This window comes from Microcystis sp. 49638_E5, from assembly GCF_021300285.1.
Taxonomy (GTDB): Bacteria; Cyanobacteriota; Cyanobacteriia; order Cyanobacteriales; family Microcystaceae; genus Microcystis; species Microcystis aeruginosa_C.
Genome location: NZ_JAJTDH010000012.1, coordinates 1 through 50693, shown reverse-complemented (window position 1 = coordinate 50693; position 50693 = coordinate 1). Strand labels below are relative to the sequence as shown.

The window sequence follows — 50693 nt, the reverse complement described above, 5'->3', positions numbered from 1 at the left end:
CGTGCTTCAAAACCTTGCGTCTTCATCGGCCCGCGTCCTGTAGGGGCGAAGCATTCGGATAAAAAATCTACGGTTTCACCGATAGGTTATTGCCCGAATGCTTCGCCCGTACTTATTCAGCAAACCCTAATTAGGGCTTGCTGAATAAATCTAAAAACCTTGTTAGATTAAGGCTTTTTCAGGGGGAAAATTCACACCCCACACCCCACACCCTGCCCCCACCAACAAACTTTTTCAGCAAACCCTAATTATTACCCTCTATTCTGTGCGATTAAAATAACTGTTTGCATTAGTCCGACGAGAAGACCGAGAATCCCACCGAGATTAACAATTCCCTGTAATTCCTGTTTAACAATGCCTTGAATGGCATTTTCCAGATCGGCCGGGGAAGTGGCATTTACCCGATCGCGGATTACCTGATCGATGTTGAGAATCGGGATAATTTGGGCGACTAATTTCTCTAAATCTTCCTCTAGATAACGCTCTAAAATTAACGCTAACTCTTGACTAATTACCCCTAATGATGTAGTCATTGACACCGAGGATTGCAGACGATTAATAATTAAATTAGCGATTTGATCCCAGTCGATCGTTTGTCCAAAATCTTGCAGAAATTGTTCGCCACTTTCTTGAATATAAATTCGCACCGTATCCCTAGTGGTTTTACGCAATTGTCTGACGGTGGAGATAGGTAAATTTTGTAAAGAGATACTTTGTAACCAGTTTTTCAGACGATTACGCATCTCTAAAGATAGTAATAATTCTTTGATTCTGGTATTAGCTAAATCCTTTTCATCAAGGCAAAAAGTGCGTAAGCGAGCGAGGGCATTGCGTAAACCGAATAAATTGGCTACTACCCAATAGGTTCCACTGGTTTTTTCTCGAAATCCTTCATCGATAACTTGAATATTGCGATCGGTTAAAAAGTCGATCAAAGCTAGACGGATAACATCAGCAGGTAGGACGGTTTCTAATAGCCAATCGGAGAATTGTCGCGCCTGTTGTTCACTGAGAGAAAATTCTAAGACTAGGCGATCAAAAATTTGATTGATCTGTTTTTCTAAAAAGTCCTGCCGTCGGGCTAAAACTTTTAGTAATTTCGCTAAAGATTCCCCGAATAAATCGTGAAGAATCGCCGCCAAAATCTCGGCTGTTTTTGCTTGCCGATCGCCTTTTATTTGTTTTAAAGCTAATTGTAACAGCCAGAGTATCGCCCCCTGTACCCTTTCGGTGTCGAGGAGTCGTTTAGCCAGTTTTTGTAATTCCTCGGGGGTTAACAGGGAACCCATGATCGTATCCGATACCCGGACAGCTAATCGATCTTGATTGCGAGGAATTAACCCCGGAGTGAAGGGAAGAGGACGCTTACCGATATAAATCGCCTTGTAGGGACGAAATAGCATTTTTATGGCTACATCGTTCGTAAAATAGCCAATAATTGCCCCCGCGATCGGCGGTAAGATCCATGTCCAAAGAGTAGGGAGATTCAATTTAGCAGCAAAAAATAAACGGAAATGTGAGTAGGTTATTTCTTCAAGACTAACACTCCCATCAGTCCTGCTAGGAGTGGATAGTGAACAGCGCCGGAAAATCCCGACCGATAGCCTAATTTTACCTGTTCTGGGCCCCGGGGAAAGCGATCGATACTGGGACTAATATAAGCGTACTGGTCAGTTAAGCCGTAGCGCTCGGCGGCGGGAACGACGATATGATCGAGATACCAGTTTTGGAATAGTTTGGCGATGGTTTCGGTGGGTTGATGGAAGTCAAGAATCGCCGCTTTAGCACCCGGTTTGAGGACTCGGTATAATTCCCCCAAACATTGGGCAATATCCACCACATTGCGTAATCCATAGCCGATAGTGGCACAATCAAAGCTAGAATCGGCAAAGGGTAAATTGAGGGCATCCCCCTCCATCCAGTTAATATTAGTGGCGCTAAAACGTTGACGGGCGATTTTTAATTGTTGTGGGGAAAAATCTAGTCCGATCACTTTGCCGGTTTTGCCCACTTGTTTTGATAATAGGTTAGTCAGGTCGCCGCTGCCACAACAGATATCGAGGGCAAAGTCCCCTTTTTCTGGTTGACACCATTTGACTGTCATTAATTTCCAGATATGGTGTAATCCTAAACTTAATTCCTGATTGAGGCGGTCATATTCGGGAGCGATCTGATCAAAAATTGCTTGTATTTCTGTGGAGTTAGGTGAGGATTGATTGGACATTTTTATAATATAGCACCAGAGAAAATCCCAGATGAAGTTATACCATTCTATCCTATCTGCGCCCACGGGGATAAGCTGTTGAGCATCTACAGCAGTTATAGTCATAGTGGGGAACAGTGACTTAGGTTACGCTTCATCTATCCGAGAACCTTCCGGTCGCAGTTCGATCAACAGGCCTTCCCGGGCGAGAATAGTTTGAGGCAGAATCTTTCTTACCTGTTCGCCAATGCGATCGAGAAAATCGTCATTATGGGCGGGATCGTGATGAAATAGAACTAACTGCTTAACTTGGGCTGCCTGGGCGATTTTGACTGCCTGCTGCCAAGTGGAATGGCCCCAACCCACCTTAGAATACTTAGGATCGTTGTATTCCTCATCGGTGTAGGCAGCATCAATAATCATCACATCCGCTTGCCAGGCCAAAGCCAGAACGTTATCATCAAGGCGATCAGGAAAATGTTCGGTATCGGTAATATATGCTGCCGATAAACCCTGCCAATTTACCCGATAACCCACCGCTTCTCCTGGATGATTTAAAGGACGGGTTTCGACGCTGACATCGCCGTAGTGGAGGGTTTCGCCCATTTCTAGATCATAAAATTCTAAATCAGCCCGCATAATCTGCAAAGGCACGGGAAAATTAGGATGTAACATCTGATCGTGTAATGTTTGCTTGATGGTTGCTCCGTTGGGGGAGGGAACCGCGTAGATATTAAAAGTATTGCCCCTGATAAAAGCAGGGGTAAAAAAAGGAAAACCTTGAATATGATCCCAATGGGAGTGGCTGAAAAATAAATGGGCTTTCGCTGGACTTTCTGCCATCAAAGACTGTCCTAGGATGCGTAACCCTGTACCACCGTCAAAAATTAATCTTTCTCTACCGACTTGCATCTCTACACAGGAAGTATTACCACCATAACGAACGGTTTCCGAACCTGGACAGGGAATACTCCCCCGTACTCCCCAAAATTTGATCTGGAAGCAGTTGTAGGGCATATCAGAAGTTGGTCTACTTGTGCTGATGGGCTAATAGATCAGATTAGCACTCTTCCACAATTAAGGCAGTGACTTCATCCCGAAGATAACGATCTATGATTAAGGGGTGAGGATCGTCACTTTTGCAAGAGCTAAGGTATGGATTTACAGAAATTCTTAGAAAAACTGCCCCAACAGTATCAGGATTGGGGATCGGCTTTAATGTCGCCTATTTCCGAGCAATTAACCCTTTTAAGCGAAAAAACCGCCTCCTATCCTGATCGCAATCTCTTTCCCCTGCTCAATCTCGCCGTTGCCTGTCTGCAACCAGAGGAGGTTTACTGTCAAGTGGGTTGTTTTCGTCGCGGTAGTTTAGTCGCCGCTTTCTGGGATAATAGCGATCGCTGCGGTTATGGCGTAGAAGCTTTTTTTAAATACGATCCATCGGGAGAAAAGCTAACTATATTATCTGAGGATTTGGAGGATTTTCAACTATCAGAACAGATATTTTTAAGCGATCAAGAAACGGAAAACTTTTTCGATGATCTGGCAGAATTAAACAGTGAAGAAAAGCTGGGAGTTTATTACTACGACGCCGCCGAAGACTATCGATCGCTCTTCATCTCCCTACTTTTTGCCAAAAAATTCTGGTCCGATTCCGCTTTAATTATCATCAATAAATGTCAGCATCCCGCTCTCCAACAGGCAATAAGAGATTTTACTAAAACCCATCCCCAAGCTCAGATAATTTTAGATGATAAAATCGCTAATCACGGTTTGCTTGGTTTGAAAAATATTTGTTTATTAGCTTGGAATGCTTCCCCAGGGATAACAGCCCTAAAATCCCCGAAAAAACTGGTTTTAAATGTGGGTTGTGGTCCCTATAATCCCGAAGCCTTACCCCAACTATTCCGCGATGGCAATTGGCAAGAAATTCGCCTCGATATCAATACTGCTGTTAACCCAGATATTTTAGGAACTATTACCGATTTAAGTGCCGTTCCCGATAACTGCGTCGATGCGGTTTTTTCTAGTCATAATCTAGAACATATTTATCATTACGAAGTTCCCATCGCCCTAGGGGAATTTAAACGCATTCTTAAACCCGAAGGCTTTTTAATGATCGTAGTTCCCGATATGCAAACCGCCGCCGAATTTGTCGCTAGAGGCGATATGGAAAATGAACCTTTATATATTTCTCCCGGAGGTCCCGTGCGGGCTTTATGGATGTTTTACGGTATGGGAACAGAAGTCCCCGGAATGCCCTATATGGCTCATAAAACTGGTTTTACCTCTCAAAATCTTAACCATAAATTACAAGAGGCAAATTTTGCCAGAGTCGAGGTAATTCGCAGGGAATTTGATTTAGTTGCTTTTGGGTATAAGTGAGGAAAGATTAGCAAAAATTGCCCGCACTTGTGGGGATATTTTTTCCCTTTGATTGATTAAATAAATACTAACGAGGGTTAAAGATACCCCCACCCATTGCAATACACTTAACATCTCACCGAGGAATAAATTCCCGAAAGTGAGGGCAAAAACCGGAGTTAAAAAAGTTAAAGAACTTAAACTGGTTAAATTGCCTTTGGCGGCTAAATAAAAGAATATTCCGTATGCGATCGCACTACCAAAAATAGTGGCATAACTTAAAGCTAACCAACCATTTAAATCTATATTCTGCCATTGATGGGATTCGGTGAAACCTGAAGCTAAAAATAGCGGCAATCCTCCTAAAATCATGTGCCATCCTGTGGCGCTGACGGGATCCGCATGACGACAGACAAACCGGATTAAGACTGTTCCCACCGCCATGGATAGGGAAGCCAAAAGCATGAGCATTTCGCCGCTATTTAGTAATTCCTGCCAGCTAAAGTCAATATTTACCGCTTTTTGTCCAAAAAAGTCATAAAACCATTGATCGGGCAAACCAATTAAACTAATTCCCCCAATGCCTAAACCCAATCCTAACCATCCCCAGACACCGATAACTTCTTTAAATAGCCAACTCGACATTAAAGCCACCGCTAGGGGTTGGGAGTCAATAATTACCGATCCTAACCCCGCCCCGGTACGATTTAATCCCAATGCCAGAAAACCTTGAAAAAGAGTGGCATCCATCAGAGCAAAAAGGGCAATCCATAACCATGCTTGCAGGGTTTTGGGCTGAGGACGACCTAAAAACCAAGCTACTATTAAAACTAACATTCCGGCGGGGACAAGGCGAATTCCCGCCATAAATAAGGGGGTGGTGTGGGGGATAACACCCTTCATCGCTACCATCGCTGTTCCCCAGAGAAAAAACGGTGAGATAAATAAGAGGGGCGAGGATTTCTTTAAATCTAGGTTTTCCATAGGTAGCGATCGAGTGTTGTGGATAACAAATTTCTCTAATTGTATAGTAGAGACTGGGGATCAGCCCTTAATTCTCCTGACTTTCTCCTAACTGATTTTCCTCTAAAGCTGTTATTGGTTTTTCTTCACTCGATCCGATCCAGATCGCAATCATTCCAGCAATAGGAATGGAGAGAAAAACCCCTAATAATCCCGCAACTCTTTCGCCGATAAAGAGGGATAAAAATAAAATTACTGGGTTTAATTCTAGGGCATTGCCCATAACTTTAGGGCGAATAATATTATCTTGAATTTGCACCAAGACAACACAGACAATAAAAGCTTTAACGGCAATTGCTAGTCCCTGGGAGGTAAAAGTCAAGATAGTTACCAACAAAATGCCCAAGGTTGCCCCGATACCCGGGATAGCATCGATAACACCGAGAATGCTCGCTAAAATTAGCCCATATTTGATTCCTAATAGGGAAAAACTTAAGAAACTCGTCACCGATAAAAAGAGCATTAACAACAGTTGCCCGCGAATAAATCCCAGAAAACTTTGTCGAAAAGACTTGGCAAAACGCTCCCGGTATGCTATGGGGAGAAGTTGCAAAAAACTTCGCCAGAGTTTATCACCGTCGATGAGCATATAAACACTGATCACCGCCCCGAAAACGCCAGTAAATACACTGGAAAAAACTCCCTGTACGAGCGATAAACCCGTAGCTAAACCGGTTTGTAAGCTTCCCACCATTTTATTCAAATCTAATCGATCGAGAAAGTCTTGAAAGGGTAAAAAATCTTTTTGACTCAGGGCATCGGTAAGATTGAATAGTAGTCCTCTCCCCTGATTAACCGCTTCCAATCCTATGCCTGTGACTAATCTAAATAGGAGGATAAAAGCTACTAGGGTGGTAATAGCAATGGCTAGTCCTCTCGGTAGATAACGGGATAACCAAACCACGGGATAATTTAATAGAGCGGCCAGGACTGCCGAACCGGTAAAAATAGCGATCATCCCGTAGAAATAGTTAATTAAGATAATTAGACTCCAGCCACAGCCAAATAATAATAGATAGCGTACTAGAATCGAGTTATTCAGAGTTTTCCAAAAGGAGCTAGAAGGGGGCATAAATAAAGCCAGAAATAGGATTTTAGCATTTAGAATTGTTTTAACAAAGCTTCCCGCATGACCGAGACGGGGACGGGTTGACCTAACCAGATTTCTAGTGCGATCGCTCCCTGATTAACTAACATTTCTAACCCATCAATAATTCTTATCCCTCTAGTCTGGGCTAACCGGAGAAATTTCGTCGGCCGGGGATTATAAATTAGATCGTAGGCGATCGCCGATGGGGGTAAAAGGTCTAATAATTCTAACTCAACAGGGGATTGTTCGCCCTGGGGGGACATTCCGATCGGGGTAGAATTAATCAGGAGTTCTGTGGTGGATACCAGCCCCTCTAATTCGTCCCAACTATGCACTTCTAGGAGGTCATAGAGGCTGGTATTCGCCCAACTTTCTTTAAAAGGATCTAATTTCTTTTGATTGCGTCCTACCACATGAATTTCGCCACAGCCCAACTGGGCGCAAGCCACCACCACCGCCCGGGCAGCGCCGCCATTGCCTAAAATAACTGGATTCACCCGACTCCAATCTTTGTCAAGGGATTTCAAGGGTGCGAGAAAGCCATCCACATCGGTATTCGTTCCCTGCCAACCGGTTTCCGTGCGCCAGACGGTATTAACTGCGCCCACTAGCCTGGCTTTCTCGGTAATTTGCGATAATAAGGGAATAATTGCTAATTTATGGGGAATCGTGACGCTAAAACCCTGTAGATCGATGGCGGACAAACCAGCGATCGCAGTTGCTAAATTTTCCGGGGCGATCGGTAGGGGAAGATAGACATAATTTAGCCCCAAGGCATCGATAGCGGCATTGTGCATGAGGGGAGAAAGAGTATGGCCGATGGGATCGCCGATTACGCCTAATAACTTGGTTTTTCCGTTAATAATGGTCATAAAAAAGGTGGGCTTTCCCCACCAAAGTTTAATCTCAAGGGTGGCCAATGCTCACCTTACTATACTAGGGTTTGCTGAAAAAGTTTTTCCTGGGGGCAGGGTGTAGGGTGTGGGGTGTGGGGTGTAGGGTTTTACCGATTTTGAGGGGGTCAATTACCTAATTTTCAGGGAAAAAGTCCAGGGATTTTTCCCCCGATCACTCCCAGATCCATTACTTTTTGATGGCCAAAAGGTCTAAAAGTTTTACCCAACAAGGTTTTTAGATTTATTCAGCAAACCCTATACTATTTCTTGATTTCGCGGGCCATTTTCAGGAAAGGATTGATACTGTCATCGTTAGCGCGACGAACGTTATCATTAGCACCGTTAGCCTTACTATTAGCCTCGGAAGTGGCCGATTTTGCCACAATACCGTTATCGGTGACTTTGCTGACTTCCATAGAAGAAATCTGTTTAATCGATTCGCCACCCTTTTTATTCGAGGCAGTTTTCGGGAAAGTACGTCGGATCGTGATCGGTGTCCGCATAAAGTCGATATCACCGAGAGTTTTAGCGTCATCGGGTTCCAAGTAAAAAGCCTCTTTCGGTTCCGGTGCGCTCATATCCATCGGTTCATCGACGTATTTCGTCTTATTGCCAAACAGGCCAAAGAATCCAGCCATTTTCTCCCTCTCCTAAATAAATATATTTACCATAAATTGCTGCTGATTGTTAAATCATATCAATATTTATGACAAAAAGCTAGGTGGGGCTTGCTGAATAAGTCTGTTGGTGGGGTTAGGAGTCAGTAGCCGGTCGTCAGGAGATTATTTTTATTTGTTCTCCCCACTCCCCAATTCATAATTCATAATTCATAATTCATAATTCCCCCACACCCCTAATTCATAATTCATAATTCCCCCACACCCCAATCAACGCTGTTCTAACCTACGACTGGCTAGGGACATAGAATAACAGAAAATCCAGTAAATAAACGCCAAAAATAGATAAACCTCTGGATAATCGCCGATAAATTTCGGATTAGCTAAAACCGATCCTGCCATACCCAAGAGGTCCACCAGCCCCACGATCGCCAGTAGAGAAGTATCCTTAAATAAACTGATAAATTGACCAACAATAGCGGGAATGACCGCTTTTAAAGCTTGGGGTAGAATGATCAATAATAAAACGAAAATCGGTTTTAAACCCAAGGCTTTGGCCGCTTCAATTTGACCCTTGGGAATCGCTTGTAAACCACCCCGGACATTTTCGGCCAGATAGGCTGCTGCAAAAAGGGTAAATCCTGCGATCGCTCTGATCACCCGTTCCGGTCTCGTCCCGGCGGGTAAAATTAAAGGTAACATCACCTGAGCCATGAATAAAATTCCCAACAAAGGTAAACCGCGCAATAATTCGATATAACCAATAGATAGCCAACGAATTGCCGGTAATTCACTCTGTCTCCCCAGGGCTAATAATACCCCCAAGGGGAAAGATAAAATCATACTGGCGATCGCTACTAATAAAGTTAAGATTAAACCACTGAGATCATCGAGGGGAATGGCCTTTAAAAATAATCCCCCCAATAGTAACCAAGCAATTAAAGGTAAAGTCAATAACCAGAGCAATCCCCACCAGCGTTGGAGAAAAGCGGGGCAATTGGGGAAGCGACCCCGGTTTAATTGCCAAGAAAACAGTGATAAAGCCGCAAGTATCGTTAAAATCAGCCAAATTCGCCATATTGACTGTTCTGGATAACGACCGACCACAAATAAACCGATATTTTCCGTCACTACAGCCCATTTTGCCCGATTTATCGCCCAATCGAGAAAACTTAAACCACCCCAGAGGCTGAGAAATAGACCCGCAAGGGTTAAGATGACGTTGTACCAAGTGTTAAAGAGATTTTTTCTTAACCAGAGTCCCATAAAATTCCCCAACCTCTACAGTGGTGATCATTGTACTTATTCAGTACAATGGTGCTATTAGAAAAATTCAGACTGATTTTCGACCATGAACAGTTGCATTTTAATGGCTAAAATTGTCCGTCGTCCCGAATTACGTTATACCCAAGATAATCAAACTCCCTACGCTCAAATGTTAGTCGAGTTTTCTCCCAATCGTGCCGAGGCAACCCCGACTAATTTAAGGGCCGTAGCTTGGGGAAATTTGGCCTCAGAAGTCGCTCAGAACTATAATGAAGGCGATCGGGTAATTTTAGAAGGTCGTCTCTCCATGCAGACGATCGATCGTCCCGAAGGTTTTAAGGAAAAACGGGCCGAATTAGTCATTAGTCATCTCTATCATCTTGACGGCAGCGTGAGTAGCGGTGAAATGACGGCCCCGACTCCGGAAAAAGTCGTGCCAGTCAATACCCACAAATCGAATAAAACCGAGGTGGAGAAACCCGTCGCACCTGTCTCCACCGGGGATTTTGAATATGACGCATCCTATGAACTTTCTAATCCTTCCGCTTGGCAACCTAGCGACACATCGGTGGAGGAAAATTTAGACGATATTCCTTTCTAATCACCCCGACAGAATTAATTACAGATATTTTTCCCTTTTTTGTTCTGGTTTTCCCTCTTTCCAGAGTGTGAATTTAACTTTGTCATTCCTGAAATGGCACTGGTTCAGCCGCTACTGTGGGGAGGGCCAACATGGTCGAGAAGACTTGGGGCAGCAAGTCCAGTCGCCCAATGGGTTCTGGCCTAATCAAGCAAGTGCTGTTGGTGACAGCATCCCTAATCAACAGTCCATCTCTCGTTCTAATTGTTCAGGGGGATAGTCGATGACCGCTTCGGTTCTGAAGAAGGTACTGCCGAAGACATTGCGGATCAGACCGCCCGATCAAGTCCCGCAAGTACATCCCCAAAAAGAAGGTGACCGCCATCCAAGACCTGCAAATCCGGAACTCTTGTACTGTGCAGATTTTGCGGATTTTGAGTTAGTGGGGTTCTCATTCTTGAGGAGCGATCGCTACTTCGGGGATGCTGCGAGCCTTTGTTAACTAAGGCAGGAGGCAGAGGGCAGGAGGCCGTTTTTGTAACAGGGGTTTATCGATCTTCTGGAACTCTGGCAAAAATCTTACAGTCCCTCAAGTCTGGCTCTCTTATGGGGTAAGCCTTCAAGCAAGTGCTAACTAACAGAAACCCGAAATTTGAGTTTTTATTAGAAAAAAAGTTAGCATTCGCTTGTCAAGCAAAGGTTTCATACCAAATCCGTTTTTAATAGTGTGATTAAATCCCAAGTTATGGATTGTTTCTCCCTGCTCCCCACTTTCCCATACCTTTTAAACAGGATTTAGTATTATGCCCCGCTCCAAAAACTTTTCGCCTTAAAAGGCGAGGTTTTAGACCCGATTTTTTCGATAAAGTATTGATCAATAGCCTTTGAGATGCGCTTAAACTACCCCTTCTTTCTGGGAGAATTTAGAAATGCTTCAGAAAAAAAAATTATCGATTTTTAATAGACAGAAACAAAACAAGCACTTTTGGATAATAAAAATGGCAATCATTTTTATTACATCGCTACTCTTGATACAGACTATCTCGTTCTATAGCTCTGTTTATGCTCAATCATCTCTTATTTCACTCGAAATTTTACCCACATCGGTGGAGCTGCCGATTTCAAATGAGGAAGCAAAGGTACTTATTATTATTCGCAACACTTCAACAAAAGATAGACTTCAGGAAATTAAACTGGCTGATTGGTGGTTGAGTAGTATCGACGACAACAACCTTTCTATAAATATAAATGGCGATAAAAAAGAAAATATAAAAACTGTGGACAGTCTCCCACCAGGAGGAGAATTTACCTGGACTGTTAAACTTTCCCAGAAAAATTCAGAACCAATTATTGGGAAGGTTTATTTTCAAATTGATTACCAAAACAAAGCAGGTATTTCCAAGGTTGCTAACGCAGTCCTTGAAGTGAAGAGCCAGACACCTAAAAAAGCCGAAGAAATTGTTGATATAGAAATCAAAACCACTCTGGAGACATTGAATGAGAATCGCTCTGCCTTGGCTTATTTAATCATTAAAAATAAGGCTTATTTTCCGATCACTATAGAAAAAGTTGTGTCATCTAAACCAAGTTTTATTTCATTCGAGAAAAATTTAAATCTTGAGAAAAGTTCCAATCAAAATGTCAACCCGACTCAATCTCCAACTGACAAAAAGTCTCCACCTAACAAAGCACCTATTCAACTACAAAATGGGGAAACAGTTATCAATCAAGATGTGGCCCCAAACACTAAATATAGCATTCCCATTAATATTAAAGCAGGACAACAGGTTAAACCGGGAAAACACACACTTTTATTTGACATTAAGCTTAAGTGGAAACAAGACGAAAAAGAGCAAACAGGGAACGTCATAGAAGAAAAGGAGGTTAATGTTGGGGTTTTTGGCGAATCTGCTATTCTAGAGCTTTTGAAAGTTCCTTCTCTCTTTATCCTTCCTGGATTCTTGGTGTTGATGACTATCAGGCAACTTTGGATCTGGCGTTTGTTTAGAGCTAATGATGAGGAGGCAGAGTTTCCACTCAATCCCGATCAGGTTGAGTTTTGGTTTTTTGGTGTCTTCATCTCGCTAACAATAGCATTTGTTTGTAATGTAATTCTAAAAAATAACTATCTAGAAGAATATGGAACGAATGATATCTTTTTCCTTTGGATATATTCGATAATTTTAGGACTAATTGTATACTCTATTTTGTCACTATGGCAAAATTGGTCGAAGCAGCAGATTACCCCAAATCCTGATGACGATCCGATCACGATTCTTGAAAAGCTTCACCGACGCAATCTGAATGCTTCTTTAGAGCCAGTGTCTGTTGCTGGGCAAGACCGAGATGGGTTTCTCGTAGCACAACCTAATTCGTCACTAGAAGGAACTCACTGGGTTATTCCTCCCATCGCACTAAAATATCGACCCGCCCGTCAACCTCTTACCGATCTTCCAGTGGAAGCAGGATTGATACCACGCATTAGTCAATGGGTGACAAGAAACATTATTCATATGATAATGGGTGCCCCAGAAACTAACTTTACTCACCTACAGAGAAACATCAACCAACAACGAGGGCGACAAGGACGTGCAGATGAACTCGCCAAGCTCCTTAAACAAGGTCAAGATAGTGACTTTCTAACAGTGAGTTGGCAAAATCTAGATTGGATTCAACGCCCCACCCAGTTCCCTCAGCCTGGCACTCAACTACAGCGGCATGAAGGAGCTGAACCATCGTCAATAGTTCAGATTGAAGATGTTTAGTTGTGAAAATCTTGGCAGATCCCGTGGATCTGCCTGTCAGCTTACCATACCCTCTCTACCGAGATTCGTCCGTTGTCTCCAGACAGAACGGTGTTAAGTAAACGACCTATCGACTTTTCTCCGTCTTGCATACGATATAATTATATTCTAACTTACCAGAGGGGGAAACGGCAAGTGATATCGATACCTTCAATAAAAAGACTGCGGCTTTCATTTATTTGGACAGAAACTTTTACCGATATTTTTACCATAGAGCAATCTTCTGCCCCCTTAGCGTTTGTCGGAAAATCTGATCTATACAAGCAGAATTTTCCTAATGGACTGCCCTGGTTACTAGGTAAAAACAGACACTACTTTTGGGGACACTATTTGAAAGATAATAATAGACCGCCAGTCCTCTTACAAAACATCAAACCAGACAGAGCTTGGAAACAACTCGTCCCCTTCCGTAGTAAGCAAAATTTACCTTCCGTTAGTACGCCACAATGTCGGATTCTTGTAGAGGCTTTTTATTATCCTTTTGGATTGGCTCTGGTCATTCATGCAGCATACTCTGGTTCATTCACTGCTCAACAAGTGATCGAAACTGCCTTCCGGATTAGACAAGATAATATATTCAGTATTCAATCTAATAACAATTGCAACCAAGAAGCCCAAAACATTTACCAACAATATCAGGGACAGACTCTAAGTCTAGATGAAGTAGCACAACTCTGCCTCAATACGATTCAGAAGGTAAATCTAGGTTTGGCTGATTTTCCTGAAAATGGCATACGCTCATTTGATCCCTTTACAGTATTTACCCCAGTACAGGGAGATGGCATCAATCCAGCGCAAAGCATTCAGAACAGTGAGATTCATCAAATGTTGGAAGCGGTCACGACATGGATGGAGCCAAGTTCAGAACAATTGCCAGACCTGAACGACACGAGTTTTCAATTCCCTGTCATCCATCCTTCCCAACAGGGAAGCTTAATCTATCACCAGAAACGGGGGCGGGCGGTCTGGTTTCCCATCCCCCTAACCGCTCACGGTAAGCGTAAGCGGCGCACCTTAAGTTGCTACCACAAGAATTTAGTTTTGACATCTCTACAGGTGGAAAGTCTGAGCAACCTCATGATTGTTGCTGCTGAAGATGAAGAACTCAGAAATCAGGGATTCTTGACACCTCCAATTTACGAGTTCTGTGCTCGTCGAGCAGCAGGGATTTTGGGGCAACTCTATGGATGTGTACAAACCTATACTTCCCCAAGTGCTAAAATTCAAATTGATGAAAATGACTGGAAGGATAGTATTAACACAGTTCGCTTAAAACTCGGGGTGGGTCATGAGGTTAACATAAGTAGTCATGCAAAATAAATTTCCTAGTGAAGAAAGGCAAAAGGCAAAAGGCAAAAGGCAAGAGGTGGTTAGATATGTGTAATTAATTTTGCTTAGGTACTTAGATAGACTTAACTCCTGATTTAATATACTTTTAAATCTACTTTAGACGGTCATAATCTGAGATTCATTAAACTTCTGAAATCCTAGAGTGAGCAAGGAATAAAGTTCTTTTTTATGTTTCAGATGGACATCATTCAGACATACATAAATAGCCGAAGAAAACTCAGAAAAGGTGTCATATTAAACGGCAACCAGCTAGAGAACTGGAATTTCACGGGCAAGCCATTAAGCATTAAAAGTATTGCTATAAAATGCTATGCAAGGATCACAGCCGAAAAAGCAAAACTAATGTTTTCCCTGTGTATGCGGTTTATTTGCTATATAAACATTTATTTTCGACCAATTTCCCAGCCTTTCAATTAAATTCAGATTAGGCGAATAATGCGGCAAATAGAGTAACTCTATTAACAAATAGAGCGTTTTTCAGTCTGCTGAGGTACAAAAGTTATGGGTTTTAGGCAAGAGGCAAAAGAGAAGAAAAATAGGTGTACCTCACTAGCTTAGGAAACGCTATATACCCCAAAATAGTCCTACTGATCAGTAATTTTACTTTCAGCGAGAATTTCTTGAAGGACGGGGGATAAATTGCTAGTTAAACGGCCGGATCGAATAAATTCAGCGTAGGTATCAGCTTCGATATCTAGGAGGGTTTCCCGAAGTTGTTCCATTGTTAATAGTTGTAATTGGGGATAACTATCGTTGAGAGATTGTATTTCCGCTTCTACGGTCTTTAACTTTTCTTTGACGAGATGCTGCTCATAACTAAAAAATTCGGGGGCAACATCGGGAGATTTATCTAACTTAGAAAGATAGTCTAAAACCCTTTTTAAAGCTACCCGTCGGGCTAAAAGTTCCGCATAGTTTTCTCGAATTGGTTGATCACCGATCAGGTCTAATCTCGATAGGAAAGTTTGAATAGTTAATCCCTGAACCAAAAGGGTAAAGAGAACAACTCCGAAGACGATATCGATGATATCCTGACGATTGGGAAAAATAACCGGCACACTTAAAGCTAGGGCAATAGAAACGGAACCGCGCAAACCTCCCCACCATAAAACCGTTTTTTCCCGCCAATTAATTTTAGTTTCCATCAAGGCATTACTAACAGTTGCCAAAGCAAAGGTAGCCAGAAAACGGGCCGCCACCACGGCGGCGATCGTGATAAAAATTAAATTGAGATTATCGGCTAAACTGGAGAGACGGATCTGATCGCCGATGAGGAGAAAAACGATCGAATTGACAAAAAAAGCGAGAAACTCCCAGAATTGCGTGACTAATAGGCGGGTACGGGGACTCATACTAATTCTAGAGCCAAAATTACCTAAAATAATCCCCGTAGTCACCACTCCGATTACCCCCGAACCCCCGAACTCCTCGGTTAATAAATAAGCACCGTAGGCGGACACAAGAGTTAAAGACTGTTCCACTAGGGGTAAATCCAGACGTTGAGTCAGATAGGAAATACCAAAACCCACTAAACAACCCACTGCCACCCCGATACCGATAAAAGCCGCAATCCGGCTAATGGTTGTCTCTAAGGATAGACCACTAGCACCGAGGGGAATTTCCACCAAAAGAGCGAAAGCGACGACAGCAACCCCATCATTAAATAAGCTTTCCCCTTCCAAAAGCACGGTGAGGTTTTTACTGGCCCCTAATTCGCGAAAAAGAGCGACAACAGCGACGGGATCCGTAGAAGAAAGGCTCGCACCCACTAATAATGCCGTAAATAGGGGTAAATTGGTCAATTCATCTAGGGTAAAACCAACCCCGAAAATCGAGATAATTACGCCGACAATAGCGAAAAGACTGACGGGAATCCAATTATCCTTCAGATCTCGCCAGCGCGTATTCCAAGCGGCTTCAAATAGCAAAGGGGGCAGAAAAATTTCTAGAATCAGTTCGGGGGATAGGTTCACCAGACGGATATCGATAAAGGCTAAACCTAAACCGACTATCACTAACAATAGGGTGTAAGGAATTTGGCGAAACCAGCTAAAAATCCTCGAAACCGTGGCCACACTCAGGGAAACGGACAAAACAATTAGAAATTGTTCTAAATTTTGCTTAATGACTTCATCGGTAGCGGATTCTAAACTCATTGGGTGGGAGGCAATCGGTGAGCGGACGTGCAAGAAAAGAACAATCTAAATTATTATGACACTTTAGAACCAGTGATTTTTTTTCCTAAACCCAAGTTTTTCTGCTGGCAATTCCTTATTATCTATGTCCTTGACTATGCCTCAGTCTGCCGAGTCCTCCACGGGTGAGGATTTACCCCTAGCTATCTCACCCAGTAACGAGCAGTTAGAGAATATTAATAGCTATTTAAACCTGATTTTGGCAGCTTTAGTCTCTCTAGCTAATTTAGACTCCGATTCTATCACCCAAGCAGCCCAAGAATTAGCCTTAGATGCAGATACAAGCGATCGCCTAGTTGCCCACCACTGGCAACCCCAGTCAAAACTTTCCCTAGCGGACATCCGTTCTCTAGTTCTCCTCCTCTGTCATCTAGCCCAAAAAAAGCAAGAGTTAATCCGTCGCGCTGTAATTCTCTTGGAACAAGTGGGAACTCAAGGACAAGAACCAGTCAAAACCACGCTTTTAGGCAATTATATCGATAATTTTCGCTTAAAATACCCAGAAATATCGGAAAATAATCTCAGTGATTCTAGCCTTGCTTCCCTAGCTTGGAAATTATTAATCGATTTATTGTTCTACAGCAGCCCCCGCAGTCATCTCCTTCTTTGGCACACCCTTTTGGCAAGTAAAAAGTAAAAAGGCTATCAGTTATCAGTTATCAGTTATCAGATGTAAGTTTTCAGTTCACTGTTTACTGTTTACTGGACGGCTACGCCGTGCCTTTGGCAACACTGAAAAAAAGCTTCCCAGTTCATAATTCATAATTTATAATTCATAATTTATAATTCCCACCGATAACTAAAAATGAGTAATCTAATTCGCAAATATACACCCCCCACCTGTACCCTAGAAATTTGGGGAAATAGTTCGCCTCTAGCGGTTTGGCTGGGTAAAAATGTCTTAAACGATGCTCACTTTCAATTGCGCTTTGATGATCCTAGATTGAGTGAGGAAAAGCAGGTGACGATCAAAGGCGATCGCACACAATTACAACTACTAGGGGAAATTGTCGCTAATTATGTGCAGAATTTACTCTCTAGTCCTGTTTCTACCCTCTCTTTCGTGGCTAGTGGTTCCCCCGAAAGTCATCTTCCCTCCTTACCCTCTCTCCATTGTCAGGGACTTCTCCAGCATCAATTATTTTTAGGTTCCCTGCTAACCGATAGGGATAAACAGGAGATCGAATTAACCACATCGCAATTATTCGATCTAGCCAATGCTTTAGGGGAATATAACCATGAAAGCCCCCTAATACCCCCATTAATTCGCCAGAAAACTCGAAAAAATGCCCTGATCTGGACGGGATTAATCGCTTCGGCCCTAATAACTATCGGGGGAATAGCGATCGCATTTTATCAACAGCAACAAGCGGTCAACAATGATTTAACCACCGATCCCAATAACGCCAAGATTCCCCAACCCTTGCCAACGCTGCCTTTACCCCCCACGGGAACGGCCGCCCCAAACCCGCAGTTACCGGCAAATTTGGGCAATAAAACCCCTTTACCGCCACCGCCGCCCGTGGCAACCGTTCCAGCCCCAGTTCGCCCCTCTAGCGTCCCCCTAGTGATTCCGCCGCCCACTTTACCGCCGCCACCAGTCACGGGTTCGCGTCCAGGCGACACGGCGATCGTAATTGAACCGAATAATCAGAAAATCCCGATTACTGCTCCACCCGTCACTGGTGTTCAGGGTACAAACGCACTGGGAAATGTCCCCCCCACCACGATGAATCCGACTCCAGCACCGCCAAAATTGCCCAATTTACCGCCTATAAGCCCTATTAACCCCGAAAATGCCAATTTAGACCCCAAACCGCCCACAAGCACCGCTAAAGCCCCAGAGACGAACTTACTAGATACAATTCCCCAAGTGGCAGAAACCAGAGAATATTTTCAATCCCGTTGGCAACCGCCGGAAAGTCTCAAACATACTCTAGAGTACCGTTTGGTCTTAAATCAGGATGGTTCCCTAAAACAGATTATTCCCCTGGGACAGGCCGCGAAAATCTATCTCGATCGCACTAATATGCCCCTGCTCAATCAACCTTTTGTTTCTCCCCTCGATGTACCCGGTAATCCCCAATTGCGTCTGGTGCTTGGTTCCGATGGTACGGTGCGGACTTTTATGGAACAGCAATAGGCTGTACTGCATTTAAGTAGCTGGTTATAATTAAATTAAAAATTGATTTTAGGTTCGATCCCCCCTGCCCCCCTTGATAAGGGGGGTGCCGATAGGCGGGGGGATCCCCCTTAATAAGGGGGGCATCTGATAATTTTTAACGCCTACCTACTTAATTAACAATAATCTCGTCGGTGCTGTCAGGTTGGTTCATTTCTGTTAGGGTTTGCCAACCTGATTGCCAGAGATTCGCGTCTTGCAACTGTTTAGCATTAATCCAGAAGCGGACGGTCGGATCGCAGGAAGCGACTAATTCCGCAAAAACCCATTGACCGCGATTTTGACGATTGACCACTTGAAAATGTCGCCAGCCCCATGTTTTTTGTTTTGCCGTCCATTTTGACCCCAAGAGATGGGGATACTTCTGTTTTTTGGGCATAAAAGTTAAGACATCTGAGTTCGGGATAGGCTAAAACCCTTATATTATCCTAGTCTGCCAACCCGATTCTTTTCCCAGGGCGAAGGACTCGATGACAAACTGAAAAAAAGCCAGCAGAACAAAAGTCAAATTATCGGGGCGCTTAAGTGCGCCCCAGTTTTGGCTAATAACCGCGCCAAACACCAACCAAAACCCCTTGTACTTGTACTTGTTCGGTATTGGCTGTAATTGGTTGATATTTTTGATTGGAGGGTTGGAGAGTGATGATTTCTCCTTCTTGGTAGAAACGTTTTAAAGTAGTGCCGTGGCCTTCCACTCTAGCGGCGACGATTTCCCCATTGGACACCGCTTCATTGCCGGTGAGAGAACGCATAATCACCAGATCCCCATCGGCAATATGGTCCTCGATCATACTGTCTCCGGAAACCCGCAGAGCATAACAGTCTTGACTGCGTTGCAACAGGTTAGAAAGATCGAGTTTTTCTTCCACATCGGTGAAGGGTTCCACTAAACCACCTGCAGCGATCGCACCTAGAACCGGTAAACCTTGCACTGGTTGTTTGAGAATCCGCAGGGTGCGTGCTTTTCCTTCTGTCCAATCAATATAGCCTTTGGCGCGTAAACGTTCTAAACGGCTTTGAATCGGTGCGGGAGACCGTAAATTCATCGCTCGCATCATTTGCCGGATGGAAGGGGCGTGCTGAGTAGTGCGAATGTACTCAATTAGCCAGTCGTACAACTCCTGTTGCGCTTGAGTAAGGGATTCGAGGTTAGTCATGATCTATTTTCCTATCCTTGGGTTAAGATAATTTGTACTTTAGTTCATTTGTGTTTAACCTAGTACATCTTAACTTCATCGGCCGACTAAATCAACTGGTTATTAGATCTCTGGCAACAATCAAAAATTGTCGTGGTTGGTTAGGAGACTCCGAGACAGGAGACAGGGGATTATTTCTATTTATTCTTCCGACACCCCACACCCTACACCCTACACCCCACACCCTGCCACCACCGAAAAACTTTTTGCCGCAAACCCTAATTAATAATTCATAATTCCTTCTCCCTTCTCATAGACAGTCTTAATGAGTAATTTAGATAGTCAATAGCTTATCTTCTGACCTAGCACTTTTTTTAAAAAAGTATCATTAATTTTTAAGTAGTCGGACATAAATTCTGTTGTCTATCTTAAGAAATGTAAATTGCCGCAATTCTTCCTGACGACCGACGACCGACTCCTTACCCCACCCACAGTTAACTTTACTTTTGTCCAACTACTTATTTATCAATTCTCAATATTAATTAACCCCAGGGTCGGTTGCTGGCAAACTCAGCAGCGTATTAAGAAAAAATAACGAATTGCTAGAAAGCCGAGAATCTGGATAATGATCGAGGTGGAGACAGAAAAATTGCTCTACTTAAGCCTGTCTGCCGTAAGCGTCCAATAGTAGATAGGGAGTCAAAAGCGACGCTCAAAGAAAATCCTTCGGTTGTCAGGGAAACGAGAGGATATTTAGTGCGAAATTGAGCCGTAAAAAAACTTAAAATCCCGACAAATATCGTAAAAACTAAGGGGAACACATGACCACAAAAACCTATGCAACCATAGATGGTAACGAAGCTGTTGCGCGCGTTGCCTATCGTCTCAGTGAAGTGATCGCTATTTATCCTATCACTCCCTCCTCGCCCATGGGTGAATGGTCCGATAGTTGGTCAGCCGAACGCAGAGCTAATCTCTGGGGAACCATTCCTTCCGTAATCGAAATGCAGAGCGAAGGTGGGGCAGCGGGAACCCTGCACGGAGCGCTACAAACAGGCTCTTTAACTACTACTTTCACTTCCTCGCAGGGATTATTATTAATGCTCCCTAACTTCTACAAAATTGCGGGGGAATTAACCTCTTCAGTGGTTCATGTGGCGGCCCGTGCTTTAGCAGCCCAAGGATTGTCAATTTTTGGGGATCATAGTGATGTCATGTCTGCCAGAAGTACGGGTTGGGCTATGTTAGCGGCTAATTCCGTTCAAGAAGCTCAAGATCTGGCGGCTATTGCCACGGCTACCACCCTAGAAACCAGGATTCCTTTTCTGCACTTTTTTGATGGGTTTCGTACCAGTCATGAGGTGCAAAAAGTCGAATTAATTAGCGATGAAACTCTCAAAGAACTGATAGATGAAGACCTAATTATTGCCCATCGTCAAAGAGCTTTAACTCCCGATCGACCGGTTTTACGAGGCACGGCACAAAATCCCGATGTTTATTTCCAGGCAAGGGAAAGCGTCAATCCTTTCTATTATGCTTGTCCCGATATCGCCCAAAAAATTATGGATCGTTTTGCCCAATTAACAGGACGGCAATACCATCTCTATGAATACCACGGTGCGCCCGATGCCGAAAGAGTGATTATGTTAATGGGATCGGGAGGGGAAACCGTCCATGAAACCGTGGATTATCTCAATCAAAATGGGGCTAAAGTTGGGGTTTTAAAAGTTCGTCTCTATCGTCCCTTTGCCGCCGAAAAATTACTGGCAGCTTTGCCCACCACGGTGAAAAAAATAGCCGTTTTAGATCGCTGTAAAGAACCCGGTGCCGGGGGCGATCCGCTATATTTAGACGTGGTAAATGCCTTTATGGAAGAGTACGAAGGCAAGCTGCCGAAAATTGTGGGAGGACGCTACGGTTTATCTTCCAAAGAATTTACTCCAGCCATGATTGCCGGTATATTTGATAACTTAAGTCTCGACAAACCGAAAAATCACTTCACTATTGGTATCGTTGACGATCTTACCTTTTCCAGTCTGGAATATGACCGCAGTTTTTCCACCGAACCGGACGAAGTAGTGCGGGCGGTTTTCTACGGTTTAGGTTCCGATGGTACGGTGGGAGCTAACAAAAATTCAATTAAAATTATCGGTGAAGATACTGATAATTATGCCCAGGGTTATTTCGTCTATGATTCCAAAAAATCTGGCTCCGTCACCGTTTCTCACCTACGCTTTGGCCCCCATCCGATTCGCTCTACCTATTTAATCACTGATGCTAACTTTATCGCCTGTCATCAGTGGGAATTTGTCGAACAATTTGACCTGCTAGAAACCGCTAAATCGAACTCAATTTTTCTCCTGAATAGTCCCTATCCACCGGAGGAGGTGTTTAGTCACTTACCCCGCCATCTCCAGCAAACTATCATCGATAAAAATCTGCAAGTTTATACGATTAATGCCACTCAAGTAGCCAAAGAAGCGGGGATGGGCAGTCGGATTAATACCGTTATGCAGGTGTGTTTCTTTGCCCTAGCGGGGGTTTTGTCGCGGGAAGATGCGATCGCACAAATCAAAAAAGCCATCCGCAAGACCTACGGCAAGAAAGGGGAAGAAATCGTGCAGATGAACATCAAAGCTGTGGATTCTGCCCTAGAACATCTCTATCAAGTCCCAATTCCCGCCACTGTCACCCCTGAAGCTTTTGAATTAAGACCACCAATTCCCGACAGCGCACCCACTTTCGTCCGAGAAGTCCTCGGCAAAATTATCGCCCGTCACGGGGATGAATTGCCCGTTAGCGCCCTTCCCAACGATGGTACTTACCCCACCGCCACTAGCCAATGGGAAAAACGCAATATTGCCCAAGAAATCCCCGTTTGGGATGCCGATGTCTGTGTTCAGTGCGGTAAATGCGTTCTTGTTTGTCCCCACGCCGTTATTCGCTCGAAAGTCTATGACGAGGCCGAATTAGCTACGGCCCCAGAAACCTTTAAAGTCGCTAATGCCAAGGATCACGACTGGAAAGGGCTAAAATTCACCATCCAAGTGGCCGCCGAAGATTGTACCGGTTGCGGTCTCTGTGTTGATGTTTGCCCCGCTAAAAACAAATCGCAACCACGTCTAAGAGCGATTAATATGGCTCCCCAATTGCCCCTGCGGGAACAGGAACGAGTTAACTGGGATTTCTTCCTTAATTTGCCTAATCCAGACCGATTAAGCCTAAATCTCAATAAAATTAACCATCAGCAAATGCAGGAACCTCTCTTTGAGTTTTCCGGCGCTTGTGCCGGTTGTGGTGAGACTCCCTACGTTAAATTAGTCAGTCAGCTATTTGGCGATCGCATGATAGTGGCTAATGCTACCGGTTGTTCATCTATCTACGGAGGTAATTTACCGACAACACCCTGGGCAGTTAACGCCGAAGGTCGCGGTCCGGCCTGGTCGAATTCCCTCTTTGAAGATAATGCCGAATTTGGCTTAGGATTCCGAGTTTCCATCGATAAACAGGCAGAATTTGCCGCCGAACTGTTAGGAACCCTCGCTAGTGAAATCGGAGAAAGTCTAGCGGCAGATATTCTCAATTGTCACCAAGTCGATGAAGCGGAAATTTACGAACAACGGCATCGGGTAGAGGCCCTAAAATCCCGTTTAGGGCAATTAACCCCGACCACGCAGGTGAAAATGTTGTTATCCGTGGCCGATTATCTGGTCAAGAAAAGCGTCTGGATTGTCGGGGGTGACGGTTGGGCCTACGACATCGGTTATGGTGGCTTAGATCACGTTTTAGCTAGTGGTCGCAATGTCAATATTTTGGTCATGGATACGGAAGTTTACTCAAATACGGGCGGCCAGGCCTCGAAAGCTACTCCTCGCGCTGCCGTAGCTAAATTTGCTTCTGGTGGCAAACCGGGACCGAAAAAAGACCTCGGTTTAATGGCCATGACCTACGGTAACGTCTATGTGGCCAGCGTGGCTATGGGGGCAAAAAACGAGCAAACTATCAAAGCTTTCCTAGAAGCGGAAGCTTACAACGGGCCATCGTTAATTATCGCCTATTCTCACTGTATTGCTCACGGGATCAACATGACCACCGCCATGAACCATCAAAAAGAAGTGGTGGAAAGCGGTCGCTGGTTAATGTACCGTTATCATCCCGATTTAGCTAAAGAAGGCAAAAATCCCCTACAATTGGACAGCCGTGCGCCTAAGCTTACCGTAGCGCAAACTCTCTACTCGGAGAATCGCTTTAAGATGTTGGCCACCAGTAAGCCGGAGGAAGCTAAACGTCTGCTCAAAGAAGCACAAGCAGATGTGGATACGCGCTGGCAAATGTATCAGTATTTAGCAGCAAAAGGTACAGGGAGCAACGAATAGTTATGAATCTACACACTACCTACATGGGTTTGCAATTGCGATCGCCGTTAGTCATCGGTGCGGCCGCACCCTTGAGCGAGGATATCGACAATATCAAGAAAATGGAAGACTTCGGAGCCGCTGCCGTGGTTTTACACTCCTTTTTCGAGGAGCAGATTAAACACGAAAGACTGGCTCTACACCATCATTTTACCCACGGAGCCGAGAGTTTTGCGGAAGCTTTGACTTATTTTCCCGAACCGGAGGTTTTTCACGTTGGTTCCGACGAATATCTCAACCATATTCGCAAAGCCAAAGAAATGGTCGATATTCCGATTATTGCCAGTCTCAACGGTGAGACCTCTGGGGGATGGTTGGAGTATGCCACTCAAATTCAACAAGCGGGCGCTGATGCTTTGGAGTTGAATGTTTATTATGTTCCCAACGACCTGGAATTAACCGGAAATCACGTCGAACAAAACTATATTGATATCCTCAAAATTGTCAAATCGGAGGTATCAATTCCCGTCTCGATGAAGTTAAGTCCCTACTTTAGCAATACGGCCAATATGGCTAAACAATTAGCGGAAGCAGGGGCCGATGGGTTGGTATTATTTAACCGTTTCTATCAGCCGGATATCGACTTAGACACCTTGGATGTTCACCCTAATATTATCCTCAGTAATCCCCAAGCAATGCGTTTACCCCTGCGCTGGATTGCCATGCTTTACGGTCGTGTACCGACGGATTTTGCCGCTACCAGTGGCATTCATAACGCCATCGACGTGATCAAAATGATGATGGTGGGGGCAAAAGCGACCATGTTAGTTAGTGTTTTATTACGCCACGGTTTGGAGGAAATTACCAAGATCGAACAGGGTTTATTGCATTGGTTGGAAGAAAATGAGTACGAATCGATCGAGCAGTTAATTGGCAGTATGAGTCAAATGAATTGCCCAGATCCGACTGCTTTTGAACGGGTACAGTATATGAAAGCCCTGCAAAGTTACGAACCTGTTTGGAAACGTTTTCAAACCACCAGCAAATAAAAGTGGGAAGTGGGAAATTATGAATTATGAATTATGAATTGGGGAGTGGGGAGCAGGGAGAATAAATAAAAATAATCTCCTGACTCCCGACTCCTGACTCCTTAATACTGACTCCCGACAACGAAAAAAAAATCCTGGAGGATATAACCATGAACGAGAATCAAAAGAAAAAAATCGGCATTCTGACCAGTGGTGGCGATTGCCCGGGGTTAAATGCGGTAATTCGTGCCGTGGTGAAATCATCAAAACTAAAGGGTTGGGATGTGTACGGCATTCCCTACGGGACCGACGGTTTTATGCAGATTGCCGAGGGAAAATATCACCCCGAAGATTTGATCCTGACTCAGCATGGCTATAACCTACCCGGGGTCTTGAAAGGATTAGACGTTTTGCAGTTTCTTAGTGGTAGTGTCTTGGGTTCTTTGAGCAAAGGACATCCCGAAAACCCAGAAATTGCCACGAAAATCCTGCAAGGATACGAAATGCTGGGATTAGATGCCCTGATCGTCGTTGGGGGCGATGGGAGCATCGATATCATCTACGATCTCGCCCAGAAAGGCAACTGGAATATTATCGCGGTTCCCAAAACCATCGATAATGACGTTCCCTATACGGAATGGTCCGTCGGTTTTACCACTGCCGTGGATATCGTCACTCAAGCTTTGTATGATCTCACCTTTACCGCCGCTAGTCACGAAAGGGTGATGATTGTGCAGGTGATGGGTAGAGATGCCGGTCATTTAGCCCTTCATGCCGGAATTGCCGGGGGGGCCGATGCGATTTTTATTCCCGAATTAACCCCGGCTCTCACTCCCGAAATTATCGACGGTTGTTGTCGTCATTTGGCAGAATTACGCGCTCAAGGTCGTAAATTCGCTCTCATTGTCATTTCTGAGGGTGTTAAAAACGAAGATAACCAAAAAGAGAAGTATATTGCCGATTATTTAGAAAAATTAATATTTGACAAAACTCGCTCTTTGTGCGTTACCGATCCCGTCTTCTGTTATCTCAATTCCATGGATGTGCGGGCCATGTCTTTGGGACACCTGCAAAGAAGTCGTCCTCCTTTGGCCATGGATCGACTGTTAGCCACGGCCTTCGGCATTAAGGCCGTAGAATTAATCGAACAGGGTAAACTCGATCGCGTGGTGATTTGGCGCGGGGGACAAGTGCGTAGTTTGCCCCTGAAACCAGTGATCAAAATTATCAAACAATGTCATCAAGAGCATCGCTGTGCCTATCCCGTGGATCCTGATGGTTTTATCGTCAAAACAGCCCGTTCTTTGGGAATTTACCTAGGGGAAAATACCACAACTGAGACGGCAGTAGTTCCGCAAGCTGTGGAGGCGTTGGTTTAGTTATAATAAAGCGAGAAGGGTTGCTAATACTTTCTCGCTTTTTTAATTGGTTAAGATATTTAATTCTGCTAATTTTACTTGCAATAATTTACTGTATTTTATGGCTTTTCTCAGTAATCTGTCATCGGTGGTTAACAATACGTCTATTCTAGCATATTCAGCGCAAGCGATATGAAAAGAATCATAAAGATCAAATCCTAAATATATAACCAATACTGTTTAACTGTTGTCCCATTCTTCATCACTAATACCCGCTTGTTTGAGAATTTCCTTAACTAAATCTGTAGAGATTTCTTGATTTCCATGAGGGTTAGGGATGCGAATTTTATGTTGACCCTTTTTCATAAATTGATGTTTACTACCAGAAAAAGGTCCTGTGTAACCTAAAGCTTTCAATTTTCTGATTAATTTTCTGCGAGAAATTGCTGATGGCATAACTAAACTTCTGCAACTGTTGTAACTTTAATTTCTAATCCATCTATGATAGGTAAAGGGTCGCCATCTTGTAATTTTAAAATGATCCATTCTTCTAGAACTTCTAGTAAGTCTTGACGGCATTCTTCAACGGTCAATCCATTTCCCCAAACGCCTTGAAAGCCTTCTATTTCAGCAAACCAAGTACCGTCATTTAGCCTTTTGTATTGTGCTTTTTGTAAAGCTTTTTCACAATAATTGAGTAAGATCATTTTCTTCTCTAAATCTCCATAATATGTAACTATATTATCACTTCTCCTCACCAATCCCATCACACAAATGTCTATCCTCCTCCTTAACGCCAGAATTAGGATTGTGCAAATAAACCCGCACCCAATCGCAACTACGCCCCATTAAAGCGTTTAAGTCCTGCATTGTCCTACAATCTTTGTGTATTGTCCTACAACTCTTCTGCATCGCCCTACAATCCTTCTGTATCCTCACAAAGAAGTCTAAACCAAGATTAACGGGATTTTAGGATTAACTGGATTATTTACTTGGAAACTCCTGACAATCTTTTAAGATTGAGCATCCTGAAAATCCTCTAATCCTCAAAATCCTGATACTGACGATTTACCCCCAATCCCATCACACAAACCCCTATCCTCCTCCCTAACACCAGAATTAGGATTGTGCAAATAAGCCCGCACCCAATCGCAACTACGCCCCATTAAAGCATCTAAATTCAATAAATTCGAGTCTGTTTCTACCTTCCAGAGTTTGATAGTGTTGTCCCAACTACCGCTCACCAAAGTCTTGCCGTTGGGACTAAAATTAACGCTTCTGACACGGCTATTATGCCCATGGAGGGTGCGGATTTCTTGGCGTTTTTCTACATTCCAGAGTTTGATAGTTTTGTCATCACTACCGCTCACCAAAGTCTTGCCGTTAGGACTAAAATTAACGCTTCTGACAGGGCCATCATGCCCCTCGAAGGTGTGGATTTCTTTGCCTGTTTTTACATCCCAGAGTTTGATAGTTTTGTCATAACTACCGCTCACCAAAGTCTCGCCGTTGGGACTAAAATTAACGCTTCTGACAGGACCCTCATGCCCCTTGAAGGCATAGGAGGTGTGGATTTCTTTGCCTGTTTTTACATCCCAGAGTTTGATAGTTTTGTCATTACTACCGCTCACCAAAGTCTTGCCGTCGGGACTAAAATTAACGCTTCTGACACGATGATGCACCTCGAAGGTGTGGATTTTTTGGCGTTTTTCTACATCCCAGAGTTTGATAGTACCGTCCCAACTACCGCTCACCAAAGTCTCGCCGTTGGGACTAAAATTAACGCTTCTGACAAGGCCATTATGCTCCTCGAAGGTGTGGATTTTTTTGCCTGTTTTTACATCCCAGAGTATGATAGTTTTGTCATCACTACCGCTCACCAAAGTATTGCCGTCGGGACTAAAATTAACGCTTCTGACAGGGTAATCATTCCCCTTGAGGGTGCGGATTTCTTCGCCTGTTTTTACATCCCAGAGCTTGATAGTCCCGTCATCACTACTGCTCACCAAAGTCTTGCCCTCGTCAGGACTAAACTCAACGCTATTGACAAGGTCATCATGCCCCTTGAGGGTTTGGACTATTTCTACATTCCAGAGTTTGATAGTCCCGTCATCACTACCGCTCACCAAAGTCTTGCCCTCGTCAGGACTAAAATTAACGCTCCAGACAGGGCCTTCATGCCCCTTGAGGGTGAGGATTTCTTGGCCTGTTGACTCATTCCAGAGTTTGATGGTGTTGTCCCAACTACCGCTCACCAAAGTCTTGCCGTTGGGACTAAAATTAACGCTTCTGACACGGCTATTATGCCCCTTGAGGGTGCGGATTTCTTGGGGTTTTTCTACATTCCAGAGTTTGATAGTCTTGTCACCACTACCGCTCACCAAAGTCTTGCCGTCGTGACTAAAATTAACGCTATAGACAGGGCCATTATGCCCCTCGAAGGTGTGGAGTTTTTCGCCTGTTTCTACATCCCAGAGTATGATAGTCTTGTCACCACTACCGCTCACCAAAGTCTTGCCGTTGCGACTAAAATTAACGCTATAGACAGGGCCTTTATGCCCCTTGAGGGTGCGGATTTCTTTCCCTGTTTCTACATTCCAGAGTTTGATAGTTTTGTCATCACTACCGCTCACCAAAGTCTTGCCGTCAGGACTAAAATTAACGCTATAGACAGTGCCACCATGCTCCTTGAGGGTACGGATTTCTTGGCCTGTTTCTACATTCCAGAGTTTGATAGTTTTGTCATCACTACCGCTCACCAAAGTCTTGCCCTCGTCAGGACTAAAATTAACGCTATAGACAGGGCCACCATGCCCCTCGAAGGTGTGGAGTTTTTGGCCTGTTTCTACATTCCAGAGTTTGATAGTTTTGTCATCACTACCGCTCACCAAAGTCTTGCCGTTAGGACTAAAATTAACGCTATGGACATATCTACCATGCCCTTCTAAGCGATTGCGTTCACTTTTGCGGTTGAGAAGTTCCTGTAAGGCATTCGTCACCTTCGTGTCGGATGCCTGCTGCTTTTGTAGGGTTTTTCCTGCTTTAATCGCTTCAACAAAAGCCTCTAATTCTTTTCCTCTATCAAACAAAGACAAGGAAGAAAACCCGCGAGCATTTGCCAGATTGAGTTCCGCTTGTTGTGTTTGTTTCCACGCCATTAAACCAAATCCAGTACTAATCACCACCGCCACCAAAGAACCCGCTGTAATTATTCGCGCTGTTCTAATTTTTTCATTTTTTTGTCGTTCTGCTTGACTAATACTCGCCTTAATAAACTCAATCGCCACAGCCTCTAAATTAGGCAGAGAATTATTCTTTTGAAACTCAACAATTTTAGCCAACTTAGAACCTCCCCAAAGCTCACTACTCGCTTTTACTGCATCTTGCTTCTGTAAATCATCCCACTGTTTAGCATCAGCATATAAACGACTTCTCAGAACAATTATCTCCTCCTTTTCCCTAATTAAATCCTGTAACACTTTCCAACACCGCAACAATTCTTCATGTGCCACCTCAACCGTTGCTTTCCCGTCTTCTCCCTTACTCACCAAAAGACGATTATCTATCAATTGATAGAGAACCTCCCTTTGCATTTCCTCCTGTTCAAAACTCGATTTATTCGCCCTTCTGCTAACCGCTTTTTCCCCTTCTAAACTAATTAACTCTAGAAAAATTTCCTCTGCTGCTTTCCGTTGCTGTTCATTAAATTGACTATAAATTTTATCCGCTTGTTTTTCTAGCGCACCCGTTACCCCACCAATCTCTTGATAAATCTTAATATTTAAAATCCGCTCTTGAATATGATTTTTTTGCCACAATAAATCTAACGTATATTGTAACAGAGGTAAAGAGCCAGCCTGTTCATAAAAATCGGCAATAATTTGATTAATTAATCCCTTTTCAAAGATTACCCCATTTCTCGCCGCCGGTTCAGCAATAGCTAATCTTAACTCACTTTCGTCCATATCCGTTAACATCTTGCTATACTGATCATGGATTTTTCCTAAACTGGGATAAGGACTTAATTTATCTAAAAAATCCGCCCTCATCGTCATCACAATTTTAACCCAACTATCATTCTTTTCAATTAAATTAACCAAACTTTTAATAAAAATATCCCTTTCTGTCTTCGGTGTACGAGTAAATAATTCCTCAAATTGGTCAATAAAAATAAACCATAAATCAGAATTATTTTTTAATCCTTCAACCACCTTAATTAAAGTATCTTCCTGAACAGATTGTGCTAATTTCGCTTGGGATTGTTTATATCTATTTGCCAAAAGACAACCATAAAAAGACTCAAAGGGATTAACATCAGGAACAAAAGTTAAATTAACCAATTTATTTGCGCCCAAATTATCCTTTAACTTAGGAATTAAACCCGCTTGCACGAGAGAAGATTTACCGCTTCCTGACGCACCTAAAAGCAATAAAACATTCTTTTGCTTTAAATAATCAGTTAACTCAATAATCCAATTATCTCGCCCAAAAAACCTATCCTTGTCATCTACCTCAAACTTCCTTAAACCCAAATAAGGTGAACCCGTAATTAAAGTTTGAGCCTGAATCTCAACTCCTGACTTTTGGGTAATAATATATTGATTGATTACACCCCCACTAATATCACCTGCAATTCCCTTAAATTCACCATCACCAATAAGACCTTTAACATCACCTCCTATTTCTGAATAATAACTTTTATCAGTCATTTTTGCTACCCCAAAATTATTCTTTTCAAGTTAACTTTAAATTGCAGTTTTAGAATTAGCACTCTTTAAGGACTTCCTACTAAACCAAACAATTTAGCCAAACCGCCTAAAATCGTTACAATTAAAGCGACTAAAATCCCTCGACTGACAAACTCTTGATTCTCTAAGCGCTTTTCCACGCCATCAATTTTTCCCTCTAGACGCTTCTCAATACCATCAATTTTTTCCTCTAGACGCTTCTCGACACCATCAATTTTTTCCTCCAGACGCTTCTCGACACCATCAATTTTTTCCTCCAGACGCTTCTCGACACCATCAATTTTTCCCTCCAGACGCTTAATTTCACCTTTAACTTCACTAAGTTCAATCTTAATATCAGTAACATCTTTTTGAAGATTGTCTAACTTTTGATTGATTTGAATTAGAAAATCTTTAAGTTCTACCTCAACAGTAATTGACATAAATTTCCCTCCTAAATAATCCTCAACTAATTAATGTTCTGACTAATATCTCCACCACTAATATCTCCTGCAATTCCCTTCAAAGTACCATCTCCCACCATTCCTTTAATATCATCACCAACATTAATATTATACTTACCTGCGGCAAATTCTTCAGGTTTTAATTGCTTAAGTAATTCTTCTGCTGTCTTAATAACCTCTGCATCTCTATCAATTTTTGCTTCAAGTAACTCTTCTTTAAGCAGTGTTTTTACCCCCTCTGAATCTGGTTTTTTCTCATGTTTATCGACGATATCACTATCATCTGTTTTCCCTTTTTCTGCAAACTTCTTCTTAATCAACGCTTTTAAACTCTCATAAGCATCCTTAACGGCTGTTCCTGCCGTATCCTTAGCAGCAGCCGCCGCACCAGCAGCCAACGCAGCGAGAATTATTTCCATTGCCTGAGACTCCAAATTAGATATTGCTGACTCAATCTTAGATCAAAGCAAAGTATCTGACGCGATTATGGCGCAGGTATTGGGCGCAAATGGCTTGCTCGTCGGGGTTGTTGGCTACTACTATAAGCTGGACGTGGGGGACTTGCTTGGGAATAATATCCCAGCCAGAAAATCGCTCTGTAGAAAAATCAGACCAGCCAGATAGCATATTATCAAAGCGTAAGTCCCTTAGCTGCGGGGACTCTCGAAGGACTTCCCCCTACTTAGGGTGATCAGCACACTTGAGCGATCGGAGGGCGCAGGTTCCTGGCACTTCTACAGTAACGGATTTTGTCCACAATGTAGGGGCGAACTGCGTTCGCCCAAAAGATACATTATCAAAGCGCAAGTCCCTAATCCCGTTTAGATCATATTTCATTTAGACGAGAAAGGCTGTACTTAAAAAAATATGGTATGATAGTAAATTGTCAGTTTTACGAAAGCCGATGAAAACGGAAGAGATTATCAAATCAATCGAAGCCGAGTATCTCAAGAGCGATCTGCCCATTATCCATGTCGGTGACACGATCCGGGTAGGGGTGCGAATCGTTGAAGGAGATAAAGAGCGGATTCAGCCCTACGAGGGTATTGTCATCGCCAAACGCCATGGCGGTATCAACGAAACGATTACAGTACGCAAAGTCTTCCAGGGTGTGGGAGTAGAAAGAGTTTTCCTGCTCCACTCGCCCCGGGTTGCCAATATCAAGATCATCCGTCGTGGTAAAGTACGTCGGGCGAAACTCTACTATCTGCGCGATCGGGTTGGCAAAGCCACCAGGGTCCAAGAACGTTTCGATCGCCCCCTCTAAAAAATTTCCGGCGACAGCCTAACCAAGAAAGTTGCTTAATCGCCAACAACTACGCTATAATAAATAAAGGCCTTAAAAAAGCCCAATAGTTTAGCGAATGGGCGCTCTTAGTTCAGTTGGTAGAACGCAGGTCTCCAAAACCTGATGTCGGGGGTTCAAGTCCTCCAGGGCGCGTTTGGTAATCACCAAGCCGATAATTGCAAAGGACATAATCTAAATGTCTGGGGGTTAGTGTGGGTTGTCCGGTGAAAATGATAAGTTAAGGATAGCTTGAGTATCATTTTAAGGAGTAGCGATCGTGGCCAAAAAAGAAACCCTAGAAAAAGACGCGAGCGACAAGAAAGAGGGAAGCTCCTTTCAGGTCAAGGAATTCGTCAATGAAACCAAAGAAGAACTCGCCAAAGTCGTCTGGCCTTCCCGTCAGCAACTTTTGAGCGAATCGGCGGCGGTGATGTTAATGGTGACTTTGGTAGCCACTCTCATCTATCTAATCGATAAATTCTTTGCCTGGGGTGCGGGGAAGGTGTTCCCATGAGTCTAGAAGAAGAGCAGTTTCCCGAAGAACTCAATCTTAGCGACCTACCGAAAAAACCCCGTTGGTATGCCGTGCAGGTGGCTTCCGGTTGTGAGAAACGGGTCAAAGCTAATTTGGAACAGCGCATCCACACCCTCGATGTGGCCGATCGCATTCTGCAAGTTCAGATTCCCCAAGCGGCCACCGTCAAAGTCCGCAAGGATGGCTCACGGCAACACGGCGAGGAAAAAGTCTTCCCGGGTTATGTCCTGATCAGAATGATCATGGATGATGACGCTTGGCAGGTGGTGAAAAACACCCCCCATGTGATCAACTTTGTCGGGGCCGAACAAAAACGGCACTACGGACGCGGCCGCGGTCACGTCACCCCGCTACCCTTGAGTATGTCAGAAGTTGATCGCATCTTCAAACAAGCTCAGATTCAAGAACCGGTCGTCAAAATCAATATGGAAGTTGGCGATCAAATCTTAGTCCTATCCGGTCCATTTAAGGACTTTGAAGGGGAAGTGATCGAAGTTAGTCCCGAGCGCGGCAAACTCAAGGCCCTGCTCTCCATTTTTGGTCGGGATACCCCGGTCGAATTGGAATTTAATCAAGTCGAAAAACAAAACTAAATCATGGCTAAAAAAGTCGTCGCAATTATTAAACTAGCTTTACCTGCTGGTAAGGCTAACCCTGCTCCTCCCGTGGGTCCTGCTTTAGGTCAACACGGGGTGAATATTATGGCGTTTTGTAAAGATTACAACGCTAAAACCGCCGATCAGGCCGGGATGATCATCCCTGTGGAAATTTCCGTTTTTGAGGATCGGAGTTTTACCTTTGTCCTCAAAACTCCCCCCGCTTCCGTTCTCATCCGTAAAGCGGCTGGTGTGGAAAGAGGTTCCAACGAACCTAACAAGAAATTTGTCGCCACCATTACCCGCGACCAATTACGCGAAATCGCCCAAACTAAAATGCCCGATCTTAACGCTAACGACATCGAAGCGGCCATGAATATTGTGGCGGGAACGGCCAGAAATATGGGTGTCAAGATCTCAGACTAAATCTTATTACGGGGAGAAGTTAAGCTTCGTTATTACCCAAGGAGCAACAAATCAGATGGTAAAAAAAGTTTCACGACGTTTGCGAGATGCCCAGGCTAAGGTAGAAAATAAAGCCTACGAGCCATTAGAGGCACTAACATTATTAAAGGAATTAGCGACGGCGAAATTCGACGAAACCGCCGAAGCTCATATTCGTTTAGGCATCGATCCTAAATATACCGACCAACAACTGCGGACAACGGTAAGTTTACCCAAAGGAACCGGACGCACGGTGCGAGTAGCGGTCATTACTCGCGGGGAAAAGGTACAGGAAGCGAACAACGCCGGGGCCGATATCGTTGGTTCGGAAGAATTAATCGAAGAAATCGCCAAGGGGATGATGGATTTCGAGGTGTTAATCGCCACCCCCGATATGATGCCGAAAGTGGCGAAATTAGGTCGTCAACTTGGTCCACGGGGTTTAATGCCTTCACCGAAAGGGGGAACCGTAACCACGGATTTAACGGGAGCGATCTCTGAGTTTAAAGCGGGTAAATTGGAATTCCGGGCCGATCGCACTGGGATCGTTCACGTTCAATTTGGTAAAGCTTCTTTTAGTGCTGAGGATCTGTTAGTTAATTTGAAAGCTTTACAGGAAACGGTGGACAGAAACCGTCCTTCTGGGGCCAAGGGGCGTTACTGGCGCACAGTTTACGTTTCTTCCTCCATGGGTCCATCGATTCAAGTGGATATTAGCACCCTGCGGGATCTGAAATTAGCCGAAGGTTAATGACAGTTATTTTTCTTTGAAAAAGCCTCCAAGTAATTGGGGGTGTTTTTTTAGCTTGATCGCCCGATTGATATAGAATCAAAAGGCTACACTCAAGATTAATCGCTTGAATTGTTCTCTTGTATCTGTTCCTAAAGCCAGCGTGTGGATTGTAGATTCCCCTAATACCCGTATTTTAGCCCCTAGTGCGATCGCTCTTGGTAACTTTGATGGTTTGCACCTAGGTCATCAAACCGTCCTACAGCCAATTTTTCAGGATGAACCCGCTTATCCCACCGTTGTTAGTTTTACTCCCCACCCGCGGGAATTTTTTACGGGGGAAAAATGGCAGTTATTAACTCCTCTAGGGGAAAAGGTGGAGGTTTTAGAGAATTTAGGCGTTAAACAATTGGTTTTACTGCCTTTCTCTGCTCAATTAGCTTCCCTGACTCCCTTGGCTTTTGTCGAACAGATTTTAGTAGAAAAATTACAGGCTAAATCGATCAGTGTTGGTCAAGATTTTCGCTTCGGTTATCGTCGTCAAGGTACAGCCGAAGATTTATTACAGATCGCCTCTCAATTTAATATTAAAGTCGAGATTGTTGGTTTAAAAAACTGTGGGGCGGGTCGGATTAGTAGTTCCCTAATTCGTCAAGCTTTGGCAGCAGGAAACGTTGAGCAAGCTGGGCAAATGTTAGGTCGTCCCTATAGTTTAACCGGTCGCGTGGTCGTCGGGCAACAACTGGGCAGAACATTAGGTTTTCATACCGCTAATCTACAGGTTCCTCCCGATAAATTATTGCCGCGACTGGGGGTTTATTGCGGTTGGGTGCCTCTTGATGGTTCTCGCTTACCGGCAGTTATGAACATCGGTTATCGTCCCACAATCGAGGGAAAAACTATCAGTGTGGAAATCCATTTATTGGATTGGTCGGGCAATGTATATGATCGCATTTTAACGATGGATTTAGTGCAATTCCTGCGACCAGAACAGAAATTTAATTCTCTCGATCGATTAAAAAATCAGATCGAGATAGACTGCGATCGCTCTCGATTAATTCTAACTTCTGTAACTGACAATTCCTAATATTTTTGGTATTCTCTTTCCACTTTACCCACCGCTTTCAATAAAGGAGAATCGAGGGAATCGATCCAATCAGCTACTTCTCGCGCTAATCCTAGGGTAACAATGCCTTGAGACGGTGGTAATTGACCAGCTAAAGCCTGACTTTTGATGGTTTTCAGGACAGAAATTAAACCCTCAATCCGAGTCGATATTTTTGTTTCCCGCATCTGTTCGGCCACGGTAATAGCTTGGTCAATTGATTGAACTAATTCCCTCATGTTCGTTTCCATAATATTCTAGCGACACCAAAGAGATGTAAGCGTTAGTCCTCGCCCCTCTCCCCATTGTATATTGGCATCTCGCGAGTCTTTAATAAAAGTTTGCTGACCACCACCGTGATAACAATAAGGTGGATTCTGGGGGGCGACAATTCCTTGATAAACCGTTGTTCCCGCAGGTAAAGTCACCGATACTACTTTAGTCGCTTGATTGGGAGGATTCCACTTTTGATCGAGGGCTAAATTTCTGATCGCCTCCACATTGGTGGCATATTCATCCGTGGTCAGAAAACGACCTTTTTTGCTATTTTCGTCACTATAATAACGGAAAAAAGTCTGGGGTTTTTCTAGGGTAACTGCCTGACATTCACTATTGCGAAAAGTGATGGCAAGATCTGGAGGAAGGGGACAGGAAGGAGCCTGATCTTGAGCCAATATTTTCCGAGAATTGAAAGTCAAATTTTCGGGTAAACTATTGGTTAATGTACTGGCAGCGATTCCTAAAACAAGACTAAAAACGAGCGAACTAGCTTTCATCTTCACTGATTAAGAGAAATTCTTCTCGATTTTACCGTACTGAACCGACTTAAAATCTTGATTTCGCCCACTGGCAACAATTCTTAACTAATTTTCTCTATGCTCGCCACCCTAACCCCGATTAGCTCCCTAGCAGAAAAATTACCGCCATTGTCTGTCAACTTTTCCCGTTAGTGTGGGCAAATTAGGAAAAGAATCGTTAAGATCAAGAAAACTTAACATTAATCTTCTTGACAGAATACCCCATTTGTGCTATGAGAGACGCTATTGATATTTTGATGGAAAATTTGAGCCAGAGCATCGTCGGCCAAACCGAATCGATTCGCATTGTGCTGGTGGCTTTGCTCAGTGGTGGTCACGCTCTCCTGGAAGATGTCCCCGGAGTCGGCAAAACCCTGTTAGCCAAATCCTTAGCGCGTTCAATTAACGGTCGTTTCCAACGGGTACAATGCACCCCTGACCTCCTCCCTAGTGATATCACGGGAACCACGATTTGGAACCCCAACAGTCGCGAATTTGAATTTATCCCCGGCCCCGCTTTTGCTAACGTCCTCTTGGCCGATGAAATCAACCGGGCCACACCGCGCACCCAATCGGCACTTCTAGAAGTCATGGAAGAAAAACAAGTTACCGTCGATGGAGAAGCGCGGCCGGTCCCCCAACCTTTCTTTGTTATCGCCACCCAAAACCCGATCGAATATCAAGGCACTTTTCCGCTTCCAGAAGCACAAATGGACCGTTTTGCCGTTTGCCTGAGTTTGGGTTATCCCAGCGCAGCAGAAGAATTAAAAATGTTACAAAGACAGCATTCTCAAGAGACGGTTAAATCCCTAGAAGCTTGTATTTCCTTAGAACAGGTGGGAGAATTGCAAAGATTAGTCAGTCTGGTCAAGGTAGCTCCTGCTTTACAGCAATATATCGTCGATTTAGTCCGCGCTACCCGTGATCATGAAGATATTAGTTTAGGAGTCAGTCCCCGGGGTTGTGTGGTTTTGCAAAAAGCAGTTCAAGCTTACGCTTTCCTCGAAGGTCGCGATTATGCTATCCCCGATGATGTTAAGCTGATTACTCCCTACGTCTTCTGCCATCGTCTGATTCCTAGTCACGGTCGTCAAGCTAAAGTTATCGTGGAAAGACTTCTGCAATCGGTGGCGATCGAGGATCGCATCTGTGCCTGAACTACTTTAAATCCCTAGCGGGGGAATAACAACGACTAGCAATTAAACCCAAAACTAACCACCATAGGGTGCTAACTTGGGGACGATACCAAACTGTATCAAAAAAACCGTGGGCAAGAATTCCGGCCATAGCGGCAATTGCCCCGATTAACCAAAAGCCTTGACTATCCATTTTATCGCGTAAAAGTTTAATTTGATGGATGCCTTGGCCGATAGTTGTGACTAATAACCAGAGGAAACAGGTAAAACCAATAATTCCCGTTTCTACCATGATTTCTAATAGCACAGAATAGGCACTTAAAGCCGTGTATTTTGGCTTCATGAATAGTGGGTAAATTTTCTTAAAAGCATCATTACCCGGTCCGATGCCCAAAAGCGGATAAGTTTGAATCATGCGGATAACTGCATCCCAAACATTAATCCGAAAGTTATTACTACTATCTTCCCGGCCAGCAAAAATACTCATCACCCGAATTCGCAGCGGCTCCACCAATAAAATCGCCCCTAAAACCACCACGGCTAAACCCCCTAAAACTAAGGGTAAAAGCCATGTTTGCCAAAATAACGGTAGATAACTTTTGAACCAATAAAATAATAGCAATAAGAAGACAATTCCTAAGACCATCAAACCAATCCAACCGCCACGACTCTCGGTAAAAAATAAACAAGCGGCATTGGCTAAAGTTAATAAAGCCGCTAAAATTTTCGGTAGCCATCCCTGCCACACAAATAATGCAGCACCGCTAAAAGCAATACCGGGTAATAAATAACTAGCTAATAAATTAGGATTACCGAGATAACTATAAACCCTAGTATCTCCCGCTAATTCTGAAGTGGGATCGTTCCACGTTGCTAACTGTTCCGCACCAAAAATTTGCTGGCGAATGCCGTAAACACTGACTGCTAAGGCGGTTAAAACTAAAGTAGTCAGAATCCAATTTGTCTGGCGTGGTGATCGCATGATTCGGGCGGTAAAAGCAAAAAAGATTAGATTGAGAGTTAATTTAATTAATCCTTCCAAAGCTGCGGTTTTAACGGGAGAAAAAGCCGTAGAAACCGTGGCAATTCCCCAGTATAAAAGTACCAAAATGTGAATCGGTGTCACCCCGATTTTGCCTTCATCCACAAGGGTTAAGAGTAGCCAATAACCCGCTATTGCTAACAATAAAAAACCAATTTGACTGGTGGAGAAAAACGGCGCAGTGGCGATAAGGAGAGAGATTAACAGCGCACCCATCAGTTCTGTCCACTCCACAAACCGGCTACCCTGTCGCCATTGACTAAAAAGGCCGACGAAACGATGCAGATAGCTATATTTTGACCAAGAAGCGGGGGAAAAGTTCAGTAGGGTGATTTGTTTCCAAAAAGCATTCATATGGTTTTTAGTTGCGGTTGTCACCGGCAAACTTTGATTAAGATACCGATTGTATCTTAATTGTTGACTCTTGGGAGCGAAAAGAGTTTCAGTCTGGTGTCTTAGGGCAGCTTCACACAGTCAAAACCGGATAGCATAACCAGTCTAAGTATGGGGTGAACGTAAAGCTTGACCTAAACGAGTTAAGCCTTGGGAACAGTCAAAACGATCGAGATGTACTTCAATAAATGATAGGCGATCGATGTTACCCTGGGCAATCGATAAAGCCTTTTCTAATTCCCCTTCTGTCCTGACTTGACAACTCCAACTTTCCCCGTTAAATACTGCCGGTAATTGGTGATATTTCCACGGTTGTAGATCATTATAAATATTATCCTGAATTACCCGCTCGATCGTGTAACCATCATTGTTAATTAAAAAGATAATTGGATTGAGATGGTGACGGATAATTGTCGAAAGTTCTTGGGCGGTCATTTGAAAAGCACCATCACCCACAAAGACGATAGGACGAGTATTTGGTGCGGCAAAAGCTACTCCTAAACAGGCGGGAATTGAATAACCAATAGAGAGATAAAATGCTTGACCAATAAAGTCGGTTTTTTGGGGCATTAATAAATCAATTGTGGCAATAATTGCGTCCCCTGTATCAGAAATAACAAAAGATTCTTGAGCGATAAAATGATTCATTCGCTCATAAAAACGAGCATTAGTTAATTTTTGCTCCGGCACGGCGATGAATTCTAAATTCTTCAATTCGGCCGCAGGTTTAATCTCTAGTGTAGCTGCTTCTTTGTGACTTAGCTTATCAATTAAACCATCGATAAAATCCCCTAGGAATACTGGTTGGTAGAAGTGATGTTTAATTTTTACTTTCTCGGAATTGGCATTAATCAAATTATTGGGATTTAAATTAGCCGTAAATCCCCCTAAATTCATATCGGACATGATCGCCCCTAAACAGAGGACACAATCGGCATTTTCCACCCGTTGACTAACGTATTCGCGACTTAATGCCCCCACATAAGTGCCGATAAATTGCGGCTGCATTTCCGAAATTGACGACTTACCTAAAATAGTGGTGGCTAAGGGATAACCCGTTACTTCTAAAAGTTTCAGCAACTTATCCTGGAGTTTAAACCGATGGAATTCTACCCCTGCTAAAATAATTGGTTTTTCCGCTTTTTCTAATAAAAAAGCCGCTTCTTCAATGGCTTCTTCTAAAGCGGCGGCATCCGTGAGATTATCGGTTAAATAAATTGGCTTTTCTGAGGGGATACAGGGACGATAGACTAGATCCCGGGCAATTTCGATATACACGGGACGTTTGTGATGCAAACAAGCGGCTAAAGTTTGATCGATTTGACTGGCTGCTTGGGCAGAATTAGTGAGAATAACCGAGGCAACCGTGACTTTTTCCATGATGGACAATTGCAGATTATAATCGCCCGTGGTGTGGTGTAATAATAAATTATCCCGGCGAATCGAGCGATCGGAAGCCCCACTAATTACCACCAAGGGAACTCTTTCAGCGTAAGCACCGACCACAGCATTAACGAGGCTAAACCCCCCGACTCCGTAGGTGACACAGACAGCGCCCATACCTTTGACTCGCGCGTAGGCATCGGCGGCATAACCCGCGTTAAGCTCATTACAGGTGCAAACTAATTCGATCGGACTTTCCACCAAAACATCCATCAAATCGAGGACATAATCCCCCGGCACCCCAAAAATATGATTAACCCCTAAACTATGGAGACACTGGCATAAATATTCGCCGATCGTGATCATAGCAATTTTCTCCCCTGTGTTGGCACTTTCACGCCGATCATAACGATTTTTTCAAAAAATAGGCTCATGCCCAGTAATAAACTGGAAAGTAACAATCAGCAGACTTTAATTAAGTAGCTGTTTGCAATTAAATAGAAGATAGGTTTTGCACTCGATCCCCCCTGCCCCCCTTAATAAGCGGGGTGCCGACAGGCGGGGGGATCTTAGAGTTTTTTCCGCAGACCCTAATTATATCTAGGCGATGGTGATCAATGCTATAGTATAAAATCTGGGGTTTTTCTCTGGGGTGTAAAAAAATATCTGCGGCACTTTTTCTGGTATAATTTTTACAGGAGATTCCCTAAAACTTTCGACTTAACTAAGGCTGACTGTTAATGATTTTTACTGAATTAGTTTTGCAAAATTTCGGTCCCTACGCCGGTCGTCAAGTGATTAATTTACGTCCCGAAAAAGACAACAATCCCTGTCCAATTATCCTTTTGGGAGGCATGAATGGCGGCGGCAAAACTACTTTAATGGATGCGATTCGTTTGGCTTTGTACGGTGCGCGGGCTAAATGTTCTACTCGCAATAATTTAAGTTATGCCGAGTTTCTCAGTCAAGCAGTTAATCATCAAGCTTCCCTCATCGATCAAGCTAGAATTGAACTGGCTTTTGAACATCTAGTTAATGAACAATGGCGACAATATCGTATCGTTAGATACTGGACAAAACAGCCCAAAGATGGTAAGGATACCCTCGGTATTTTAGATGAAGATTGGCCTGATCCTGCCTTAGCTAATACTTGGGATGAATATATTGAAACTTTATTACCTTTGGGTATTTCTAACCTGTTTTTATTTGATGGGGAACAGGTAAAAGAATTGGCAGAACAGGATGTACCTCCTGACAGTGTTAAGGATTCGATGCAGACTTTATTAGGGTTAGAATTAGCGGAAAGATTAGCAGTTGATCTTGATATTTTAGCTAGTCGCAAGCGTAGGTTATTAGCGGCAGAGAATGAACTGGCAACTATTGAAGCTATCGAGAAAAAATTAGCCCAGTACCAAGAGGATTTAGAATTGGCTCGGCAAGAGATGGAAACTCAACAAAAAAATTTAGATTTGGTTAGAAATGATTTTGATGCAGTCTCGGATAAATTTCGCATTGATGGCGGAAAAATTGCCGCCGAAAGAAGTCAATTAGAGAGCAGAAAAAAGGATTTAGATAAAAAGCTAGATAACCAGAGAGAATATTTAGGTCAATTAGCGGGGGAATTTTTACCATTAAAGTTAATTTTTCCTCTCCTAGAAGCGGCTAAAATTCAGGGAGAAAAAGAGCTACAATTTCAATCAGCTAAAGTCGCTCAATCGGTTTTAGAATCCAGAGATAAAAAGTTACTTGCTTATTTAGAACAACTGAATTTAAATTTAGAACAATTAGAGAATATTAGAGAATTTTTACAGCAAGAAAATCAGTTTTTAGCTGAGGATAGCGATTGTTTGATTACTCCTTACTTAGATTTAGACGAGGAGGCGATCGAGTTATTAAATCGAGTCTTAACCCATCAATTACCGGCACAAATTAACCTCGCCCATCAAGCAAGGGAACAATTAAGAAATCTGGAAGCTGACTTAGATAATTTAGAGCGAGAATTAGCAGTAGCAGCCTCTCCCGAAGAATACGAAACCCTGAGTAATAACTTAAAAACCGCTCAGAAAAAGTATTTAAATGCTCAAGCGGAATACGAGCAAAGCCACAAAAATTATGAGGAAATCAAAAAGAAAATTGAGAAAACTAAAAAAGAATTATTTGCCTATAGTGAGAAAGCTTTAGAATCCCAAAGTAACGAACACATCGTCAATGCTATTGTCAAAGCACAGCAAACTTTAAAAGTATTTAAAGAACGCTTAACTTTAAAAAAATTAAATAGATTAGAGGGAGAAGTGGCGGAATGTTTTCGTTATTTATTGCATAAGTCCGATCTGGTGCAGAAAATAGCGATCGATGCTGATACTTTTGGTCTATCTCTCTTTGGTCCCGATGGACAAAATGTGCCTAAACACCGTCTTTCTGCCGGAGAAAAACAACTATTAGCGATCGCTTTTTTGTGGGGATTAGCGCGAGTCTCCGGACGAGATTTACCCATCGCTATCGATACACCCCTCGGACGTTTAGATTCTTCCCATCGCCATAATTTAGTTGAACGTTATTTTCCCGCCGCTTCCTCTCAAGTTATCCTCCTTTCCACCGATACAGAAATTGGACAAAATGAGCTACTCTTATTAGAAGAACAGGAAGTAATCGCCCGAAAATACCTGCTAGAATACAATTCCCAACAACGTCAAACCACTATTCACCCCGATCGCTACTTTTGGTAAGATTATGACTCAGATAAATTCCCCAATCCAAGCTTTTGGGGGGTTCTACCCCCCAAACCCCCCGTTGGGGGCGTGGCGCCGCCCCCAAACCCCCCGCGCATTAGTTTTTCGGTGGGATGCTTACACGCGGCTGCTGATACATCTGTAATAATTTAAGAGTTACTGATAATTGCCGATTGTCGTTATTTCTGCAAATTTGAGATGCACTCATCAGTTATCATTTATCAGTTATCAGATGCGAGTTATCAGTTCACTGATTACTGTTTACTGGACGGCTACGCCGTGCCTTTGGCAACACTGAAAAAAACTCCCTACTTCCCACTATCCTATTAAACAGGATTGAGAATGACTAACTATTTTATCATCAGTCAGCTCGAGGTAAAATTATAAATTATGGAATCACCGATCGAACGTTTTCGACTATCCCAAACCGCCAAAGATAGCCTAATAAAATTAAAACGCTACACCAAAATTGACCAATGGAATATCCTCTGTCGTTGGGCTTTTTGTCGTTCCCTTGCCGAACCGAGTCTCCCCTCTCCCGTTCCCATTCCTGCCGATAGCAATGTAGAATTATCTTGGAAAGTATTCGGGGGAGAAATGGCCGATATTTTCTTAATTGCCCTCAAACAACGTTGTCATCAAGACGGATTAGGAACCGATAAAGAAACTCTAACTCAACAATTTCGCTTACATTTACATCGCGGTATCGGTTATCTTGCTGGGGATGCCAAGCTAAAAAAAATCGATAATTTAATCGAATTAGAGAGAGAAAATCTCAGAGAATCTTAACCAAGAATGATCTGTTTTTAGGGGGAGCGCATCTCAAAAGCTATTGACAATTGGCCAATTTTGTGATGGTATTTAAAAGAGGGCGGCTATCGGGGGATGAGAAAAAATGGAAAATTTAATCGAAGAAGCACTAAGCCATCGAGCGATTAATCATCCGTATTTACTTGCTTTAGAAAAAGGAGAATTTCAACATATTGATGAAGTTATGAAAGACTTTGCCAGTCAATACGGAGCTTATAGTGACTGGTTTTCCCGTTATTTAACAGCAGTAATATCAAAGCTAGAAAATCCCACTCATCGAAATCACCTGCTGAAGAACTTAGCTGAAGAAAACGGACATCTACACCATGAAGATCTCGAAGCAATCCGTAAATTAGGTATTAAGGACGAGTGGGTACAGGAAATTCCTCACCCACAGTTATTCAAGCGTTTTCAAGAAGCGATGGGAGTAGATAGCAGGCAACCGCCTTGTGTTGAAGTGGAAATCTGGCGTGAATCATTCTTATCGCTGCTCCAGAATGGAAGCTCACTCCAAGCTATTGGAGCCATAGGTTTAGGGACTGAATCTGTTGTTAAATTTATCTACAAACACATTATTGAAGCGATTAAAAACCATACATCATTATCCTTGCAGCAATATGTATTTTTTCCTTTACATACAGAAGTGGAGGATGAACACAGCTTAACTTTAGTTGAAATTGCTAAGGAATTAGCCAGTGAAGGCGAACAGGCTGTTCTGGAATTACGGAAAGGAATGTTAAAAGCCTTAGATCTACGTGCTGCTTACTGGGACAATATGTATGAACGTGCGTTGGCGCTAGATAAATCTTTGACATCATCAGACATACCCAAGATTGTTACGCTTTTCACTAAAATGATTAAAAGCAAAAAGCTGTCTAATCAGGAACAGGAACTTTTATTGCATCAAATCAATGATATGCGTATTGGATTGACGGAAGACTTATCTACTGTTCCAGTGGAAAAACTACTACCCGGATTGAGTTCACTTTTGCTATACGGGATGCAAAGGGAAAAGCACAAGGAAGAAGTTCTGAACTTGTTAAATTGGCTTGAAAATCCATCTGATGAATGCCAATGCTCTCAAACAATATTAAGGCTTGCATCACAACTTTACCATGATTTTCAAACAGTGCGACTGGGAGCCTTGACCGAAAAAATTAATGAACAAAAAAGCTTGACTCATGTGCAAGAAGCTAAGGAGCTTATTTCAACAATCAGCGCCAGCAACTTAGAGGCTTTATACAACAATAAGGTTGATAAACTCAATATTGATTTTAACGTATTTCGCCTGCCATTTGATCTAGAAGTTTTAGATGCACGCCTAGTTATAGTCAAGCCAGGAAAGGCGAATGAAATGCACAGACACGCACATGAAACCGTATTTGTATTTCTTCAGGGTCAAGGAAAAGTTATTGTTGATCAATATGAAAACGAAGTCGAACCGGGTACTTTTGCTGTTATTCCCCGTTGGTGCGTGCATCAATCTGTGAACTTAGGAGAAGAAGATTTGGTTTTTCTGGCGATAGCTGATTTCGGATTAACTGGTAAAAGTTTTATGGGTAATTACTTGCACAGTGCTAGACTAAAACAAAATTAGTGCAAATTTTATCACGTTAGATAGGTATGAAAGCAACACAAGAAACCAAAAAACTTTACGACGAAAGCGCAGGAGACTGGAAACGAGTAGAACCGATTTTGCTTTCTGATTACTCCGCTCGTCCGTTTGTCATTGATTTATGTGAACCGATTGTCAATAAGAAAATATTAGATCTAGGCTGTGGGGAAGGTTATGTAGGAAGAGAGTTAATTAACCGAGGCGCTCAATATGTTCATGGGATTGATATTTCATCACAAATGATCGAGCAGGCCTTGATTCAAAAAAACGAGCATCAGATTACTAATGCTTCCTATGAAGCTGCTGATATTCGTGATTTTGGGGTAACTGAGTCCGAACAATACGATTTAGTTCTGGCTATGTTTCTGTTCAACTACTTAAATGTTTCAGAAACTATTAGCACGATGCAGAAAGCCTACCAACTTTTGAAATTCGGTGGATATTTCCTGTTCGCCGTCCCCCATCCCTCTTTACCTTTTCTGAAAAAAGATAAGTTTCCTTTTTATTTTAAACCCGAAGCTGGCTATTTTTCCGGACGCGATCAATTATTCCCCGGTGAGATTTGGCGCCGAGATAGAAAAGCCGTCGCCGTGCAATGTGTTCATAAAACTATGGAAGATTACTTCACATCTCTTCGTTTAGCAGCCTTCACAAAAATGCCAGAAGTTTATGAACTAAAAATTAATCAGGAACATTTAGAACTAGACCCAGAATTTTTTACTCCGCTCATTGACCTTCCCCTTCACGTTGCCTTCAAGATTCAAAAATGATTAGACCAATTTTTGATCCTAATATTTCATTACTGACTTGGAAAAAATTGCCCGATCCTTCTCAACTATTTTTTCATTTACCCAAATCATTAGTCTTGTATTTACTGAAAACAAGCAATCACAGATGGCTTGACAAACCCAACGAAATAGCACAGGAAACAGTTAATAAAAATCTTGACTTTTTCCTGCCGTTTCGTGAGAAATTGCTCCTAGAACCCGGAATAGTTATTTTCCGATTAGATTCAGCATTAACAGAAACGGAAATGCGGTTAATTTATGCTTTTATTTCTCGTATTTTTGGACTGCTAAACCACCGCTATGGCTATTTTTTTGATGTAATCGATCGAGGAATGGATTACACTAAAGAAGCTATACCCGTTTCGATGACGAATGCAGAAACTGGCTATCATACCGATAGTACAGCCAAAAACTACTTCCCTGATCTTGTTGGCTTACTGTGTCTTGCTGCCGCAGATGAGGGAGGAGATTCCCTGGTAGTAAACGCCGCCAATTTATATCAATATTTCTGGCAACACCATACAGACCTAGTTCCCTATCTTTACGAACCTTTGGCGCGCGATGTGATTACACCTGGAGAGATTAATTCTCAAGAAGCTATTCAAAAGAATAATTTCCCCTTATTCTCAACAGATTCTCGGGGTCTGGTTTTTCGTTATATGCGATACTGGATTGAAGTCGCTTACTCCAAACTGGAAATAGCGCAACCGGAAGCTATCACAAAAACACTCGACATCATCGACGACTTTTTTTCAAAACCAGAAAATATAGTCCGCTTCAAAATGAAAAAAGGTGATATATTTTACATTAATAATCGCTTTTTATGCCACAATAGAACCGCTTTTAAAAATTCAGGAAAACCCCGACAGATGGTGCGTAGTTGGATTAACCTTTAAACAAAATACGTCCAAGAGAGAAAGTGAACCGGTCAAAGTACAGAGTACAATGACCTCAACTTCCTTGTCACCCCTTCAGGGGGTCAAACTCACCTTAAAAAACTTTCGGTCGGCCTAAAGTAGTGATATAAATAACCGCTTCATCGGAGGGAATTCCTAACACTTCATTAACTTGATCATCAAAAAAACCACCAATACCACTAACCCCTAACCCCAGATGAATAGCCGCTAAATTTAATCTCTGTCCCAAATGGCCCGCATCTGCATGAAGATAACGATAAACTCGATCGCCATATTTAGCCACTGCTTTTGACAGATCCGCCGTATGAAAAACCACAGCAGCCGCATCTCGTCCCAAATCCTGACCTAAACAGAGATAATGTAACTCTTGCTGGAAATTTTTAAAGCGAATTTGCCGCAATTCTTGGGCTTTGGGAGCATAATAATAACAGCCTTCCTCTAATCCAGTTACTGCCGAAACAGCGATAAAAGTTTCCAATAAATCCAGAGCAAAATAATCGGGATTGGGATCGAGATTTTGACTGGCATAATCTTGGGGTTGATAGGTAAAATGCAGCAGCGCTCGCAATTCGTCTAAACTGAGACTAGCACCACTATAAGCGCGGGTAGATCTGCGTTTAAGCATCGTACTTTCCAGATCAATTAAATCTTCCCCCCAATTGACGGGACGGGATGTCACGGAAACTTTTAGACAAAAAGGAAAATTATATTTATCTTCCCAATTAGACGGAGTAACAGTTGCTTCTATCTTCTCATCTGTAGCTATGATAGTGGCTCGCTGTAGGGAGCTTAATAATTCTCCCTCGGGAATTTCGGGATAAACAGTCGTGGTTGCCGAAGGTAGTGCCGTGGTACTAGGGGGGAGATTTTGCTGAATATTGAGCAGATCTGCCAAAGGAATCACCGTCATGACACTTTCCTTCTCGGAATCAAGATAAAGCAATTCATTCATCTGACTATCGTTAAAACCACCGATTAAATGAGCGCGATAGTCATTAATCGAGGCTGATAGCTCAATATTGCCCAATAAATGCCCTGTATCGAGGAAAATACGCCGATAAGCTCGATCCTCGTAGCGCCAAGCGGACCGATAAAAAATGGCACTGGTAACTAAAGCGATATCGGTATTTTCTAAAACAGGATTCCAGAAACAAGCAGATTGTAGGTTCGTCCAGACATCACTTTCCCAGAATAAAAGCAGCGAGTGACTTTGACCTTGGTAACTGTAGAGACCGGCGGGTAAAAATTCCGTGCCACGAGAGATCAGATAGACCTCGGCGGGGTATAATCCACCAGCAGAGGGTGCGGAACGTAGGTACAAGGGACTGCCCATAGTGGCGATTTTGGCAGTTAAACCATAGCTACAGCCCAAAATTCGCGATATACGTCGCCAAAAGTCTCCTTTTTGGGGAACTGTTTGACGGGAGAGGTAGGGTTTGAGATCGAAAGTCTGACCGATTTTGTATTCTTTGAAGGGATAGGGTTGTTGACTCCAATCAAGACCTTTACTTTTTGAGGCGATCGTCTGGGGGTCGTATTTGGTCCGCTCGTGGTAGTATTGGGCGATCGAGATTGGCTGATCTGGCATGATAAAGATAGGCTGTCTAAGCTTTACTTTTTAGTTTGACATACTCCCACCCCTAGAAAACGGGTTTCTGAAAGAAACCCGTTTTCTAAATACTCCCCTCTCCCCCCCCTGCTCTACGATGTCGGGTAGGGTTGATTCATGAATCAACCCTACCCTTGATAAGGGGGGTGGGGGGTTGGGGGTGAGGGTAATTAACCATATCTGCCATTACTTTAGAAAAATAGTATAACTGCTATAATTATCCCATGGCGGCTCAACCCAGAGAAATTCGACGTTATGTTACCAGTGACGGCAAAGTTCCCCTTGCCCAATGGCTCGATTCTTTGCGGGATATTAAGGCTAAAACTAAAATTACTCAACGCCTAAACCGGGTTAATTTAGGTAACTTAGGGGATTATAAATCAGCTTTGAGCAGGAGTTTATGAACTACGAATAGACTAGGGTTCTGGTTATCGCGTTTACTTTGGACAAATCGGAACAACAATTATCTTACTCCTGTGTGGAGGAGATAAAAAAACGCAAGCTAAAGACATTGAAATAGCCCAAAAATATTGGCAAGACTATAGGAGCCGAGAAAATGCCAATCAGTGATAGTTATCATGATTCCCTGATCGAATCCCTTAAAGATCCCCATTATGCAGCAGTTTATTTGGAAACTCATCTAGAGGGAGATGAATATGAATTTGAATCAGAATTACTCAGACTTGCGTTTAATCACGTCCTAGAAGCCCTTAGACCTCAAAATCTAACACCAGAACAAATCAAAATTCAGGCCAAGCAATTGGAAGAACTAATGCAAAAACCTGCACCTGAAGCCATGAATCAACTAACCTCTTGGCTTCAAGCTTTAGGATTGAAATTAACGATAATGATCGCTCCAAAAATGCCAGAAATAAATCATGAAAATGACGCTGTTAGTTCAATCAAGATTACAGGGTAGTTTGTAGTTTGTAGTTTGGGTTTTTTGATTACAAATTGATAGCCGCTTAACGCACCCTACACAGAAAAGGGGGTTCTTTCAGAAACCCCTTTTCTAAATAGGGTCTGCTGAAAAAGTCATTGAAAAGTACAGGTCTCTTAATCAATGATTTCACTTAGCTACAAGCATAAGCTTTAGTTGTTGATTAATTTTTAAGTTATAACTTATCCTAATCATTGA

General features: G+C 43.0%; 44 protein-coding genes, 1 tRNA gene and 3 pseudogenes. 24 read left to right on the top strand and 24 right to left on the bottom strand.

What is annotated here, in order from left to right:
- Positions 1 to 251 precede the first annotated feature (251 nt).
- The 3 genes from LW728_RS05575 to LW728_RS05565 all read right to left on the bottom strand — a co-directional run bounded on the left by LW728_RS05575 (position 252) and on the right by LW728_RS05565 (position 3220).
- Positions 252 to 1490: a DUF445 domain-containing protein gene (locus LW728_RS05575; RefSeq protein ID WP_287765617.1), complete on the bottom strand. Its 1239-nt coding sequence runs from the start codon at positions 1488 to 1490 to the stop codon at positions 252 to 254.
- Between the two features lie 35 nt (positions 1491 to 1525).
- Positions 1526 to 2224, bottom strand: coding sequence for a bifunctional demethylmenaquinone methyltransferase/2-methoxy-6-polyprenyl-1,4-benzoquinol methylase UbiE (ubiE, locus tag LW728_RS05570; RefSeq protein ID WP_287765620.1), 699 nt, complete (start codon positions 2222 to 2224; stop codon positions 1526 to 1528).
- A gap of 126 nt (positions 2225 to 2350) precedes the next feature.
- Positions 2351 to 3220 (bottom strand): MBL fold metallo-hydrolase, encoded by an 870-nt coding sequence (locus LW728_RS05565; RefSeq protein WP_287664615.1) that lies wholly within the window; start codon positions 3218 to 3220, stop codon positions 2351 to 2353.
- A gap of 138 nt (positions 3221 to 3358) precedes the next feature.
- Here LW728_RS05565 and LW728_RS05560 point away from each other — a divergent pair, with 138 nt between their 5' ends.
- Complete coding sequence (locus LW728_RS05560) at positions 3359 to 4588, top strand: class I SAM-dependent methyltransferase (RefSeq protein ID WP_287664612.1); 1230 nt, start codon at positions 3359 to 3361, stop codon at positions 4586 to 4588.
- Here the strand turns inward: LW728_RS05560 and LW728_RS05555 are convergent.
- The 5 genes from LW728_RS05555 to LW728_RS05535 all read right to left on the bottom strand — a co-directional run bounded on the left by LW728_RS05555 (position 4565) and on the right by LW728_RS05535 (position 9459).
- Positions 4565 to 5551 (bottom strand): DMT family transporter, encoded by a 987-nt coding sequence (locus tag LW728_RS05555; RefSeq protein WP_002800196.1) that lies wholly within the window; start codon positions 5549 to 5551, stop codon positions 4565 to 4567. The genes LW728_RS05560 and LW728_RS05555 overlap by 24 nt on opposite strands.
- A gap of 67 nt (positions 5552 to 5618) precedes the next feature.
- Positions 5619 to 6662, bottom strand: a complete 1044-nt coding sequence (locus tag LW728_RS05550; RefSeq protein WP_287765614.1) for an AI-2E family transporter — start codon at positions 6660 to 6662, stop codon at positions 5619 to 5621.
- Between the two features lie 29 nt (positions 6663 to 6691).
- Positions 6692 to 7552: a shikimate dehydrogenase gene (locus LW728_RS05545; protein WP_287765612.1), complete on the bottom strand. Its 861-nt coding sequence runs from the start codon at positions 7550 to 7552 to the stop codon at positions 6692 to 6694.
- Between the two features lie 284 nt (positions 7553 to 7836).
- The gene (locus LW728_RS05540) at positions 7837 to 8214 is read right to left on the bottom strand and encodes a hypothetical protein (protein WP_287664603.1); all 378 of its coding nucleotides are present in this window, start codon (positions 8212 to 8214) and stop codon (positions 7837 to 7839) included.
- A 249-nt stretch (positions 8215 to 8463) separates the two neighbouring features.
- Positions 8464 to 9459 (bottom strand): amino acid ABC transporter permease, encoded by a 996-nt coding sequence (locus tag LW728_RS05535; protein ID WP_287765610.1) that lies wholly within the window; start codon positions 9457 to 9459, stop codon positions 8464 to 8466.
- Positions 9460 to 9544: 85 nt separating this feature from the next.
- Between LW728_RS05535 and LW728_RS05530 the strand changes: the two genes are divergently transcribed.
- The 3 genes from LW728_RS05530 to LW728_RS05520 all read left to right on the top strand — a co-directional run bounded on the left by LW728_RS05530 (position 9545) and on the right by LW728_RS05520 (position 14163).
- Positions 9545 to 10060, top strand: coding sequence for a single-stranded DNA-binding protein (locus LW728_RS05530; RefSeq protein WP_287765608.1), 516 nt, complete (start codon positions 9545 to 9547; stop codon positions 10058 to 10060).
- A 977-nt stretch (positions 10061 to 11037) separates the two neighbouring features.
- A complete protein-coding gene (locus tag LW728_RS05525) occupies positions 11038 to 12804 on the top strand; it encodes a hypothetical protein (RefSeq protein ID WP_287765605.1) in 1767 nt (588 codons plus the stop codon).
- A gap of 174 nt (positions 12805 to 12978) precedes the next feature.
- Entirely contained in the window at positions 12979 to 14163 is a 1185-nt protein-coding gene (locus LW728_RS05520) for a hypothetical protein (protein WP_287765602.1), read from the top strand.
- Between the two features lie 126 nt (positions 14164 to 14289).
- Here LW728_RS05520 and LW728_RS05515 read toward each other — a convergent pair.
- From LW728_RS05515 to LW728_RS05505, 3 genes and pseudogenes are all read right to left on the bottom strand, one after another.
- Positions 14290 to 14427, bottom strand: a pseudogene (locus LW728_RS05515) (IS630 family transposase); the annotation flags it as partial.
- Between the two features lie 133 nt (positions 14428 to 14560).
- Positions 14561 to 14652 (bottom strand): annotated as a pseudogene (locus LW728_RS05510) (transposase); the annotation flags it as partial.
- 125 nt (positions 14653 to 14777) lie between these two features.
- Positions 14778 to 16349 (bottom strand): Na+/H+ antiporter, encoded by a 1572-nt coding sequence (locus tag LW728_RS05505; protein ID WP_002797016.1) that lies wholly within the window; start codon positions 16347 to 16349, stop codon positions 14778 to 14780.
- A 136-nt stretch (positions 16350 to 16485) separates the two neighbouring features.
- Between LW728_RS05505 and LW728_RS05500 the strand changes: the two genes are divergently transcribed.
- Both LW728_RS05500 and LW728_RS05495 read left to right on the top strand, forming a co-directional pair.
- Entirely contained in the window at positions 16486 to 17025 is a 540-nt protein-coding gene (locus LW728_RS05500; protein ID WP_039899825.1) for a DUF3038 domain-containing protein, read from the top strand.
- A 168-nt stretch (positions 17026 to 17193) separates the two neighbouring features.
- Complete coding sequence (locus LW728_RS05495; RefSeq protein ID WP_287765600.1) at positions 17194 to 18531, top strand: DUF4335 domain-containing protein; 1338 nt, start codon at positions 17194 to 17196, stop codon at positions 18529 to 18531.
- 151 nt (positions 18532 to 18682) lie between these two features.
- Here the strand turns inward: LW728_RS05495 and LW728_RS05490 are convergent, their stop codons facing one another.
- Together LW728_RS05490 and lexA are read right to left on the bottom strand one after the other, a co-directional pair.
- A complete protein-coding gene (locus tag LW728_RS05490) occupies positions 18683 to 18949 on the bottom strand; it encodes a TIGR02450 family Trp-rich protein (RefSeq protein WP_002800208.1) in 267 nt (88 codons plus the stop codon).
- 163 nt (positions 18950 to 19112) lie between these two features.
- On the bottom strand, positions 19113 to 19727 hold the full coding sequence (lexA, locus tag LW728_RS05485; RefSeq protein ID WP_002758280.1) for a transcriptional repressor LexA: 615 nt from the start codon (positions 19725 to 19727) through the stop codon (positions 19113 to 19115).
- An 800-nt stretch (positions 19728 to 20527) separates the two neighbouring features.
- Between lexA and nifJ the strand changes: the two genes are divergently transcribed.
- The 3 genes from nifJ (at position 20528) to LW728_RS05470 (ending at position 26468) form a co-directional block, all read left to right on the top strand.
- Positions 20528 to 24082: a pyruvate:ferredoxin (flavodoxin) oxidoreductase gene (gene nifJ, locus LW728_RS05480; protein WP_287765598.1), complete on the top strand. Its 3555-nt coding sequence runs from the start codon at positions 20528 to 20530 to the stop codon at positions 24080 to 24082.
- A gap of 2 nt (positions 24083 to 24084) precedes the next feature.
- The gene (locus LW728_RS05475; protein ID WP_287765596.1) at positions 24085 to 25110 is read left to right on the top strand and encodes a dihydroorotate dehydrogenase-like protein; all 1026 of its coding nucleotides are present in this window, start codon (positions 24085 to 24087) and stop codon (positions 25108 to 25110) included.
- Positions 25111 to 25259: 149 nt separating this feature from the next.
- On the top strand, positions 25260 to 26468 hold the full coding sequence (locus LW728_RS05470; protein WP_002800214.1) for an ATP-dependent 6-phosphofructokinase: 1209 nt from the start codon (positions 25260 to 25262) through the stop codon (positions 26466 to 26468).
- 219 nt (positions 26469 to 26687) lie between these two features.
- Here the strand turns inward: LW728_RS05470 and LW728_RS05465 are convergent, their stop codons facing one another.
- From LW728_RS05465 to LW728_RS05440, 6 genes are all read right to left on the bottom strand, one after another.
- A complete protein-coding gene (locus LW728_RS05465; RefSeq protein WP_002738249.1) occupies positions 26688 to 26903 on the bottom strand; it encodes a type II toxin-antitoxin system HicA family toxin in 216 nt (71 codons plus the stop codon).
- A 2-nt stretch (positions 26904 to 26905) separates the two neighbouring features.
- A complete protein-coding gene (locus LW728_RS05460) occupies positions 26906 to 27154 on the bottom strand; it encodes a type II toxin-antitoxin system HicB family antitoxin (protein WP_002736552.1) in 249 nt (82 codons plus the stop codon).
- 339 nt (positions 27155 to 27493) lie between these two features.
- Positions 27494 to 31156 (bottom strand): WD40 repeat domain-containing protein, encoded by a 3663-nt coding sequence (locus LW728_RS05455; RefSeq protein WP_287765592.1) that lies wholly within the window; start codon positions 31154 to 31156, stop codon positions 27494 to 27496.
- Between the two features lie 65 nt (positions 31157 to 31221).
- Positions 31222 to 31617: a hypothetical protein gene (locus LW728_RS05450; RefSeq protein WP_002769767.1), complete on the bottom strand. Its 396-nt coding sequence runs from the start codon at positions 31615 to 31617 to the stop codon at positions 31222 to 31224.
- A 26-nt stretch (positions 31618 to 31643) separates the two neighbouring features.
- A complete protein-coding gene (locus LW728_RS05445) occupies positions 31644 to 32057 on the bottom strand; it encodes a Het-E N-terminal domain-containing protein (protein ID WP_287765590.1) in 414 nt (137 codons plus the stop codon).
- A 37-nt stretch (positions 32058 to 32094) separates the two neighbouring features.
- Positions 32095 to 32265 carry a hypothetical protein gene (locus LW728_RS05440; RefSeq protein ID WP_287765587.1) on the bottom strand — a complete coding sequence of 57 codons (171 nt, stop codon included), beginning with the start codon at positions 32263 to 32265 and terminating at the stop codon, positions 32095 to 32097.
- Between the two features lie 277 nt (positions 32266 to 32542).
- Between LW728_RS05440 and rplS the strand changes: the two genes are divergently transcribed.
- The 7 genes from rplS (at position 32543) to LW728_RS05405 (ending at position 36318) form a co-directional block, all read left to right on the top strand.
- On the top strand, positions 32543 to 32905 hold the full coding sequence (gene rplS / locus LW728_RS05435) for a 50S ribosomal protein L19 (RefSeq protein WP_002754314.1): 363 nt from the start codon (positions 32543 to 32545) through the stop codon (positions 32903 to 32905).
- Between the two features lie 101 nt (positions 32906 to 33006).
- Positions 33007 to 33079 (top strand) — tRNA-Trp (locus tag LW728_RS05430).
- A 124-nt stretch (positions 33080 to 33203) separates the two neighbouring features.
- Positions 33204 to 33440, top strand: coding sequence for a preprotein translocase subunit SecE (gene secE / locus LW728_RS05425; RefSeq protein ID WP_002737505.1), 237 nt, complete (start codon positions 33204 to 33206; stop codon positions 33438 to 33440).
- Positions 33437 to 34054, top strand: a complete 618-nt coding sequence (gene nusG, locus LW728_RS05420; RefSeq protein WP_002800219.1) for a transcription termination/antitermination protein NusG — start codon at positions 33437 to 33439, stop codon at positions 34052 to 34054. Before secE ends, nusG begins: the two co-directional genes overlap by 4 nt.
- 3 nt (positions 34055 to 34057) lie before the next feature.
- Positions 34058 to 34483 (top strand): 50S ribosomal protein L11, encoded by a 426-nt coding sequence (gene rplK / locus LW728_RS05415; RefSeq protein WP_002735897.1) that lies wholly within the window; start codon positions 34058 to 34060, stop codon positions 34481 to 34483.
- A 55-nt stretch (positions 34484 to 34538) separates the two neighbouring features.
- Positions 34539 to 35252 carry a 50S ribosomal protein L1 gene (gene rplA, locus LW728_RS05410; protein ID WP_002765993.1) on the top strand — a complete coding sequence of 238 codons (714 nt, stop codon included), beginning with the start codon at positions 34539 to 34541 and terminating at the stop codon, positions 35250 to 35252.
- Positions 35253 to 35394: 142 nt separating this feature from the next.
- The gene (locus LW728_RS05405) at positions 35395 to 36318 is read left to right on the top strand and encodes a bifunctional riboflavin kinase/FAD synthetase (protein WP_002800221.1); all 924 of its coding nucleotides are present in this window, start codon (positions 35395 to 35397) and stop codon (positions 36316 to 36318) included.
- Here LW728_RS05405 and LW728_RS05400 read toward each other — a convergent pair.
- Both LW728_RS05400 and LW728_RS05395 read right to left on the bottom strand, forming a co-directional pair.
- On the bottom strand, positions 36315 to 36587 hold the full coding sequence (locus LW728_RS05400) for a hypothetical protein (protein ID WP_287765582.1): 273 nt from the start codon (positions 36585 to 36587) through the stop codon (positions 36315 to 36317). The two genes, LW728_RS05405 and LW728_RS05400, sit on opposite strands and share 4 nt — an antisense overlap.
- Before the next feature lie 6 nt (positions 36588 to 36593).
- The gene (locus LW728_RS05395; protein ID WP_287765580.1) at positions 36594 to 37112 is read right to left on the bottom strand and encodes a hypothetical protein; all 519 of its coding nucleotides are present in this window, start codon (positions 37110 to 37112) and stop codon (positions 36594 to 36596) included.
- Between the two features lie 254 nt (positions 37113 to 37366).
- Between LW728_RS05395 and LW728_RS05390 the strand changes: the two genes are divergently transcribed.
- Positions 37367 to 38290, top strand: a complete 924-nt coding sequence (locus LW728_RS05390; RefSeq protein ID WP_287703769.1) for an AAA family ATPase — start codon at positions 37367 to 37369, stop codon at positions 38288 to 38290.
- 1 nt (position 38291) lies between these two features.
- On the opposite strand, the gene LW728_RS05385 is transcribed toward LW728_RS05390, so the two are convergent.
- Complete coding sequence (locus LW728_RS05385; RefSeq protein ID WP_287765578.1) at positions 38292 to 39665, bottom strand: IctB family putative bicarbonate transporter; 1374 nt, start codon at positions 39663 to 39665, stop codon at positions 38292 to 38294.
- 144 nt (positions 39666 to 39809) lie between these two features.
- Entirely contained in the window at positions 39810 to 41453 is a 1644-nt protein-coding gene (locus LW728_RS05380) for an alpha-keto acid decarboxylase family protein (RefSeq protein WP_287765576.1), read from the bottom strand.
- Between the two features lie 374 nt (positions 41454 to 41827).
- On the opposite strand from LW728_RS05380, the gene dndD reads away from it, so the two are divergent.
- The 5 genes from dndD (at position 41828) to LW728_RS05355 (ending at position 47925) form a co-directional block, all read left to right on the top strand.
- Positions 41828 to 43813: a DNA sulfur modification protein DndD gene (gene dndD, locus LW728_RS05375; protein ID WP_287765573.1), complete on the top strand. Its 1986-nt coding sequence runs from the start codon at positions 41828 to 41830 to the stop codon at positions 43811 to 43813.
- A gap of 393 nt (positions 43814 to 44206) precedes the next feature.
- Complete coding sequence (gene dndE / locus LW728_RS05370; RefSeq protein ID WP_002735106.1) at positions 44207 to 44605, top strand: DNA sulfur modification protein DndE; 399 nt, start codon at positions 44207 to 44209, stop codon at positions 44603 to 44605.
- A gap of 106 nt (positions 44606 to 44711) precedes the next feature.
- Positions 44712 to 46223 (top strand): cupin domain-containing protein, encoded by a 1512-nt coding sequence (locus LW728_RS05365; RefSeq protein WP_287765570.1) that lies wholly within the window; start codon positions 44712 to 44714, stop codon positions 46221 to 46223.
- Between the two features lie 26 nt (positions 46224 to 46249).
- Positions 46250 to 47011 (top strand): class I SAM-dependent methyltransferase, encoded by a 762-nt coding sequence (locus LW728_RS05360; protein WP_287765568.1) that lies wholly within the window; start codon positions 46250 to 46252, stop codon positions 47009 to 47011.
- Complete coding sequence (locus LW728_RS05355; protein WP_287765566.1) at positions 47008 to 47925, top strand: TauD/TfdA family dioxygenase; 918 nt, start codon at positions 47008 to 47010, stop codon at positions 47923 to 47925. The genes LW728_RS05360 and LW728_RS05355 overlap by 4 nt, the downstream gene beginning before the upstream one ends.
- Positions 47926 to 48019: 94 nt before the next feature.
- On the opposite strand, the gene LW728_RS05350 is transcribed toward LW728_RS05355, so the two are convergent.
- Entirely contained in the window at positions 48020 to 49534 is a 1515-nt protein-coding gene (locus LW728_RS05350) for a SagB/ThcOx family dehydrogenase (protein WP_002800242.1), read from the bottom strand.
- A gap of 245 nt (positions 49535 to 49779) precedes the next feature.
- Here LW728_RS05350 and LW728_RS23125 point away from each other — a divergent pair.
- Positions 49780 to 50125: pseudogene (locus tag LW728_RS23125) on the top strand (type II toxin-antitoxin system RelE/ParE family toxin).
- Positions 50112 to 50474, top strand: a complete 363-nt coding sequence (locus LW728_RS05340; protein WP_287669961.1) for a helix-turn-helix domain-containing transcriptional regulator — start codon at positions 50112 to 50114, stop codon at positions 50472 to 50474. Before LW728_RS23125 ends, LW728_RS05340 begins: the two are co-directional and overlap by 14 nt.
- Positions 50475 to 50693 lie beyond the last annotated feature (219 nt).

Coding starts and splice junctions, on each gene's coding strand:
- nifJ (WP_287765598.1), top strand. CDS start 20,528: ATGACCACAAAAACCTATGCAACCATAGATGGTAACGAAGCTGTTGCG.
- LW728_RS05565 (WP_287664615.1), bottom strand. CDS start 3,220: ATGCCCTACAACTGCTTCCAGATCAAATTTTGGGGAGTACGGGGGAGT.
- LW728_RS05475 (WP_287765596.1), top strand. CDS start 24,085: ATGAATCTACACACTACCTACATGGGTTTGCAATTGCGATCGCCGTTA.
- LW728_RS05490 (WP_002800208.1), bottom strand. CDS start 18,949: ATGCCCAAAAAACAGAAGTATCCCCATCTCTTGGGGTCAAAATGGACG.
- rplS (WP_002754314.1), top strand. CDS start 32,543: ATGAAAACGGAAGAGATTATCAAATCAATCGAAGCCGAGTATCTCAAG.
- LW728_RS05545 (WP_287765612.1), bottom strand. CDS start 7,552: ATGACCATTATTAACGGAAAAACCAAGTTATTAGGCGTAATCGGCGAT.
- LW728_RS05355 (WP_287765566.1), top strand. CDS start 47,008: ATGATTAGACCAATTTTTGATCCTAATATTTCATTACTGACTTGGAAA.
- LW728_RS05445 (WP_287765590.1), bottom strand. CDS start 32,057: ATGGAAATAATTCTCGCTGCGTTGGCTGCTGGTGCGGCGGCTGCTGCT.
- LW728_RS05540 (WP_287664603.1), bottom strand. CDS start 8,214: ATGGCTGGATTCTTTGGCCTGTTTGGCAATAAGACGAAATACGTCGAT.
- LW728_RS05380 (WP_287765576.1), bottom strand. CDS start 41,453: ATGATCACGATCGGCGAATATTTATGCCAGTGTCTCCATAGTTTAGGG.
- rplK (WP_002735897.1), top strand. CDS start 34,058: ATGGCTAAAAAAGTCGTCGCAATTATTAAACTAGCTTTACCTGCTGGT.
- LW728_RS05470 (WP_002800214.1), top strand. CDS start 25,260: ATGAACGAGAATCAAAAGAAAAAAATCGGCATTCTGACCAGTGGTGGC.
- LW728_RS05400 (WP_287765582.1), bottom strand. CDS start 36,587: ATGGAAACGAACATGAGGGAATTAGTTCAATCAATTGACCAAGCTATT.
- LW728_RS05350 (WP_002800242.1), bottom strand. CDS start 49,534: ATGCCAGATCAGCCAATCTCGATCGCCCAATACTACCACGAGCGGACC.
- LW728_RS05365 (WP_287765570.1), top strand. CDS start 44,712: ATGGAAAATTTAATCGAAGAAGCACTAAGCCATCGAGCGATTAATCAT.
- rplA (WP_002765993.1), top strand. CDS start 34,539: ATGGTAAAAAAAGTTTCACGACGTTTGCGAGATGCCCAGGCTAAGGTA.
- LW728_RS05560 (WP_287664612.1), top strand. CDS start 3,359: ATGGATTTACAGAAATTCTTAGAAAAACTGCCCCAACAGTATCAGGAT.
- LW728_RS05440 (WP_287765587.1), bottom strand. CDS start 32,265: ATGCTATCTGGCTGGTCTGATTTTTCTACAGAGCGATTTTCTGGCTGG.
- LW728_RS05550 (WP_287765614.1), bottom strand. CDS start 6,662: ATGCCCCCTTCTAGCTCCTTTTGGAAAACTCTGAATAACTCGATTCTA.
- LW728_RS05390 (WP_287703769.1), top strand. CDS start 37,367: ATGAGAGACGCTATTGATATTTTGATGGAAAATTTGAGCCAGAGCATC.
- dndE (WP_002735106.1), top strand. CDS start 44,207: ATGGAATCACCGATCGAACGTTTTCGACTATCCCAAACCGCCAAAGAT.
- LW728_RS05360 (WP_287765568.1), top strand. CDS start 46,250: ATGAAAGCAACACAAGAAACCAAAAAACTTTACGACGAAAGCGCAGGA.
- LW728_RS05450 (WP_002769767.1), bottom strand. CDS start 31,617: ATGTCAATTACTGTTGAGGTAGAACTTAAAGATTTTCTAATTCAAATC.
- LW728_RS05555 (WP_002800196.1), bottom strand. CDS start 5,551: ATGGAAAACCTAGATTTAAAGAAATCCTCGCCCCTCTTATTTATCTCA.
- LW728_RS05495 (WP_287765600.1), top strand. CDS start 17,194: ATGAGTAATCTAATTCGCAAATATACACCCCCCACCTGTACCCTAGAA.
- LW728_RS05460 (WP_002736552.1), bottom strand. CDS start 27,154: ATGATCTTACTCAATTATTGTGAAAAAGCTTTACAAAAAGCACAATAC.
- LW728_RS05500 (WP_039899825.1), top strand. CDS start 16,486: ATGCCTCAGTCTGCCGAGTCCTCCACGGGTGAGGATTTACCCCTAGCT.
- LW728_RS05455 (WP_287765592.1), bottom strand. CDS start 31,156: ATGACTGATAAAAGTTATTATTCAGAAATAGGAGGTGATGTTAAAGGT.
- LW728_RS05340 (WP_287669961.1), top strand. CDS start 50,112: ATGCCAATCAGTGATAGTTATCATGATTCCCTGATCGAATCCCTTAAA.
- nusG (WP_002800219.1), top strand. CDS start 33,437: ATGAGTCTAGAAGAAGAGCAGTTTCCCGAAGAACTCAATCTTAGCGAC.
- dndD (WP_287765573.1), top strand. CDS start 41,828: ATGATTTTTACTGAATTAGTTTTGCAAAATTTCGGTCCCTACGCCGGT.
- LW728_RS05530 (WP_287765608.1), top strand. CDS start 9,545: ATGAACAGTTGCATTTTAATGGCTAAAATTGTCCGTCGTCCCGAATTA.
- LW728_RS05535 (WP_287765610.1), bottom strand. CDS start 9,459: ATGGGACTCTGGTTAAGAAAAAATCTCTTTAACACTTGGTACAACGTC.
- LW728_RS05395 (WP_287765580.1), bottom strand. CDS start 37,112: ATGAAAGCTAGTTCGCTCGTTTTTAGTCTTGTTTTAGGAATCGCTGCC.
- LW728_RS05465 (WP_002738249.1), bottom strand. CDS start 26,903: ATGCCATCAGCAATTTCTCGCAGAAAATTAATCAGAAAATTGAAAGCT.
- LW728_RS05505 (WP_002797016.1), bottom strand. CDS start 16,349: ATGAGTTTAGAATCCGCTACCGATGAAGTCATTAAGCAAAATTTAGAA.
- LW728_RS05385 (WP_287765578.1), bottom strand. CDS start 39,665: ATGAATGCTTTTTGGAAACAAATCACCCTACTGAACTTTTCCCCCGCT.
- ubiE (WP_287765620.1), bottom strand. CDS start 2,224: ATGTCCAATCAATCCTCACCTAACTCCACAGAAATACAAGCAATTTTT.
- LW728_RS05525 (WP_287765605.1), top strand. CDS start 11,038: ATGGCAATCATTTTTATTACATCGCTACTCTTGATACAGACTATCTCG.
- lexA (WP_002758280.1), bottom strand. CDS start 19,727: ATGACTAACCTCGAATCCCTTACTCAAGCGCAACAGGAGTTGTACGAC.